52 protein-coding genes and 1 pseudogene (2 of these 53 running past the window's edge) are annotated in these 57671 nt (G+C 72.0%); 40 read left to right on the top strand and 13 right to left on the bottom strand.

Annotated features, from left to right (window positions below):
* The 5 genes from VAB18032_RS21890 to VAB18032_RS21870 all read left to right on the top strand — a co-directional run.
* Nucleotides 1-1555 carry the end of an error-prone DNA polymerase gene (locus tag VAB18032_RS21890; RefSeq protein WP_043721536.1) on the top strand. Its footprint begins 1859 nt before the window's first position, so 1555 of the gene's 3414 nt are visible here — the last part of the coding sequence; its start codon lies beyond the left edge, outside the window; it ends in the stop codon at nt 1553-1555.
* A gap of 51 nt (nt 1556-1606) precedes the next feature.
* A complete protein-coding gene (locus tag VAB18032_RS21885; protein ID WP_050814641.1) occupies nt 1607-2413 on the top strand; it encodes a methyltransferase domain-containing protein in 807 nt (268 codons plus the stop codon).
* Nucleotides 2410-3627 carry an alkaline phosphatase family protein gene (locus tag VAB18032_RS21880; RefSeq protein WP_013735104.1) on the top strand — a complete coding sequence of 406 codons (1218 nt, stop codon included), beginning with the start codon at nt 2410-2412 and terminating at the stop codon, nt 3625-3627. Before VAB18032_RS21885 ends, VAB18032_RS21880 begins: the two co-directional genes overlap by 4 nt.
* Nucleotides 3628-3680: 53 nt before the next feature.
* Nucleotides 3681-4940, top strand: coding sequence for a DNA polymerase IV (locus VAB18032_RS21875; RefSeq protein ID WP_013735103.1), 1260 nt, complete (start codon nt 3681-3683; stop codon nt 4938-4940).
* 115 nt (nt 4941-5055) lie between these two features.
* On the top strand, nt 5056-5451 hold the full coding sequence (locus VAB18032_RS21870) for a DUF3040 domain-containing protein (protein WP_013735102.1): 396 nt from the start codon (nt 5056-5058) through the stop codon (nt 5449-5451).
* Between the two features lie 549 nt (nt 5452-6000).
* On the opposite strand, the gene VAB18032_RS21865 is transcribed toward VAB18032_RS21870, so the two are convergent.
* From VAB18032_RS21865 to VAB18032_RS21855, 3 genes are read right to left on the bottom strand one after another with little or no spacing between them, the layout of a single operon-like run.
* Nucleotides 6001-8472, bottom strand: coding sequence for a transglutaminase TgpA family protein (locus VAB18032_RS21865; RefSeq protein WP_013735101.1), 2472 nt, complete (start codon nt 8470-8472; stop codon nt 6001-6003).
* Nucleotides 8473-8488: 16 nt separating this feature from the next.
* Complete coding sequence (locus VAB18032_RS21860; RefSeq protein ID WP_013735100.1) at nt 8489-9784, bottom strand: DUF58 domain-containing protein; 1296 nt, start codon at nt 9782-9784, stop codon at nt 8489-8491.
* Between the two features lies 1 nt (nt 9785).
* Entirely contained in the window at nt 9786-10838 is a 1053-nt protein-coding gene (locus VAB18032_RS21855) for an AAA family ATPase (protein WP_013735099.1), read from the bottom strand.
* A 456-nt stretch (nt 10839-11294) separates the two neighbouring features.
* On the opposite strand from VAB18032_RS21855, the gene leuS reads away from it, so the two are divergent.
* Nucleotides 11295-14153 carry a leucine--tRNA ligase gene (leuS, locus tag VAB18032_RS21850; RefSeq protein ID WP_013735098.1) on the top strand — a complete coding sequence of 953 codons (2859 nt, stop codon included), beginning with the start codon at nt 11295-11297 and terminating at the stop codon, nt 14151-14153.
* A 56-nt stretch (nt 14154-14209) separates the two neighbouring features.
* Here leuS and VAB18032_RS30905 read toward each other — a convergent pair.
* From VAB18032_RS30905 to VAB18032_RS21825, 4 genes are all read right to left on the bottom strand, one after another.
* Nucleotides 14210-15009 (bottom strand): IS5 family transposase gene (locus tag VAB18032_RS30905; RefSeq protein ID WP_162097628.1). Its coding sequence is split into 2 segments (ribosomal slippage): nt 14210-14673 and nt 14673-15009, totalling 801 coding nucleotides; the frame shifts between segments, so codons are not numbered across the junction.
* A 256-nt stretch (nt 15010-15265) separates the two neighbouring features.
* Nucleotides 15266-15901, bottom strand: a complete 636-nt coding sequence (locus tag VAB18032_RS21835) for a TVP38/TMEM64 family protein (protein WP_415878017.1) — start codon at nt 15899-15901, stop codon at nt 15266-15268.
* Nucleotides 15902-16062: 161 nt separating this feature from the next.
* Nucleotides 16063-16785, bottom strand: a complete 723-nt coding sequence (locus VAB18032_RS21830; RefSeq protein WP_013735094.1) for a type 1 glutamine amidotransferase — start codon at nt 16783-16785, stop codon at nt 16063-16065.
* Complete coding sequence (locus VAB18032_RS21825; RefSeq protein ID WP_043721531.1) at nt 16775-18022, bottom strand: Mur ligase family protein; 1248 nt, start codon at nt 18020-18022, stop codon at nt 16775-16777. The genes VAB18032_RS21830 and VAB18032_RS21825 overlap by 11 nt, the downstream gene beginning before the upstream one ends.
* A 345-nt stretch (nt 18023-18367) precedes the next feature.
* Between VAB18032_RS21825 and mraZ the strand changes: the two genes are divergently transcribed.
* From mraZ to VAB18032_RS33365, 24 genes are all read left to right on the top strand, one after another.
* Nucleotides 18368-18799 (top strand): division/cell wall cluster transcriptional repressor MraZ, encoded by a 432-nt coding sequence (gene mraZ / locus VAB18032_RS21820; protein WP_013735092.1) that lies wholly within the window; start codon nt 18368-18370, stop codon nt 18797-18799.
* A gap of 209 nt (nt 18800-19008) precedes the next feature.
* Nucleotides 19009-20109 (top strand): 16S rRNA (cytosine(1402)-N(4))-methyltransferase RsmH, encoded by a 1101-nt coding sequence (rsmH, locus tag VAB18032_RS21815; RefSeq protein ID WP_043725325.1) that lies wholly within the window; start codon nt 19009-19011, stop codon nt 20107-20109.
* Nucleotides 20106-20714: a cell division protein FtsL gene (gene ftsL / locus VAB18032_RS21810; RefSeq protein ID WP_013735090.1), complete on the top strand. Its 609-nt coding sequence runs from the start codon at nt 20106-20108 to the stop codon at nt 20712-20714. The genes rsmH and ftsL overlap by 4 nt, the downstream gene beginning before the upstream one ends.
* 3 nt (nt 20715-20717) lie before the next feature.
* Complete coding sequence (locus tag VAB18032_RS21805) at nt 20718-22934, top strand: peptidoglycan D,D-transpeptidase FtsI family protein (RefSeq protein WP_013735089.1); 2217 nt, start codon at nt 20718-20720, stop codon at nt 22932-22934.
* Between the two features lie 159 nt (nt 22935-23093).
* Nucleotides 23094-24614: a UDP-N-acetylmuramoyl-L-alanyl-D-glutamate--2,6-diaminopimelate ligase gene (locus tag VAB18032_RS21800; RefSeq protein ID WP_043721526.1), complete on the top strand. Its 1521-nt coding sequence runs from the start codon at nt 23094-23096 to the stop codon at nt 24612-24614.
* The gene (locus tag VAB18032_RS21795; protein ID WP_013735087.1) at nt 24611-26035 is read left to right on the top strand and encodes a UDP-N-acetylmuramoyl-tripeptide--D-alanyl-D-alanine ligase; all 1425 of its coding nucleotides are present in this window, start codon (nt 24611-24613) and stop codon (nt 26033-26035) included. Before VAB18032_RS21800 ends, VAB18032_RS21795 begins: the two co-directional genes overlap by 4 nt.
* Complete coding sequence (gene mraY, locus VAB18032_RS21790; protein WP_013735086.1) at nt 26032-27165, top strand: phospho-N-acetylmuramoyl-pentapeptide-transferase; 1134 nt, start codon at nt 26032-26034, stop codon at nt 27163-27165. The genes VAB18032_RS21795 and mraY overlap by 4 nt, the downstream gene beginning before the upstream one ends.
* Before the next feature lie 415 nt (nt 27166-27580).
* Nucleotides 27581-28993, top strand: a complete 1413-nt coding sequence (locus VAB18032_RS21785; protein WP_043725322.1) for an FtsW/RodA/SpoVE family cell cycle protein — start codon at nt 27581-27583, stop codon at nt 28991-28993.
* A complete protein-coding gene (gene murG / locus VAB18032_RS21780) occupies nt 28993-30099 on the top strand; it encodes an undecaprenyldiphospho-muramoylpentapeptide beta-N-acetylglucosaminyltransferase (protein ID WP_013735084.1) in 1107 nt (368 codons plus the stop codon). Before VAB18032_RS21785 ends, murG begins: the two co-directional genes overlap by 1 nt.
* Nucleotides 30100-30220: 121 nt before the next feature.
* The gene (gene murC, locus VAB18032_RS21775) at nt 30221-31753 is read left to right on the top strand and encodes a UDP-N-acetylmuramate--L-alanine ligase (protein ID WP_013735083.1); all 1533 of its coding nucleotides are present in this window, start codon (nt 30221-30223) and stop codon (nt 31751-31753) included.
* Nucleotides 31750-32565: a cell division protein FtsQ/DivIB gene (locus tag VAB18032_RS21770; RefSeq protein ID WP_013735082.1), complete on the top strand. Its 816-nt coding sequence runs from the start codon at nt 31750-31752 to the stop codon at nt 32563-32565. Before murC ends, VAB18032_RS21770 begins: the two co-directional genes overlap by 4 nt.
* Before the next feature lie 242 nt (nt 32566-32807).
* Nucleotides 32808-33923, top strand: a complete 1116-nt coding sequence (gene ftsZ, locus VAB18032_RS21765) for a cell division protein FtsZ (protein WP_013735081.1) — start codon at nt 32808-32810, stop codon at nt 33921-33923.
* Between the two features lie 9 nt (nt 33924-33932).
* Entirely contained in the window at nt 33933-34679 is a 747-nt protein-coding gene (locus VAB18032_RS21760) for a YggS family pyridoxal phosphate-dependent enzyme (RefSeq protein ID WP_013735080.1), read from the top strand.
* A gap of 195 nt (nt 34680-34874) precedes the next feature.
* The gene (locus VAB18032_RS21755) at nt 34875-35567 is read left to right on the top strand and encodes a cell division protein SepF (protein WP_013735079.1); all 693 of its coding nucleotides are present in this window, start codon (nt 34875-34877) and stop codon (nt 35565-35567) included.
* A gap of 29 nt (nt 35568-35596) precedes the next feature.
* Nucleotides 35597-35902 carry a YggT family protein gene (locus tag VAB18032_RS21750; protein WP_013735078.1) on the top strand — a complete coding sequence of 102 codons (306 nt, stop codon included), beginning with the start codon at nt 35597-35599 and terminating at the stop codon, nt 35900-35902.
* 44 nt (nt 35903-35946) lie between these two features.
* The gene (locus VAB18032_RS21745; protein ID WP_013735077.1) at nt 35947-36747 is read left to right on the top strand and encodes a DivIVA domain-containing protein; all 801 of its coding nucleotides are present in this window, start codon (nt 35947-35949) and stop codon (nt 36745-36747) included.
* A gap of 68 nt (nt 36748-36815) precedes the next feature.
* On the top strand, nt 36816-37370 hold the full coding sequence (locus tag VAB18032_RS21740) for a hypothetical protein (protein WP_013735076.1): 555 nt from the start codon (nt 36816-36818) through the stop codon (nt 37368-37370).
* A gap of 9 nt (nt 37371-37379) precedes the next feature.
* Entirely contained in the window at nt 37380-37676 is a 297-nt protein-coding gene (locus VAB18032_RS21735; protein WP_013735075.1) for a DUF167 domain-containing protein, read from the top strand.
* A 330-nt stretch (nt 37677-38006) separates the two neighbouring features.
* A complete protein-coding gene (locus VAB18032_RS21730; protein ID WP_043725316.1) occupies nt 38007-38426 on the top strand; it encodes a TraR/DksA family transcriptional regulator in 420 nt (139 codons plus the stop codon).
* A gap of 68 nt (nt 38427-38494) precedes the next feature.
* Nucleotides 38495-39130, top strand: coding sequence for a signal peptidase II (gene lspA / locus VAB18032_RS21725; protein WP_013735073.1), 636 nt, complete (start codon nt 38495-38497; stop codon nt 39128-39130).
* Complete coding sequence (locus tag VAB18032_RS21720) at nt 39127-40071, top strand: RluA family pseudouridine synthase (protein WP_013735072.1); 945 nt, start codon at nt 39127-39129, stop codon at nt 40069-40071. The genes lspA and VAB18032_RS21720 overlap by 4 nt, the downstream gene beginning before the upstream one ends.
* A 42-nt stretch (nt 40072-40113) precedes the next feature.
* On the top strand, nt 40114-41151 hold the full coding sequence (locus VAB18032_RS21715) for a hypothetical protein (protein ID WP_013735071.1): 1038 nt from the start codon (nt 40114-40116) through the stop codon (nt 41149-41151).
* A 96-nt stretch (nt 41152-41247) separates the two neighbouring features.
* On the top strand, nt 41248-42678 hold the full coding sequence (locus VAB18032_RS21710) for a MinD/ParA family ATP-binding protein (protein ID WP_013735070.1): 1431 nt from the start codon (nt 41248-41250) through the stop codon (nt 42676-42678).
* Nucleotides 42679-42727: 49 nt separating this feature from the next.
* On the top strand, nt 42728-43618 hold the full coding sequence (locus VAB18032_RS33365; protein WP_013735069.1) for a DUF2567 domain-containing protein: 891 nt from the start codon (nt 42728-42730) through the stop codon (nt 43616-43618).
* On the opposite strand, the gene VAB18032_RS21700 is transcribed toward VAB18032_RS33365, so the two are convergent.
* Nucleotides 43530-44231: an LON peptidase substrate-binding domain-containing protein gene (locus VAB18032_RS21700; RefSeq protein ID WP_013735068.1), complete on the bottom strand. Its 702-nt coding sequence runs from the start codon at nt 44229-44231 to the stop codon at nt 43530-43532. The two genes, VAB18032_RS33365 and VAB18032_RS21700, sit on opposite strands and share 89 nt — an antisense overlap.
* Nucleotides 44232-44338: 107 nt before the next feature.
* On the opposite strand from VAB18032_RS21700, the gene hisD reads away from it, so the two are divergent.
* From hisD to hisF, 8 genes are read left to right on the top strand one after another with little or no spacing between them, the layout of a single operon-like run.
* Nucleotides 44339-45658, top strand: a complete 1320-nt coding sequence (hisD, locus tag VAB18032_RS21695) for a histidinol dehydrogenase (protein WP_013735067.1) — start codon at nt 44339-44341, stop codon at nt 45656-45658.
* Nucleotides 45655-46770, top strand: a complete 1116-nt coding sequence (locus VAB18032_RS21690; protein ID WP_013735066.1) for a histidinol-phosphate transaminase — start codon at nt 45655-45657, stop codon at nt 46768-46770. The genes hisD and VAB18032_RS21690 overlap by 4 nt, the downstream gene beginning before the upstream one ends.
* The gene (gene hisB / locus VAB18032_RS21685) at nt 46770-47381 is read left to right on the top strand and encodes an imidazoleglycerol-phosphate dehydratase HisB (protein WP_013735065.1); all 612 of its coding nucleotides are present in this window, start codon (nt 46770-46772) and stop codon (nt 47379-47381) included. Before VAB18032_RS21690 ends, hisB begins: the two co-directional genes overlap by 1 nt.
* 34 nt (nt 47382-47415) lie before the next feature.
* Nucleotides 47416-47589 (top strand): hypothetical protein, encoded by a 174-nt coding sequence (locus tag VAB18032_RS32385; protein WP_013735064.1) that lies wholly within the window; start codon nt 47416-47418, stop codon nt 47587-47589.
* Nucleotides 47586-48239, top strand: a complete 654-nt coding sequence (gene hisH, locus VAB18032_RS21680; protein WP_013735063.1) for an imidazole glycerol phosphate synthase subunit HisH — start codon at nt 47586-47588, stop codon at nt 48237-48239. Before VAB18032_RS32385 ends, hisH begins: the two co-directional genes overlap by 4 nt.
* A 51-nt stretch (nt 48240-48290) precedes the next feature.
* A complete protein-coding gene (locus VAB18032_RS21675) occupies nt 48291-48614 on the top strand; it encodes a hypothetical protein (protein ID WP_043725305.1) in 324 nt (107 codons plus the stop codon).
* Nucleotides 48615-48633: 19 nt separating this feature from the next.
* Nucleotides 48634-49359 carry a bifunctional 1-(5-phosphoribosyl)-5-((5-phosphoribosylamino)methylideneamino)imidazole-4-carboxamide isomerase/phosphoribosylanthranilate isomerase PriA gene (gene priA, locus VAB18032_RS21670; RefSeq protein WP_013735061.1) on the top strand — a complete coding sequence of 242 codons (726 nt, stop codon included), beginning with the start codon at nt 48634-48636 and terminating at the stop codon, nt 49357-49359.
* Nucleotides 49360-49369: 10 nt separating this feature from the next.
* Complete coding sequence (gene hisF, locus VAB18032_RS21665; RefSeq protein WP_013735060.1) at nt 49370-50137, top strand: imidazole glycerol phosphate synthase subunit HisF; 768 nt, start codon at nt 49370-49372, stop codon at nt 50135-50137.
* 12 nt (nt 50138-50149) lie between these two features.
* Here hisF and VAB18032_RS21660 read toward each other — a convergent pair whose 3' ends face one another.
* Together VAB18032_RS21660 and yczE are read right to left on the bottom strand one after the other, a co-directional pair.
* Nucleotides 50150-50611 carry a hypothetical protein gene (locus tag VAB18032_RS21660; RefSeq protein WP_013735059.1) on the bottom strand — a complete coding sequence of 154 codons (462 nt, stop codon included), beginning with the start codon at nt 50609-50611 and terminating at the stop codon, nt 50150-50152.
* Between the two features lie 143 nt (nt 50612-50754).
* Nucleotides 50755-51411, bottom strand: a complete 657-nt coding sequence (gene yczE, locus VAB18032_RS21655) for a membrane protein YczE (RefSeq protein ID WP_086011295.1) — start codon at nt 51409-51411, stop codon at nt 50755-50757.
* Nucleotides 51412-51469: 58 nt separating this feature from the next.
* On the opposite strand from yczE, the gene yczR reads away from it, so the two are divergent.
* Both yczR and VAB18032_RS21645 read left to right on the top strand, forming a co-directional pair.
* Nucleotides 51470-52927 (top strand): MocR-like transcription factor YczR, encoded by a 1458-nt coding sequence (gene yczR, locus VAB18032_RS21650; RefSeq protein WP_043721521.1) that lies wholly within the window; start codon nt 51470-51472, stop codon nt 52925-52927.
* Between the two features lie 56 nt (nt 52928-52983).
* A pseudogene (locus VAB18032_RS21645) lies at nt 52984-54282 on the top strand (low temperature requirement protein A).
* A gap of 75 nt (nt 54283-54357) precedes the next feature.
* On the opposite strand, the gene VAB18032_RS21640 reads toward VAB18032_RS21645, so the two are convergent.
* From VAB18032_RS21640 to VAB18032_RS21630, 3 genes are all read right to left on the bottom strand, one after another.
* On the bottom strand, nt 54358-56181 hold the full coding sequence (locus VAB18032_RS21640; RefSeq protein WP_013735056.1) for an AMP-dependent synthetase/ligase: 1824 nt from the start codon (nt 56179-56181) through the stop codon (nt 54358-54360).
* A gap of 140 nt (nt 56182-56321) precedes the next feature.
* Complete coding sequence (locus tag VAB18032_RS21635) at nt 56322-57254, bottom strand: terpene synthase family protein (RefSeq protein WP_013735055.1); 933 nt, start codon at nt 57252-57254, stop codon at nt 56322-56324.
* A gap of 125 nt (nt 57255-57379) precedes the next feature.
* Nucleotides 57380-57671 carry the end of a TIGR03085 family metal-binding protein gene (locus VAB18032_RS21630; RefSeq protein ID WP_043721518.1) on the bottom strand. Its footprint extends 338 nt past the window's final position, so only the last 292 of its 630 coding nucleotides appear in the window; its start codon lies beyond the right edge, outside the window — the gene reads right to left on this strand; the stop codon is at nt 57380-57382.

Below are 57671 nucleotides of genomic sequence, written 5' to 3'. Positions count from 1 at the left end.
CAAGTTCGACCTGCTCGGCCTGGGCATGCTCTCGGCGCTGCACTACGGCTACGACATGATCGGGATGAGCCTGGATCTGGGCGAGGAGACGCTCGACGACCCCGAGGTCTACGACATGCTCTGCCGGGCCGACTCGGTCGGGGTGTTCCAGGTGGAGAGCCGGGCCCAGATGGCCACCCTGCCCCGGCTCAAGCCGCGCGAGTTCTATGACCTGGTGGTCGAGGTGGCGCTGATCCGCCCCGGCCCGATCCAGGGCGGCTCGGTGCACCCGTACATCCGGCGCAAGAACGGGCAGGAGCCGGTGACGTACGCCCATCCGCTGATGCGCAATGCCCTGGAGAAGACCCTCGGCGTGCCGCTGTTCCAGGAGCAGTTGATGCAGCTCGCCATCGACCTGGCCGGCTTCGACGCGGCCGAGGCCGACCAGCTGCGCCGGGCGATGGGAGCCAAGCGTTCGGTGGAGCGGATGGCACGCATCGCCGACCGGCTCTACGCCGGCATGGCGCAGCGGGGCATCACCGGCGAGTTGGCCGACGACGTCTACCGCAAGCTCACCGCGTTCGCCAGCTACGGCTTCCCGGAGAGCCACGCGATGAGCTTCGCCTACCTGGTGTACGCCAGCTCCTGGCTCAAGCGCTACCACCCGGGTCCGTTCCTGGCCGCGCTGCTCAGCGCCCAGCCGATGGGCTTCTACTCGCCGCAGACCCTTGTCGACGACGCCCGCCGGCACGGCGTGCAGGTACGCCGCCCGGACGTCAACGCCAGCGGGGTGAAACCGGTGCTGGAGTCCACAGCGGAGACCCGGTGGGGCAGCCAACCCGGGGAGCCACCGCACGCCTGGGGGCTGGGTGGCCCGGCCGTACGGCTCGGGCTGTCGGGTGTGCGTACCCTCGGCGAGCCGGTGGCGCAGCGGATCGTGGCGGAGCGGTCGGCGCACGGGCCGTACCGGGACATGCCGGATCTGGCCCGGCGGGTCGGTCTGACCGCCGCCCAGTTGGAGGCCCTGGCCACCGCGGACGCCTTCGCCTGCTTCGGACTGACCCGGCGGCAGGCGTTGTGGGCGGCCGGCGCGGCGGCGCAGGACCGACCGGACCGGCTGCCCGGCACGGTGACCGGCGCGGCCGCGCCCACCCTGCCCGGAATGGAGGCGGTGGACCGGCTGGTGGCCGACGTGTGGGCCACCGGGTTGTCCCCGGAGAACCATCCGGCCCGCTTCATCCGCCCGCAGTTGGAGGCGATGGGTGCGGTGCCGATCGACCGGCTGGGCCGGGTCGAGCCGGGTCGGCGGATCCGGGTCGGCGGGATCGTCACCCACCGGCAGCGGCCGGCGACCGCGGGCGGAGTCACCTTCCTCAACCTGGAGGACGAGACCGGCATGCTCAACGTGACCTGCTCACCGGGGTTGTGGCAGCGCCAGCGGCGGGTGGCCCGGACCAGCGCGGCGCTTGTGGTACGGGGAAGGCTGCAACGACACGAGGGGGTGACCAACCTGGTCGCCGACCGGTTGGAGGCCATCGAGCCGCCGGTCCGGCCGGCCTCCCGCGATTTCCGCTGACGACGGTGGACAACACCGCTGCGGCGGACCCGACCGGGGTGACCGGGGCCGATGCCCGGTGGACTCAACCTCGGCTGCAGGGCCGGCGGGGCAGGCCCTAGGCTCGACCGGGTGGAACAGACCCCAGGCGCGGCCGGGCCGCCGTTGACCCCCCGTACCGCCGTGGTCTGGTCGGTGCTGCGCGCCGAGCTGGACCGTCGGCCCTCCGCCGAACTGACCGTGCTGGACGTGGGTGGCGGCACGGGTGGCTTCGCCGTGCCGCTGGCCCAGGCCGGGCATCGGGTCACCGTGGTCGACGCCAGTCCGGACGCGCTCGCCGCGCTCAGCCGCCGGGCCGCCGAGGCCGGGGTGGCCGACCGGGTACGCGCGGTGCAGGGTGACGGTGACGCGCTCGCCGGGCTGGTCGAGCCGGACAGCGTCGACCTGGTGCTCTGTCATGCCGTACTGGAGGTGGTCGACGAGCCGGCGTCGGTGGTGGCCGCGCTGGCCACCGCGCTGCGTCCCGGCGGCGCGGCGAGCGTGCTGGTCGCCGGCCGGTCGGCGGCGGTGCTCGGCCGGGCCATGAACGGGCACCTCGACGTGGCCGCCACACTGGCCACCGACCCCACCGGCACCGCCGGGCCCCGGGACACGTTGCGCCGCCGCTTCGACGCCGAGAGCGCCGCCGCGCTGTTGACCGCCGCCGGTCTCACCGTCGAGGAGATCCACGGCGTACGCGTCCTCGCCGACCTGCTGCCCGCGGCCGTGGCAGACGGTCAACAGGGTGCCCTTGTCGAGTTGGAGCGGGCGCTGGCCGCCCGCTCGCCCTGGCGGGACCTCGCCGTGCAACTGCACCTGTTCGCCCGCCGCCCGGCATGACCGACACCACCGCCACGCCCGGCGTCACCGCCGTGCCGCATCCGGGAGGCAGCGAACGCGTCCAGGGCTCTCTCCTCGCACCGGTGACGCCGGAGTACGGCGGGAGAAGCCTGGCGGACGTGCTGCCCAGCGCACTGGCGGTGCTCGGCGTGCCCGGCGGCACCGACCTGCTCGGGCTCGCCGACGAACTGGCCGGGGTGCGCCGCGTCGCGGTGCTGCTGGTCGACGGGCTCGGCTGGCACCAGCTCCCGATCGCCGCGCCGTACGCGCCGACCCTGGCCGGGTTGACCGCCACCACGGGACGACCGCTCACCTGCGGATTCCCCTCCACCACCCCGACCAGCCTGGTCACCCTGGGCACCGGTACGGCCTCCGGCGCGCACGGCGTGCTCGGTTTCACCCTGCGGGTGCCCGGCACCGACCGGGTGCTCAACCACATCGAGTGGACCGACGACCCGCCACCGATGCGCTGGCAGCCGGTCACCACCGCGCTGCAACGCGCCCGGGCCGCCGGTGTCGCGGTGACAGTGGTCAGTCGGCCGGAGTTCGGTGGCAGCGGCCTGACCGTGGCCGCCAACCGGGGAGGCGACTACCGGGGGGCCGCCGGGGTCGACGCGCTGGCCGCCACGATGCTGGCCGCCCTGACCGCCGGGACCGGACCCACCCTGGTCTCCGGCTATCACCCGGACGTCGACCGGCACGGCCACCTCAGCGGCGTCGACTCGGTGCCCTGGCGGACCGCCGTCACCGACCTGGACGCGCTGTTGGCCCGGCTGGTGGACGGGTTGCCGTCGGACGCGGCGCTGCTGGTCACCGCCGACCACGGGCAGTTGAACGTGCCGGCCGAGCACCGGTTCGACCTGGACACCGACCCCCGGTTGACCGCCGGGTTGCAGGTGGTCGCGGGGGAACCCCGGGTGCGCTACCTGCACGTCGTCCCGGGGGCCACCGAAGACGTACGGGCCGCCTGGTCGCAGGTGCTGGGCCCGGCCGCCCGGGTGCTGACCCGCGACGAGGCGGTGGCCACCGGCTGGTTCGGGCCGGTATCCGAGGAACACCTGCGCCGCATCGGCGACATCGTGGTGGTCTGCAACGACACGTACGCCGTGCTGGCCAGCCGGTCGGAGAGCCCGATGCTGTCCCGGCTGGTGGGTTTCCACGGCGCGGACACGGCGGCCGAGATGACCATCCCACTGCTTGTCGTACGGGGCTGACCGGCCTGGATGTCGGTGCCGGGGATGTCGGTGTCGGGGGCTAACCTGCCCGGGTGGGCCGCAGCCAGTCGTTACCTCGGGGCGGTGATCCCCGCTTCGGGCCGGACGCCGACGACACCGGCTGCCCGATCCTGCACGTCGACATGGACGCCTTCTACGCCTCGGTGGAGGTGCGGCACCGGCCGGAGTTGCGCGGCCGGGCCGTCGTGGTCGGCGGAGTCGGGCCGCGCGGGGTGGTCAGCTCCGCCAGCTACGAGGCCCGACAGTACGGCGTACGCAGCGCGATGCCCACGATGCGGGCCCGCGCCCTCTGCCCGCACGCGATCTTCCTGCCGCCGGATTTCACCCGCTACACGGCCGCCTCCCGAGCGGTCATGCAGATCTTCCGGGACGTCACTCCGCTGGTCGAGCCGCTCTCGCTGGACGAGGCGTTCCTCGACGTCGCGGGGGCCCGGCGGCTGTTCGGCTCACCCGCGACGATCGGCCGCCGCATCCGTGAACGGGTCGCGGCCGAACAGGGACTGACCTGTTCGGTGGGGGTGGGGCCGAGCAAGTTCGTCGCCAAGCTCGGCTCGACCCGGGCCAAACCCGACGGGCTGCTCGTCGTACCGGCCGCCCAGGTGCTCGACTTCCTCCACCCGTTGCCGGTGTCGGCGCTGTGGGGGGTGGGGGAGCGTTCCGCTGAGGCGCTGCTGCGGCTCGGTCTGCGTACCGTCGGTGACCTCGCCCAGGCGCCGATCGGCATGCTGCGTACCGCGCTGGGTCAGGCCGCCGCCGCGCACCTGCACGAGCTGGCCTGGGGGCGGGATCCGCGCCGGGTCAGCCCCGAGCAGGTGGAAAAGTCGATCGGTGCGGAAGTCACCTTCGACGTCGACGTCGACGACCCGGAACACCTCCGCCGGACGTTCCTCGCGCTGGCCGAGAAGGTCGGTGCTCGACTGCGCGATGCCGAACAGGTCGGGCGGACCGTGTCGATTAAAGTGCGGATGTCGGATTTCCGCACCATCAGTCGATCGCGCACTCTGGAAGTACCCACCGACGTCGCTCGGGAGATCTTCGACATAGCGTGGTCCTTGTTCGCCGCCCTGCCGTCCGGCGAGCAAATCCGTCTTGTCGGAGTACGAGCGGAAGGACTGCACCGGGCGGACGCCACACCCCGGCAGCTCACCCTTGGTGAACCGGAGCGCGGATGGCGGGAGGCGGAGGTCGCCGCCGACGCGGCGGCTGCCCGATTCGGGCGGTCCGTCATAGGCCCGGCGAGTCTTCTCAGCGGCCGAGATACGCGACGAAAGGAAAATCCGACGCGGCCATAGGTCGTCCCGCTTTCCGACGCGCGAGCCCCCTCGTAGACTTGCGGGTAAGCAGCCGGTTGGCTGCCACGGTCTGTCGGCCCGACCGGACCGACCAACGTGACCGGGGAGGAGTGCCGTGCCGCTCTCGGAGCACGAGCAGCGGCTGTTCGAGCAGATCGAGCGGTCGCTTGCCGAGGACCCCAAATTCGCCTCGGCCGTGCGCGCCAGCGATCCGCGCTTCCACGCGCGGCGTCGCCTGCTCGTCGCTGCCGGCCTGATCATCGCCGGCTTGGCGTTGTTGGTATATGGCGCGGTGATCAAAACTCCGCCGCTGGCAGTGGCGGGATTCGTTGTCATGCTGGCCTCGGCCGCGTTCGCGGTGCAGTCGCACCGTCGATCGCAGTCGCCGGACCTGCACGTGGTCGGGGGCACGGCGAGTCGTCGCCGATCCCGCGGTCGTGCCGGCCGGCGGCCGGGCTTCATCGACCGGATGGAGGACCGGTGGCGGCAGCGCCCGGAGGGGCACCGCTGACCCGGTGATCCGGCCCATGCAGCCTTAGGCGGCGGATCGCGTCACCGGGCCCACCCCGGGGCGCACACCTGAGCTCGATCGACCCCCGGTCGATCGAGCCATCCGCCTGCCCCACCCCACCCTCCACCCCCCCTAACCCCACCTCGCGCTCACCCATCCCCCATGGTCGGGCGTCCTCGACACCCGGTCCCGTGTGACCCTGCGCCCTCGTGGGCCTCCGCGCCCGCCACCCCGCGCCCCCGCGCCCCGCGCCCCCGCGCCCCGCGCTCCTGCGCCCCGCGATCTTGCACTTTTGGTCGGGACTTAATGGGTCAAGACGGGCATTTAGGCGACCAAAACTGCAAGATCGTGGGCGTGAGGATCCCGTGCCCGCGTCGCGCACCGTCCCGTCCTGTCCTGCGTCCCGCCCACCCCCGCGCCCCGCGATCTTGCACTTTCGGTCGGGACTTATTGCAGCGAAACGGTCATTCGGGCGACCGAAACTGCAAGATCGCGGGGGTACGGGGGCGGGGTACGGGGCCGGGCGGGCGGGGGAGTGGGGGTGGGGGGTTAGCGGGTGGTGCGGGTGGCTAGTAGGCGGCGGGGGTTGAAGCGTAGGAGTCGGGAGCGGAGTTGTCCGCCGGAGGTGACCAGGCGGGCGGAGGTGTCCGCGACGGCGGTACGCCAACGGCCCAGCACCGAGGGCGGCAATGCGGTCGCCAGCAGGCGGGTACGGCGGTCGGCCTGCCCGGCGAGGGCGCTGCGCACCGTGCGCAGTGCGGCTGGCAGGGGCTCGCCGGTCAACGGGTCGCGCGCGTAGCGGGCCCGCTCCTCGGCCCGCCCGAGCAGGCGTACGGCCGTACCGGCGTCGGTGTCGGTGCCGATCGACTCCCGGGCCAGCCGGTCGGCGGTCGCCCGGGGGGTCTCCGTCGGGTCCACCCGGACCCGGTAGTCGACAAGTGTGTCGATCAGCTCGTCCCAGGCGGCGTGGGCGTCCGCGCGGGCCCGGTCCGGATCGGTGCTGACCGTTACCCGTGGTTGACCAGTGGTGGTCGAGTCCGCGGTCGACGGGTCGAGTGTCCGGGCGACCGGGGCGAGTCGACCGCGTCGTCGCCGCAGGGCGAGTCGGCGCAGCGCCGGTACGGCGAGCAGGGCGAGCAGCGCCAGCAGGCCGGCGACGGTCAGCCAGGGCCAGGTCGACGTAGGGCTGGCCGGGGTGTTCGGGCCGGCGCCCGCGCCGGTGTCGACACCTTCCTCGAACTGGTTGGGACCGCGATCCGGTGTCTCCGTGGGGTCGGTGTCGTCGGGCGTGTCCGACGTGTCGGTCTGCGGCGTGGTCTCCTCCGGGGCGTCGACGTCCGGCGCCCAGGCGGAGCGGGTCGAGCCGGGCACCCCGTAGGTCGGGGTGGCGTCGAACGGCACCCAGCCGATCTGGTCGAAGTAGACCTCGGTCCAGGCGTGCAGGTTCCGGTTGGTCAGGGTCAGCGTGTCACCGCTGCGCCGGTTGCCGTTGGTGAAGCCGAACGCGACCCGGGCCGGGATGCCGGCGTCGCGCACCATCCAGGCCAGTGCGGCGGCGTACTGCTGGCAGTAGCCGGCCTTGTTCTCCAGGAAGTCGAGGATCTGCTGGCCGCTGGTGCCCTCCGCGGTGCTCAGCTGATAGGTGAAGCCGTTGTCCTCGGAGAAGTAGTCGTAGAGGGCGCGCACCTTGTCGTACTCGGTGCGCTTGTCCTGGGTCAGCTCCGCGACGAGGGCCCGCACCTCGGGCACGTCGGGGGTGACGGTCTGTTGCCGACGCAACGGCAGGTCGGCCGGCAGCGGCTGCGCCGAGCGCAGGGCTTGCGGGGTGTACGTCGAACGCACGTAGTCGAACGAGAACTTCTTGCCCCGGGAGTTGTCCCGGTTGGAGAAGAGCACCTGCAGGTTGGGGTCGTAGAACCAGTTGTTGCCGAGGTCGGAGAAGTTGACCGGCTCGGTGTAGAACGGCAGCAGCGGCATGTTCAGCTCGCGGGACACCTCCACGGTGGCCCGGTGCTGCGTACGCTCGACGCCGGGTCGTTGCCCGCCCGGGTCGGGCAGGTCCCCGGTGGCTCGCTGACCGTTGGGGCCGCGGACCCGGAAGCCGTCCGCGCGCAGGTCGTCGGCGACGCCGAAGCGCAGGTAGAAGGGCTCCTCCTCGGTGGTGGTGACCTTGACCAGGTCGGTCACCTGCGACTGGTTGAGTTCACCGCTGAGCGCGGCGAACAGGTCCACCCGACCGGGGGAACCGCCCAGCCCTGTGCCGCCGAGGCCGGAACCGGCACCGGAGTTCAGCGAGTTCATCAGGCCGACGGTCATCCCCGGCACGGCCAGCGGCACCAGTACCGCCAGCGCGAGGCCCAGCACGGCCAGCCGTCGGCCCGCGGCGGCCAACGGAGAGGCCTCCCACACGTCGACGTCGCGACCGTCGCCGGTGAACCGGCGGCCGAACCGGCGGACCCGGTCCACGTTGTCGGTGACGAGCAGCCAGAGGAAACCGGCGGCGCCGATGGCGAACGGCAGCGGAGGGACGCTGTCCACGTAGACCGCCACCGGCACCGAGTAGATGGCCAACATCGGCAGTCCGGCCAGGGCCGGGCGGCGCATCCCGACGCAGAGCACGTCCACCAGCACCGCCACCGCGCCGATGCCGAGCACGGTGACGAACAGCAGCGGATCGGTGTCGGGAACCTTCACCCCGTAGGAGCGCATGTCGTGGACCGAGCCGGTGAGCAGCTCGGCGAAGTGCCCGAAGGTGCCCGGTGCGGGCAGCACGGCCAGCAACTCGGAACCGCTGGGGAACAGCCAGGTCAGGGCGAGCACGAGGCCACCCAGCATGGCCAGCACCTGGGCCCAGAGCGGGGCCCGGCCGAGCCGGGCCAGCGCCGCCGCGGCGGCCACCGCGGCCACCGCGATGACGGCCTGCACGAACCACGTCCAGCGTTCGAAGATGGCCGACAGGGGCGCGGCGGCGAGCAGCGTCGCTGCGGCGGCCACCAGGCCCAGGTTCCGGTGGGCGATCATGAGGGGGACCTTCCGTTCATCGCACGCCGCCGGCCACCGTCTCGGCCATCGCCGCACGCAGGGCGAACCCTTGTGAGCCGCGGCCGGCCTGCGGCCAGAGCGCCGGCAGTCGCGCGCCGTGGTCGACACCGATGACCCGCCAGCCGGCCTGGAGGAGGACCAGGGCGGCGGCGTCGTGTGCCTGGTCGGCCTCGGCCCGGGCGGGTGCGGGCAGGTTGAGCCAGGCGGAGCTGTCCAGCAGGAAACACACGCAGGTGGCGTTGTTGGCCCGCAGACCGGCGAGCAACTCCGCCTCGGCGGTGCTCAGCGACCCGAACAGGCCGATGACCAGGCCGCCGTCGGCGCGTTGCCGGACGTGCTGCATCAGGGTGGTGATCTCGACCCGCTGGTCCAGCCGGACCTCCGCGAGATGGTCGAGCAGCAGCCCGTCGCCGCCCTCGCCCGCGTCGACGTCCGCACCGCCCCCGGTGACCAGGCGCAGCTTGTAGCCGGCCTGGCGCAGGTGGACGGCGATGCTTGCCGCCCCCGAGACGGCCCATTCGAAGCTGGCCGTCGGCCCGTCACCGTGGTGGCCGTACGCCCGGGTGTCCAGCACGACGGTGGCCCGGCTCTCCCAGGGCTGCTCCTCGCGCCGCACCATCAGCTCACCCGTGCGGGCGGTCGACTTCCAGTGCACCCGGCGCAGATCGTCGCCGCGGCGGTACTCACGGGTCGCCGCGTCGTCCTCGCCGTGCACCGCGACCGAGCGGGCCCGGCTCTCCCCGCTGCCGGTGTACTCCCCGGGCAGCCGCACCGACGGCAGGGGCACCACCTGCGGGATGACCGTGAGCCGGTCGGTGCCGGGGAAGGCCCGGGTCAGTTCACACAACCCGAACGGGTCGGTCAACCGGACCACCAGCGGACCCACCTCGTACCGGCCGCGGACGTCGGCCCGCACGGTGTACGCCACCGAGCTGGCCTGGTGCGCGCCGAGGCGTTCCAGCACCACCCGGGGGCGGCTGCCCAGCGCGTACGGCAGGCGGTCCTCCAGCAGCAGGGTGCCGGTGGGCAGCCGGGACATGTTCTGCAACCGCAGCACCACCCGGGCGTTCGCGCCGACCGGTATCCGGTGCGGCTCAAGCGACCGATGACAGGCCAGCTTGTACCGGCTACGGCCGACGTAGAGGGCGGCCAGCAGGGGCAGGACGGCCAGCAGCACGGCCACCCGCAGCAGATCCTTCTCGCCGAGGATGCCGGCGGAGATCGCCGCCGCCACCGCGGCGGCCAGGAACGAGCGGCCACGGGTGGTCAGTCCGCGCAGACCGTCACGCACGTCACGGCCTCCGCGGCTCGAAGGGGGGCCGGCCGTTGCCGGTCGGCGGCCGGTTGTCGTACGGCGAGCGCTTACGGTCGTGCGGCAGCGGCAACCGGTGCACCAGGTCGGCGATGATCGCGTCGGTGGTGCGGCGGGCGAGCTGGGCGTCGGCGGTCGGGATGAGCCGGTGCGCCAGCACGGGCACGGCGAGCACCTGAAGATCGTCCGGCAGCACGTAGTCGCGCCCGTCGAGGGCGGCCACCGCCCGCGCGGTACGCAGCAGTTGCAGCGTGCACCGGGGGGACGCGCCGAGTCGCAGGTCGGGCGACTCGCGGGTCGCCGTGACCAGGTCGATGGCGTACTGCTTGACCGCGTCGGCGACGTGCACCTGCCGGACGTGGCCGATCAGCCGGCGTACCGTCTCGGCGTCGGAGACCGGCCGCAGCGCCGCCAGCGGATCCACCGCGCCGTGCGCGTCGAGCATGGCCAGCTCGGCGGTCGGGTCCGGGTAGCCCATCGCGATCCGGGCGGTGAAGCGGTCCCGCTGCGCCTCCGGCAGGGGGTACGTCCCCTCCATCTCGATCGGGTTCTGAGTGGCGATCACCATGAACGGCGTCTGCAGCTGGTAGGTCACCCCGTCGACGGTGACCTGGCGTTCCTCCATGCACTCCAACAGGGCGGACTGGGTCTTCGGCGAGGCCCGGTTGATCTCGTCGCCGACGACCAGGTTGGCGAAGACGGCACCCGGCCGGAACTCGAAGTCGTGCGTCTCCTGGTTGTAGACGCTGACCCCGGTGACGTCGCTGGGCAGCAGGTCGGGGGTGAACTGGATGCGCCGTACCGAGCAGTCGATCGAACGGGCCAGGGCCTTGGCCAACTTCGTCTTGCCGACCCCCGGCACATCCTCGATGAGCAGGTGACCTTCGGCGAGCAGGACGGCCAGGGCGAGCCGCACGGTGGCGGTCTTGCCCTCGATTACCTGTTCGATGTTGGCCACGATGGCGTCGCTCGCGGCGCGGAACTCGTCGAACGGCAACAGGCCGCCAACCTCGTCCCAGGTCTGCTGTGTCACGGGCCTCCTCCTCGTCGCCATCACGGCAGCTCTGTTGTAAGAGCACCTGGCCCCGCCGTTGGGTTCGCGACGTGCAAGCCTCGTCTGCCGCAACAATCTCACTGGCCTCTCAGGCTAACCATGTTTGTCGCCGACGCCGACCTGCGCAGCTGTTTGAGTGCTTACGCACCGGTTTGTCACTCACGCAGCGCATGTCGCTGGTTCTTGTCGGGTGATGGGGGTCCGGGTGGGTGGTGCACGACGCGGTCGTACCGGTTGGCGGTACACTGCCGGACATGGCCGGAGTCTTCCTGCTTACCCAGCCGTGCTGATGCGCTGAAGGCGCGACAGCACGGCGGCCCCTCCTGCGTGAGGGGCTTTTTCGTGCCCGCCGCCGGGTCGGGGCGGGCCGCCGAGACAGATCCGAGACCAGCCAGCACTCCGACAGACTCCGCCGAGCGATGCGAGGAGAAGGCCATGAGCGAGCGGCAACGAGCGAGCGAGGCAGCCACCCCGACGAGCGACACCCCACCGTTCCGGTACACCGCGACGCTGGCCGACGAGATCGAACGCCGCTGGCAGGACGTCTGGGAACGCGACGGCACCTTCCACGCGCCGAACCCGTCCGGCCCGCTGGCCGACCCGGGCCACCCGCGCTCCGGCGCCGAGAAGCTGTACGTGCTGGACATGTTCCCGTACCCGTCCGGCGCGGGTCTGCACGTCGGGCACCCGCTGGGCTACATCGGCACCGACTGCTTCGCCCGCTACCAGCGGATGGCCGGGCGCAACGTGCTGCACGCGATGGGCTTCGACGCCTTCGGCCTGCCCGCCGAGCAGTACGCGGTGCAGACCGGCACCCACCCCCGGACCACCACCGAGGCCAACATCGAGCGGTACCGGGAGCAGTTGCGCCGGCTGGGCCTGGCCCACGACCAGCGGCGTTCGGTGGCCACCATCGACACCGACTTCTACCGCTGGACCCAGTGGATCTTCCTGCAGATCTTCAACTCCTGGTACGACCGCGACGCCGGTCGGGCCCGCCCGATCAGCGAGCTGACCGCCGAGTTCGCAGGCGGTACCCGACGCACCCCGGACGGACGCCCGTGGGGTGAGCTGTCCGCCGCCGAGCAGCGGGCGATCATCGACGACCACCGCCTGGCGTACGTGTCGCAGGCGCCGGTGAACTGGTGCCCCGGCCTGGGCACCGTGCTGGCCAACGAGGAGGTCACCGCCGACGGCCGCTCCGAGCGGGGCAACTTCCCGGTCTTCAAGCGCAACCTGAAGCAGTGGATGATGCGGATCACCGCGTACGGCGACCGGCTGCTGGACGACCTGGACAAGCTGGACTGGCCCGAGCCGATCAAGCTGATGCAGCGCAACTGGATCGGCCGCTCCACCGGCGCCCACATCGACTTCCCGACGGCGACCGCCCCGATCCGGGTGTTCACGACCCGGCCGGACACCGTCTTCGGGGCCACCTACATGGTGCTGGCGCCCGAGCACGAGCTGGTCGACGCGCTGGTGCCGGGCGCCTGGCCGGAGGGGACCCGGGACGCGTGGACCGGCGGGCACGCCAGCCCCCGGGCCGCCGTCGAGGCGTACCGCAAGGCGGCGGCGGCCAAGACCGACGTGGAGCGGCAGGCCGACACCAAGGAGAAGACCGGCGTCTTCACCGGGGCGTACGCCACCAACCCGGTCACCGGCGGGCAGATCCCGATCTTCATCGCCGACTACGTGCTGGCCGGCTACGGCACCGGCGCGATCATGGCGGTGCCCGCCCAGGACGAGCGGGACTGGGACTTCGCCGAGGTCTTCGAGCTGCCGATCGTGCGTACCGTGGCGCCGCCGGAAGGCTTCGACGGCAAGGCGTACACCGGGGACGGGCCGGCGATCAACAGCGCCGCGCCCGACCGCGGCCTGGACCTGAACGGCCTGGGGGTGGCCGACGCGAAGGCCCGGATCATCGCCTGGCTGGAGGAGACCGGCAACGGTCAGGGCGCGACCACCTACCGGCTGCGGGACTGGCTGTTCAGCCGGCAGCGCTACTGGGGCGAGCCGTTCCCGATCGTGTACGACGCCGACGGCACCGCCATCGCGCTGCCGGAGGAGATGCTGCCGGTCGAGCTGCCCGAGGTGGACGACTTCTCCCCGCGCACCTTCGACCCGTCCGACGCCGACAGCGACCCGGAGACGCCGCTGTCACGCCGCCGCGACTGGGTCGAGGTGGAGCTGGACCTGGGCGACGGGCCCAAGCGGTACACCCGCGAGACCAACGTGATGCCGCAGTGGGCCGGCTCCTGCTGGTACGAACTGCGCTACCTGGACCCGACCAACGAGGGACGGTTCGTCGACGCCGACAACGAGCGCTACTGGATGGGCCCGCGCAGCGAGGGCGACTGCGGCGGCGTGGACCTGTACGTCGGCGGTGCCGAGCACGCCGTCCTGCACCTGCTGTACGCCCGGTTCTGGCACAAGGTGCTGTACGACCTGGGCCACGTTTCCAGCTTCGAGCCGTTCCGCAAGCTGTTCAACCAGGGCTACATCCAGGCGTACGCGTACACCGACGCCCGGGGCGCGTACGTGCCCGCCGAGGAGGTCGTCGAACGCGACGGCGGCTTCTACCTGGGCGACGTCCAGGTCAACCGCGAGTACGGCAAGATGGGCAAGTCCCTGAAGAACGTGGTCACCCCGGACGAGATGTGCGCCGCCTACGGCGCCGACACCTTCCGGGTGTACGAGATGTCGATGGGGCCGCTGGAGGTGTCCCGCCCGTGGGAGACCCGGGCGGTGGTCGGCTCGTACCGGTTCCTGCAGCGCGTCTGGCGGGCCATCGTCGACGAGCAGACCGGCGCGTCCCGCGTGGTCGACACCCCGGCCGACGAGGCGACCCGGCGACTGCTGCACAAGGTGATCGACGGCGTCCGGGGCGACATGGAGGCGATCCGGTTCAACACCGCGATCGCCAAGCTGATCGAGCTGACCAACGGGGTGACCCGGTTGCCGGCCACCCCGCGCGAGGTGGCCGAGCCGCTGGTGCTGATGCTGGCCCCGGTCGCCCCGCACATCGCCGAGGAGCTGTGGCGGCGACTGGGTCACGACACCTCGCTGACCTACGCGGACTTCCCGGTCGCCGACCCGGCCCTGCTGGTCGCCGAGTCGGTCACCTACCCGGTGCAGGTCAACGGCAAGGTCCGGGGCCGCATCGAGGTCCCCGCCGACGCGACCGAGGAGAGCGTGCGGGAACAGGCGCTGGAGGCGGTGGCCGCCGTACTGGCCGGCAAGGACCCCCGCAAGGTCATCGTGATCCCCGGCCGCATGGTCTCCGTGGTGCTGTGAAAGGAAGGGGCCCTTCCTAACGCCTCGTGTAGAGGAAGGGCCCCTTCTTAGAACTCCTAACTTTGGGTGCGTTGGAGTTGTCGCCAGCAGATGAGGGCGCAGGCGAGGCTGAGGAAGGCTTCGTGGATGTCGTCGCGGATTTCCCAGCGGATGCGCAGGCGGCGGAACCAGTGCAGCCAGGCGATGGTGCGTTCCACGACCCATCGCGTGGTGCCGAGGCCGGAGCCGTGGGGTGTGCCGCGTCGGGCGATGACCGGGGTGACGCCTCGGCCGCGGACCTGTTGGCGGTGGCTGTCGTAGTCGTAGCCCCGGTCGGCATACAACCGGTCGGGGCGCCGCCGGGGTGGTCCCGGACATCCGCCGATCGCAGGGATGGCGTCGAGCAACACGGTGGTCTGGGTGGAGTCGTGCCTGTTACCGCCGGTCAGCGTGACGGCGAGAGGGATTCCGCCGGCGTCGGTGATGACGTGGTGTTTCGAGCCCGGACGGCGGCAGTCGACCGGGCTCGGACCGGTTTTGGGCCGCCTTTGAGCGCCCGGATGTGGGACCCGTCGATCACCGCCCTCGACATGTCCAACTGTCCGGCGCCCCGCAGACGGGCCAGCAGTATCTCGTGCAGCCGTTGCCACACCCCAGCGTTGTTCCAGTCCCGCAGCCTGCGCCAGCAGGTCATCCCGGACCCGAAGCCCAACTCCTGGGGCAGGTACTCCCACGGGATCGCGGTGTAGAGCACGAACAGGATCCCGCACAACACCTTGCGGTCATCCAGGGGCTTACGACCGGGATATCGGCGCCGACGGGGCGAGCGGGGTGGCAACAACGGCGCGATCTCGGCCCACAACTCGTCCGACACGATCCACGGCGGCTGCTCACCCCTCCTCACATCCAGACAGAACGATCCTCACGTCCCGAGGACGCGCCCAACATCATTTAGTTAGGAGTTCTTAACATGCACCGACCGGCACCTCGCCCTCTTGAGTGGCGAGGCCGCGGGATCACGCTCGATGTGGGATCGAGTCGCCTTGCCGTGCTGCGAGACCACTCGATCCCACATCGAGCGTGACCATGAAGTGCGGGTGATCCTCTCGCACGACGTGGCGCGTGGCGGAGGCTTACTTGAGGGGGAGGGTGGCGCGGGTTCGGCGTTCGGCGCGCCACCAGCGGGTGAGCAGTACTGCGCTGGCGATGAAGCCCAGGGCGGCGGGGGCGGCGGCGTACCAGTTGATCCCGCCGGGGGAGGTGACGGCGGCACCGAGGGCCGCGTAGCCGAACGCGGTCGGCGCGGAGGCGATGACGCTGCCGGTGAGGAAGGGCAGCAGTCGCGCGCCGGTGGTGCCGTAGCCGTAGCTGACCAGGCCGAACCCGGAGATGGGCAGCAGCCGTACGGTCATCACCCCGAAGACGCTCTGCCGGGTGAACCAGCGGTCCAACCGGGCCAGCCGGCCGCGTACCCGCTCGGCGACGAAGTCCCGACCGAGCAGCCGGCCGACGGCGAAACCGACCGCCGCCGCGAGCAGCGCGGCACCCAACGCGTACAGGGCGCCGGGCAGCATTCCGAAGATCGCGCCGGCGGCGAGCGTGATGAAGGTACGCGGCACCAGCGCGACCAGCAGCAGCGCACCGCCGAGGACCGCCGCGACCGGGGCGAACCCGCCCAGCCGGTCGGCCAGGTGCGGCAGCGTCGCCGGGTCGGGCAGCGGCGTGAGCAGCAGCATCACCCCGAATCCGGCGAGCAGGAACAGCAGCATGCCGAACCGCAGCGCCGACGACGTCGCGACGACGCGCCACACCCGTCGTCCCGCGCGGGCCGAAGCGTTGCCGCCAGAAGCGCCGCCGCCAGAAGCGCCGCCGGACGGAGGGCCGGCGGGGTTTGGTGACCGGCGGCCGAGCAGCCGCCGGACGGCCGGGATCATGGCCGGGCGGCAGCTGCCACCGCGGTTCGACGCTCGGCGCGCAGCCGGTCGGCCCAGGTGTCGTCCAGCGGCGGCAACTGCTGAGCGCCGGTGGCCCAGCGCAGCAGCAGGTCGGCCAGGGCCGGGTTACGGGCCAGCGCGGGCCCGTGGGAGTACGTGCCGAGCAGCTTGCCCCGCCAGGCTCCCTCGGTGGCGCCGTCGTTGCCGACTCCGGCGGTGACCCGGGCCAGCGGGGACACCCCGGGGCCGAGCTGGGTGCGACCGCCGTGGTTCTCGAAGCCGGTCAGCGGCGGCAGGCCCAGCCGGGCGTCGATGTCCCCGGCCAGCTCGCCGACCGCCCGGCTGGCGCCCCGGTCCGAGCTGAGGTCGAGCAGTTCCAGGCCGCGGTACTGGGTGCCCTTGGCGAAGAACGAGGTGCCGAGCAGTTGGTAGCCGGCGCAGACCCCGAACACCACCGAGCCCTGGGCCACGGCCCGGTGCAGGCCGCCGTCGGCGAGCAGTCGCTGTGCGCCGAGCGCCTGCGGCCCGTCCTCGCCGCCACCGATGAGGTAGATGTCGGCGGTGGTCGGCAGCGGCTGGTCGGAGCGGACCTCCAGCACCTCGACCGGGAACCCGCGTTGGCGTGCCCGCCGGGCCAGGATCAGCGCGTTGCCGCGATCGCCGTAGGTGGACAGCAGGTCGGGGTAGATCCAGACGATGCGCAGGGTCTCAGTTGACACGGTCCAACTCCGCTCGAATGTCCTGGAACGCGGTGTAGTTCGCGATGACCTCCAGCCGCCCCGGCGGTACCGCCCGCACGGCGTCGTCGAACGTGCGTACGTGCTGGAACGGCACGTCGTTGACGTCGAGGCGGACCGCCAGGTCGTACGCCCGGTCGCCGGTGATCAGCACCTGGCGTCCGCGCAGCGGGGCGAAGTCGACGTCGAACAACCATGAGGTGTCCAACCCGTCGGGATCCCGCGCGTTGATGGACAGCAGTGTCGGCGCCAGCTCGGCCATGTCGAACGCCTCCAGCCAACTGGCCGGGTTCTTGGCCAGCAGCAGGCGGACCGTACGCCCGTCCCGGACGACCTGGGCGTAGCGTCCGGCGACCGAGGTGACATCGGCCAGGCGCGGAACGGCGTCGAACGGGCGTACGCCGAACTCGGCGGCGACGGCCAGCGCGGTGGCCGCGTTGCCGACGTTGACCTTGCCCGGAAGCTGGAGCTTGACCTTGTACCAGGCGCCGGTCGGGTCGAGGACGCCCTGGTCGTCGACGGTCCACTGCGGCTGCGGCCGGCGCAGCGGGCAGCCGGTGCACCACCACTGCTCACCCGAGCGCTGGATGGTGGACCCGCACTCGGGGCAGACCCAGGAGTCGTCGTGCCAGCGCTGCCCGGCGGAGAACCAGGTGACGTGCGGCGGCGTGATCCGCTGATCGTGGGTGGCCGGCGGGGTGGCCGCCCAGACCACCATCGGGTCGTCGGCGTTGGCGACGATGCGGATGTCGGGGTGCCGGACCAGCGCCGCGCGCCAGAGCTGCGCCATCATGGCGACCTCCTTGGCCCGGTCCAGCTGGTCGCGGGAGAGGTTGAGCAGCGCCACCACGTGCGGCTCGGTCGCCTCGATCACCTGCGCGAGGTAGTGCTCGTCGACCTCCAGCACGGCGTACGGGGTGCTGCCCGCCTTCGCCAGCGCCGAGGTGTGGCCGGTGGGCATGTTGGCGCCGAACGAGTTGGTGGCGACCCGACCGAGCACGCCGACGGCCGCGGCGGCCAGTCGGGTGGTGGTTGTCTTGCCGTTGGTGCCGGAGATCAGCGCGATGGCCCGACCGGCGGAGAGGTGGGCCAACAGGTCCGGGTCGATCTTCAAGCCGATCCAGCCGCCGATCACCGAACCGTCGCCACGGCCCGCGGCCCGCGACAGCGCCGCGGCGGTCCGTGACACGGAACTGGCCACCTTTGCCCGAAGGGGCATCTTTGCGTCCGTCACGCGAGCGAGGTTACCGGACCATGGCAGGGCTCAGATTGCCGATCCGTTCGGGTGGGCTTTGTCGGCGATGTGGTCGGTGGCGGCTGGCCGGCCGGAGTCGATCTATGTCGGATAGCGGACCGGGCCGCGGAGGCCGCTGCGCCCTCCACTCCGCCCCACCCCGACTGACGTGCGCTTTTGTGGTCCAACGTGGCGCGCCACGCGGTCCAATCTGGTTGCGGGTGGAGGGAAGTGGAGTAGAGTGGGGCGCATTGGTGAGGCCGGGAGGGCCCACCGGCCCGGGGGGTCAGCGGCGCGCGAACGCCGCTAGAAGGGCGAGGGGGTTGGGCCGTGTTTCTCGGCACCCACACTCCGCGCCTGGACGACAAGGGCCGGTTGATCCTTCCGGCGAAGTTCCGGGATGAGCTGGCGGGGGGTGTCGTGATCACCAAAGGGCAGGAGCGCTGCCTCTACGTCTTCCCGACGCCTGAGTTCCAGCGCATCGCGGATCAGTTGCGTGCGCAGCCGATGACACACAAGGCGGCCCGGGCCTACAGCCGTGTCTTCTTCGCCAGCGCACACGACGAAGTGCCCGACAAGCAGGGCCGGGTGACCATCCCGGCACACCTGCGCAGCTACGCGGGGCTCGACCGGGACCTGGTGGTCATCGGCGCGAGCACCCGGGTGGAGATCTGGGACAAGGTCGCCTGGGAGACCTACCTCGCCGAGAGCGAAGACGACTTCGCCGACATCGAGGAAGGGGTGCTGCCCGGCGGTCTGTAGGGCGTGACGACGCCCGACGTACTGCGAGATCTCCAGCCGCTTTCGAGTTCCTGGCATCCCTTCCCCGGTGCCAGGCGCACGATCCGACACGGAGGGCTGTGGCCCGACGGGCGGGCGGGGAGCGGATGGGGATCTGGCGGTACGACGGCACGGCGTCGTCCGACGAGCAGGACGCAGAAGAAAACAAGGTCAAGCCAGTGGGGGTCGACATGGGGGAGCTACGCGGCACGCATGTGCCGGTGCTGCTTGAGCGGTGTCTCGAGCTGCTGGCCCCCGCACTGGGCCGCGGCGGGCGCACCGTGCACGTCGACGCGACACTGGGTCTGGCCGGCCATGCCGAGGCGGTCCTGCAGGCGCATCCGGAGACGATCCTGGTGGGCCTGGACCGGGACACCGAGGCGCTTGAGCACGCTCGGGTGCGGCTGGCCCGCTTCGCCGACCGGGTCCACCTGGAGCACGCCGTCTACGACGAGCTGCCGGAGGTGCTCGACCGGCTGGGCTATCCGACCGTCGACGGGATCCTGTTCGACCTCGGCGTCTCCTCGCTGCAACTCGACGCGCCCGACCGCGGGTTCGCGTACGCGCAGGACGCGCCGCTGGACATGCGGATGGACCAGACCCGGGGGGTGACCGCCGAAGAGGTGGTCAACACGTACACCCATCCGGAGCTGGCCCGGGTGCTGCGGGTGTACGGCGAGGAGAAGTTCGCCGGCCGGATCGCCTCGGCGATCATCCGGGAACGGGAACGCGTCCGGATCACCTCGTCGGCGCGGCTGGCCGAGCTGGTCCGGGAGTCGATTCCGGCACCAGCCCGACGAACGGGTGGACACCCGGCAAAGAGAACGTTTCAGGCTTTGAGGATCGAGGTAAACAGGGAACTGGCAGTGCTGGAGACGGCGCTGCCGGCCGCCCTGGACCGACTCTCCGTCGGCGGTCGCCTGGTGGTCCTGTCCTACCACTCGCTGGAGGACCGGCTCACCAAACAGGCGCTCGCCGACCGGGTCCGCAGCACCGGCCCGATCGACCTCCCGGTCGAACTACCCGGGTCGGAGCCGACGTTCCGGCTGCTCAGCCGGGGTGCGGAGCTGCCCGGGGAGGCGGAGGTCGCCGCCAACCCGCGAGCCGCCTCAGTGCGGCTGCGGGCGGCGGAACGGATCGACCCGCAGGCCCGGCAGCAGGGGCGTACCGACCGCGAACGGTACCGCCGCCGGGTCAAGGCGATGCACCAACCGGGGACGGGATCGGCCGTCGGATCCGAATCGGGTCCGCGGCCGGGGGAGACGACGGACGAAGAGGGGGAGGGAACATGAGCGTCGACAAGCGCCGGAACGTCACCGGCGCCGGGCAGCGCGCACCGCGGTCGGGGGGCCGGATCGCGGCGGAGCGGGTTCGGGGGACCGGGGACACCACCCGGCGTACGGAGCGGATGAGCCCGCTGGAGCAGACTCGCGCCCGGGGGGCGCGCGAGTTCCGCACCGAGGGCAGCGCCGCGTTGCGGCCGGTCGAGCGGGCCGGTGTCAGCGAGCCGCAGCGGGAGGCGGCACCGCGACTGCGGGTCGCTCCGCCGCCGCCGGTGCGGGTGCCTCGGGCGCCGTTCGCGGCACTGGTCGTGATGCTTGTCGTCGGCGGGGTGCTGGGCATCCTGGCGGTCAACACGAAGATCAACGAGAACGCCTTCCGGTTGCTGGAGTTGCAGGAGCAGCAGGCCAAGCTCGACGTGGAGCAGCAGCAGCTGACCAAGCAGATCGCCGACGCCGAGGCGCCGGGCAACCTGGCCGCCCAGGCCCGCAAGCTGGGGCTGGTCGAGTCGGGGGAGCCGGCTCTGATCCGGCTGCCCGACGGCAAGCTGATCGGCGTGCCGCAGCCGGCCGGTGGGCAGGCGTCGATCACGAGCACCCAGGGCGCGGAGGGGTAGACCGTGCCATCGAGGTCGGAGGAACCGCGCCGGGACGCCACAGGCTCCCGGCGCGGTTCGTCGCGTGGTGCATCGGATCGGGGGGTACCGCCGCGCGCCACCGGGGAGCGCGGTGGCGAACCGGGCATCGGTGGCATCTCCGACGCCCGGGCGTACACCCCGCGGGGCCGCACCATCCGGGAAGGCGGCGGCACCCCGGCGGCCGGGCGGACCGAGCAGCGGCGTACCCCGCGGAGCAGTCGGTCGCAGGATCCGTTCCGGCCGGCCCTGCAGGTGCTCGACGGTGGTCGGGCGGCGGCGACCCGCGCCGGTGGCCGGCCGGGCGGTCCGACCCGTCGGGACGGCGGCACCGGCCGGACCCCGGTGGTGCGTACCGTCACGGCCCGCACCCCGGGTGGCGAGGCAGTCGAGCCGCCACGTCGGCGGGTCGGTGGCCGGGACCCGCGCCGCGAGGAGCGGGCGGCCCCGCGCCGCCCGGCCCGCAAGCCGCCCCGCCCGCCGAGGCTCGCCGATCCGGTGCGCCGGCTACGGCTGGGCACCGCGTTGGTGATGGCCATGTTCGTCGCGATCGGCATCCGGCTCGTCGTGCTCCAGGCGGTGGACACGCCCGCGTACGCCGACGGCGGGGTGGCCGACCGGCTGCGGACCGTGCAGCTACCCGCGCCGCGTGGGGCGATCTACGACCGGGACGGCGCGGCCCTGGCGCACAGCGTCGAGGCCCGCTACGTCTACGCCGACCCCACCCGGGTCGAGGACATCGAGTCCACCGCCCGGACGCTCTCCCCGCTGCTCGGCATCCCCGCCTCGGAACTGGCTGAGAAGATGCGACCCCGCAAGCGGTACGGCGTCGACTCGCGGTTCGAGTACCTGGCCCGGGGGGTGGACATCGACCGGGCCCGCGAGATCATGAAGCTTGAACTGTCCGGCATCTACACCCAACGCGACGAGCGACGCGAGGTGCCCGGCGGTGACCTGGCCGCCAACCTGATCGGCTTCACCAGCATCGACATGGCCGGGCTGGAAGGGCTGGAGGCGCGCTACGACGACCTGCTGCACGGCGAGGACGGCGAACGGACCTTCGAGATCGGCCTCGGTGCGCCCATCCCCGGCGGCTACAGCCGCACCACCCCGGCCAAGCCGGGCAGTTCGATGGTGCTGACCATCGACCGGGACCTGCAGTTCATGTGCCAGCGGATCCTCAGCGAGCAGGCCAAGGCGGCGCAGGCCAGCACCGCCGCGGCGGTGGTGATCGACGTGCGTACCGGGGAGGTGCTGGCGCAGGCCAGCGAGCCGACCTACAACGCGGCGCGGCCGCAGCACAGCGACCCGACCGACCGGGAGGACGCGGCCACCAGCTTCGTGGTCGATCCGGGCTCGGTGCACAAGGCGATCACCTTCGGGGCGGCGCTCCAGGAGGGGGTGATCACCCCCGACACGTCGTTCCCGGTGTCCAACGCCATCCGCAAGGGCGACACCTGGTTCCCGGACACGCACTTCGCCAACGGTCGCCGGATGAGCGTGGCCGGAATGATGGCCTACTCCTCAAACGTCGGCACCATCCAGATCGCCGACAAGCTCGGCCCGGAACGCCTGATCGACTACCAGCGCCGCTTCGGCCTGGGCAAGCCGACCGGTGTCGGCATGCCGGGGGAGGCCAGCGGCCGGCTGCTGCCGTTGTCCGAGTGGAGCGACTCGTCGCACGGGTCGGTGCCGATCGGGCACAGCGTGGACGCCACCCCGTTGCAGATGGCCGCCGCGTACGCCGCCATCGCCAACGACGGCACGTACGTCCAGCCGCACCTGGTCAAGGAGACGATCGACCCGCAGGGCAACCGGACCCCGGCCGAGCCGCCGGCGACCCGGCCGGTGCTCAGCCCCGACAACGCCAAGGCGCTGCGGACCATCATGGAGGCGGTCACCACCGTGGAGAACGCCACCGGGCTGGCCGCCGCCGTCCCCGGCTATCGGGTGGCCGGCAAGACCGGCACCGGCTGGCGGCTGGTCGACGGCAAGAAGCAGCCCGGCGACGTGGCCTCGTTCATCGGGATGGCACCGGCGGAGAACCCGCGCTACGTGATCGCGGTCTTCGTGCACAGCCCGAGCGGTGGTGGCGGAAAGGTCGCAGCTCCGGCATTCCGGGACATGATGACCTTCACCCTGCGGCACTTCAAGGTGCCGCCGTCGAGCGAGGCGCCGCCGAAGTTCACCGTCTTCCCGTAGGCCGGAGTGCGCCAGGGTCGACCCGCCGGCACACCCGGCCGGCGGGTCGACCCTGCCTTCGGTTCGCCGGTCACTCACGACCTGCGGTTCGACTCCCTGTGGCGGAGATTCAGGCGCGCCGTGCGGCCATCAGCGGGCGACCGGGTAGGGTCTGACGCCGTGCGCGGCAATCCTCGTCCCCGTACCGTGACCGGAATCCGGCTCGGTGACCTAGCCGCCCGGCTCGCCGTGGCGCCCCCCACCACCGTCGATGCGACGGTGACCGGGGTGACCCACGCCAGCGGTGAGGTCCACCCCGGCGACCTGTACGCGGCCCTGCCCGGTGCCCGGCGGCACGGCGCGGAGTTCGTCGCCGACGCGGCGGCGGCCGGCGCGGTCGCCGTGCTCACCGATGCGGCCGGTGCCGAACTGGCCGCCGGGTACGGACTGCCGACCCTGGTGGTGGCCGACCCGCGTGCGGTGCTCGGCACGCTCGCCTCGGCCGTCTACGGCGACCCGACCGAGAAGTTGACGGTGATCGGGGTGACCGGCACGGCCGGCAAGACCTCCACCGCGTACCTCGTCGAGTCGGGGTTGCGGGCCGCCGGTCACACCACCGGCCTGATCGGCACCGTGGAGACCCGCCTCGGCGATCTGGTGCTGGACAGCGTACGGACCACGCCGGAGGCCACCGACCTGCACGCGATGCTCGCTGCCGCGCTCGAACGCGGCGTCACCGCGGTGGTCATGGAGGTGTCCAGCCACGCCCTGGCGATGGGGCGGGTCGGCGGGGTGCGCTTCGACGTGGGTGGCTGGACCAACTTCGGCTCCGACCACCTCGACTTCCACGCCGACGCCGACGACTACTTCGCGGCCAAGGCCCGACTGTTCGACGGCCGCTGCGCCCACGAGGTGCTCAACCATGACGACCCGGCGCTGAAGGCCCTGTTCAAGCCCGCCACGATCAGCTACTCGGCCGCCGGTGACCCCTCCGCCACCTGGTGGGCGGAGGACGTCAACGGCGAGGGGTACGCCCAGCGGTTCACCCTGCACGGCCCGGACGGGCTGGTCCTCGACGCCGGGGTGGCGCTGCCCGGACGGCACAACGTGGCGAACGCCCTGCTGGCCGTCGCCGTGCTGGTCGCCGCCGGGGTGGATGCGGCCACCGCGGCGCGGGGGGTGGCCGCCTGCGGCGGCGTACCGGGGCGGCTGGAGTCGGTGGGCGTGGCCGGCGGGGTACGCGGCGTCGTCGACTACGCGCACAAGACCGACGCGGTGGTGGCCGTCCTGGCCGCCCTGCGGGAACTGAGCAGCGGCCGGCTGATCTGCGTGATCGGCGCGGGCGGTGACCGGGACCGGGGCAAGCGGCCGGCGATGGGCGCGGCCGCCGCAAAGGGAGCCGACGTGGTGCTGGTGACCGACGACAACCCGCGCACCGAGGACCCGGCGACGATCCGCGCCGAGGTGCTCGCCGGGGCGTACGACGCCGGGACGCGGACCCGGATCGTCGAGGTGGCCGGGCGGCGCGCGGCCATCGACGAGGCGGTCCGCCAGGCCGAACCTGGCGATGTGGTGGCGGTGCTCGGCAAGGGCCACGAACGTGGTCAGGAGATCGCCGGTGAGGTGTTTCCGTTCGACGACGTGACCGAACTGGCCGACGCGCTGCGGGCCCGCTTCGGCAGCCTGGGAGGCCAGCGATGATCGCACTGAGTCTGGCCGAGATCGCGTCGGCCGTCGACGGACGGCTGGTGGCCGCCGACCCGACCGCACAGGTCACCGGCAGCGTGGAGTTCGACTCCCGCAAGGTCACCTCCGGCGGGCTCTTCGTCGCCTTCGACGGGGAGAAGGTGGACGGGCACGACTACGCCGCCGCAGCGGTGCAGGCCGGCGCGGCGGCGGTGCTGGGTACCCGTGAGGTGCCCGGGGTGCCGATGGTCGTCGTCGCCGACGCGTTGACCGCGATGGCCCGGCTGGCGCGTGCCGTGGTGGACCGGCTGCCGCAGCTGACCGTGATCGGGCTGACCGGTTCGTCCGGCAAGACCACCACCAAGGACCTGATCGCCCAGCTGACCGCGCGGCTGGGGGAGACGGTGGCGCCGCCCGGGTCGTTCAACAACGAGCTGGGTCACCCGTACACGGCGTTGCAGGCGGTGCCCTCGACGCGTTACCTGGTGCTGGAGAAGGGTGCCCGGGGCATCGGGCACGTGCGGTACCTGTGCGAGGTGGCGCCGCCGCGCATCTCCGTGGTGCTCAACGTCGGGGTCTCGCACATCGGCGAGTTCGGCTCGCAGGAGAACATCGCGCTGGCCAAGGGTGAACTCGTCGAGGCGCTGCCGGCGGACGGCCTGGCGGTGCTCAACGCCGACGATCCGCTTGTCGACGCGATGGCCGGCCGTACGACCGCCCGGGTCGTCCGCTACGGCGAGGCGGCGCACGCCGACGTGCGGGCGGTGGACGTGACGCTGGACGAGCGGGGGCGGCCCGCGTACACCCTGGTGACGCCGGAGGGCAGCGCGACGGTGCGGCTCGCGCTGACCGGGCGGCATCAGGTCTGGAACACTCTCGCCGCCGCGGCGGTGGCGCGGGAACTCGGCATGCCGTTGGTCGAGATCGCGGTCGCGCTGGGCGAGCTCGGGCTGGTCTCGACCCGCCGGATGGACGTCTTCGAGCGCACCGACGGCGTGACGGTGATCGACGACTCGTACAACGCCAACCCGGCGTCGATGTCGGTGGCGTTGCGGGCGCTGGCCGGCGTCGGAGCGGGACGGCGCACCTTCGCGGTGCTCGGATACATGGCCGAGTTGGGCGAGTTCGAGGCGCAGGGACATACCGAGGTGGGCCGGCTCGCGGCCGAATTGGGCGTCGACCGGCTGCTCGTGGTTGGCGAGGCGGCGGCGCCGATCCACCACGGGGCGACATCGGTAGGTGACTGGGGAGGAGAATCGGTGCTGCTCACCGATCAGGCGGCGGCCGTTCAGGTGCTGCGCAGCGAGCTACGACCGGGGGACGTGGTCCTGGTGAAGGGGTCCCGGTACCGGACCTGGGAGGTGGCCGACGCGCTGCGTGCCGACGCCGTCGCCACCGGCCCGGCTGATCCGGCGGCCGGAGGTGGCGCCGCGTGAGGGCCGTCATCGTGGCCATCGGGGTGGCCTTCCTGGTCTCGCTGTTCTGCACCCCGATCGCGATCCGGGTCTTCACCCGGCTGAAGGCGGGCCAGCCCATCCGGGCCGAGGGCCCGCAGATGCACCAGGGCAAGAAGGGCACGCCGACGATGGGCGGCGTGGTGTTCATCCTCGCCACCGTGATCGCGTACGTCGCCGGGCACCTGGCCCTGACCACCCTGCCGGACGCGCAGATCGCCCAGGTCGAGCCGACTATCACCGCGCTGGTGCTGCTGGGGCTGATGGTCTTCGCCGGTGCGGTCGGCTTCATCGACGACTTCCTCAAGGTGCGCAAGCGGCACAGCGGCGGTCTGAGCGCCCGGGGCAAGCTGCTCGGGCAGATCCTGGTCGGCGCGGTGTTCGGCGTGGTGGCGCTCTACTTCCCGTCCACGATGACCGACGCCACCGGCGCGCAGACCAACACCGAGACCGTCGGCAGCACCACGCTGAGCTTCATCCGGGACATTCCGGCGCTGGACGTCACCAAGATCGGCGCGGTGATCATCTTCATCTTCGTGGTGATGGCGGCGACCAACGGGGTGAACCTCACCGACGGCCTCGACGGCCTGGCCACCGGCGCGTCGGTGATGGTGCTCGGCGCGTACGCGGTGATCGCGTTCTGGCAGTACCGGCACTGGTGTGCCGACCCGGCGTACACCGCCAACCCGAACAACTACTGCTACACCGTCCGGGATCCGCTGGAGATCGCGTTGATCGCCGGAGCGGCGGCCGGCGCCTGTGTGGGCTTCCTCTGGTGGAACACCTCGCCCGCCCGGATCTTCATGGGCGACACCGGCGCACTCGGCCTGGGCGGTCTGATCGCCGGCATGGCGATGTCCACCCGCACCATCCTGCTGTTGCCGATCATCGGCGGCCTGTTCGTGATCATCACCATGTCGGTGGTCATCCAGATCATCTCCTTCAAGACCACCGGCAAGCGCGTCTTCCGAATGTCCCCCCTCCAGCACCACTTCGAACTGGCCGGCTGGAGCGAGGTCAACATCGTGGTCCGCTTCTGGATCATCGCCGGCATCGGCGTAGCCATCGCCCTGGGTCTCTTCTACAGCGACTTCCTGGCCAACATGGGCTGACCCCCTCACCCCCCGGGCTCCCCGGTTGATCAAGAAGTTTGCGTCTCCGGACAGCGGATTCCTGACGCAGACCTCTTGATCAACGCGGAGAACGAGGGGTGGGGTGGGAGGGGTGCGACACGCCGAGTGGGGGATACCGGGGGTGTCAGGTGGTGGCAGCGGCGATGATGGCGCTGTGGGGGAGGCGTGGGGAGACAGCGGCACGGCGGACGGCGGTCGGCGGCGGCGGGCCGGTGGTGCGGCTAAGGCGGACGCGGCGGTGGATGCTGGGCGGGTGGCTGAGGCCGACCGGACCGGGGACACGGTACGGGCGGCGGGATCGGCCACCAGCGGTGCCGGGCGTACGGCCGGGGCGGGTGCGCCGGGGCCGGTAACGCCGGGTGGGCCGTGGCGTGGGCTGGACGCGTTGGGCGGGCTGGCCGCGTTGCAGGGCCTGCTGGCCCGGCCGCTGGCCTCGTACCATCTGCTTCTTGCCAGCGCGGGGCTGCTGCTCCTGATCGGCCTGACCATGGTCTTCTCGGCCACCAGCGTGCGCGACTACGCGGCGGGCGGCAACGCCTCGGCCTCGCTGGTCAAGCAGGCGATCTTCGCGGTGATCGGCATCGTGGCGTTCTGGGTCTGCCAGCGCCTGCCGGCCCGCACCTACCGGGCGTTGGGGCGGCCGGTGCTGGCCATCGCGGTGGGGCTGCTGTTGCTGCTGAACGCGTTGGTGGCCTACGGGCGGCTGACCGGCGCGCCGGCGAGGATCGGGCCGATGGAGGCCGAGCTGCTCGGGCTGTACGTCGGTGGTATCGGGGTGCAGCCCTCGGAGGTGGCGAAGTTCGCGCTGGTGCTGTGGGGGGCGTACGTGCTGGCCCGCAAGGGCGCGGCGCTGGGCTGGTGGCGGGAGTTGGCCACCCCGCTGTTCCCGGTGGTGGGCCTGATGTTCGTCCTGGTCGGCTACAACGACCTGGGCAGCATGCTCTGTCTGATGGCGCTGGTGATCGGCCTGCTCTGGGCGGCCGGGGTGCGGCTGCGGGTCTTCGCCACGCTCAGCGCGATCGGTCTGGCCGGCATCGGCCTGCTGGTGGCGGTGGCCTCCCTCGGCGCCGGTTCCGGGGTCCGGGGGGAGGACAACTACCGGCTGCAACGACTGACCATGTTCGTCAGCCCGCCGCCGCTGGAGCAGTGCCGGGAGGAACTCTGCTACCAGATGGTGCAGGCCCGGTACGCCATCGCCAACGGGGGCTGGTTCGGCACCGGCCTGGGCCAGGGGCGCAGCAAGTGGGACTGGCTGCCGGCGGCGGAGAACGACTTCATCTTCGCGGTGATCGCCGAGGAACTCGGCGTGGTCGGCTGTGCCGTGGTGGTCACCCTGTTCGCCGTGCTGGCCTACACCGGCCTGCGGATCGCCCGGCGGGTCGACGATCCGTTCCGACGGCTGGCGGCAGCGGGCGTCACCGCCTGGCTGATCGGGCAGGCCTTCATCAACATCGGCGGCGTGATCGGCCTGCTGCCATTGACCGGCGTACCGCTGCCGTTCATCTCGGTCGGTGGTAGCGCGCTGGTCGTCACCCTCGCGGCGGTCGGCATGCTGGCGTCCTTCGCCCGTGCGGAACCCGATGCGGCCCGGGCCCTGCATGCCCGCCCGCCCGCCCGATGGGTCCGACTAGTGTGGGCTCCGTTGCCGCCGCTTCCCGGCCGGCGTCGCCGTGCGGCGTCGCCGTCGGCTGCCCGAGGATCCGTGCCCCGGGCCCGTAAGCGGCGTGCGGACGACCAGGCCGCACCGCGTGGCGCCCGGGACGGCCGGGGTCGCAGTGGGTCGGTGGCGAGCGAGAGGAGACGTTGATGGGTCCGCTGCGTTCGGTGGTGCTCGCGGGCGGTGGCACCGGGGGACACATCTACCCGTTGCTCGCCTTCGCCGACTGCCTACGCCGACACGACCCCGGCGTCCGGATCACCTGTCTCGGCACACCCAAGGGCCTGGAGAATCAGCTGATCCCGCCCGCCGGCTACGACCTGCGCAACATCCCGGCGTACCAGCTTCCTCGGTCGATCAACATGAACCTGGTCCGTACCCCGGGCCGGATGTGGACCGCGGCCCGCGCCGCAGGCAAGATCATCGACGAGGTACGCGCCGACGTGGTGGTCGGCTTCGGCGGGTACGTCTCGGTGCCGGCGTACCTGGCCGCCTGGCGGCGGGAGCTGCCGATCGTGATCCACGAGGTGAACGTGCCGCCGGGGGTGGCCAACCGGCTCGGCATGAGGTTCACCAAGCATGTGGCGGTGGGCTTCCCGCACCAGCCCGCCCAGGCCGAGTCGTTGCGGGAGGCGCGGGTGGTCGGCGTGCCGCTGCGGCGCAACATCGCCGGGCTGGACCGGGTGGCCATGCGTGGCGCGGCCCGCGCCCACTTCGGGCTCCGCCCGGATCTGCCGGTGCTCTTCGTCGCGGGCGGCTCGCAGGGCGCCCGGTCGATCAACCTCGCGGTGGCCGGTGCGGCCAAGGAACTGGCCCGCAACGGCATCCAGGTGTTGCACGTGATGGGGGCCCGCAACGAGCCGGTGCCGATCCCCACCGACCTGCCGGTGCCGTACGTGACGCTGCCGTACCTGTCCGACATGGATGCCGGGTACGCCGCCGCCGACCTGATGCTCGGCCGGGGCGGCGCGATGACCTGCGCGGAGGTGGCGGCCATCGGCCTGCCCACCATCTACGTGCCGTACCCGCACAGCAACCAGGAGCAGAAGCGCAACGCGCTGCCGGTGGTCGAGGCCGGCGGCGGCCTGCTGGTCGACGACAGCGAGCTCACCCCGGACTGGCTGGAGCGTACGGTGATCCCGCTGATCCGCGACCCGCAGCGGCTGCACGCCATGGGCACCGCCGCCGCGGCCTACGGCCGACGCGACGGCGACGAGGCCCTGCTCAACTTCGTCTACGAGGCGGTCTCCCAGTGAGCGCGAGGAGTGAGCCGGGTCTGCGAGCCCCGCAGTCGCGAACGAAAGCCGGCTCAGTGAGCGCGAGGAGTGAGCCGGGTCTGCGAGCCCCGCAGTCGCGAACGAAAGAAGGTGCGGCCCAATGAGAACGTTCAGTCCGGCGGGTACGGTGACGGCGGAGGATCTGGGTCACATCCACTTGATCGGGGTGGGTGGGGTCGGCATGAGCGGCCTGGCCCGACTGTTCCTCACCCGGGGCCTGCCGGTCTCCGGCAGCGAACTGCGCGAGTGGCCGTCGCTGGCCGGGCTGCGGGCGCTCGGCGGGACCATCCACATGACGCACGAGCCGGCCAATCTCGACGGTGTCGACACGGTGGTCTACTCCTCGGCCATCCCGGCCGATCACCTGGAGATGGTCGAGGCGCGTCAGCGTGGCCTGCGGGTCCTGCACCGTTCGGAGGCCCTGGCCGCCGCGATGACCGGCCGGCGTACGGTGGCGGTCGCCGGCACGCACGGCAAGACGAGCACCACCTCAATGGTCACCATGGTGTTCCAGCAGGCGGGCGCCGATCCGTCCTTCGTGATCGGTGGCGAAATCTCCGAGGTGGGTTCGGGTGCGCATCACGGCACCGGCGAGTACTTCGTGGTCGAGGCGGACGAGAGCGACAGGTCCTTCCTCATCTACCGTCCGTTCGTCTCGATCGTCACGAACATCGAGGCGGATCACCTGAACACCTACGGCGACCTGGCCAACCTGGAGGCCACCTTCGCCGAGTTCGCCCGGCTCACCGACCCGGACGGCTTCATCATCACCTGCGCCGACGACGCGGGCGGGCAGCGGCTGGCCGCCACGCTGCGGGCCCAGGGGCGTCGGGTCTACACCTACGGCGAGTCCGCCGACGCCGACCTGCGGCTCAGTGAGATGGCCTCCTCTGCGCGGGGTGTGCGTTACCTGGCCCACATCGACGGCCGCTCGCTCGGTGAGTTCCGGATGCCGGTGCCCGGCCGGCACATGGCTCTCAACAGCGCCTCGGCGGTGCTGGCCGCGTACCTGCTGGAGTTGCCGCTGCAGGCGGCGGAGGCGGCGCTGGCCGCGTTCCCCGGGGTGCGTCGGCGGTTCGAGCGCAAGGGCGTCGCCGACGGTGTCCTCGTCTACGACGAGTACGCCTACCATCCGACCTCGATGACCCTGGCGCTGCAGACGCTGCGCGAGGTGGCCGGCGAGGGTCGGCTGCTTGTCGTCTTCCAGCCCTACCGGCTCTACCGGACCCGCGACCTGCAGTCGGAGATCGCCGAGGCGTTGGCGATCGCCGACGAACTGGTGCTGCTGGAGGTCTTCGGCCCGGGTGAGCAGCGTGGCCCGGGGGAGGGGTCGGCGGCGCTGATCGAGGCGGTGGCGTTGCCGGCGGAGCGGAAGGTCTTCGTCGACTCCTGGGACGCCGCGCCGGCGGAGGTGGCCCGTCGGGCCCGCTCCGGCGACGTCGTGGTGACCATGGGTGCTCCGCCGATCTCGCTGATGGGTGACGAGTTGCTGGCCGCGTTGACCGCGCGTACCGCCGATCCGCAGCAGGCGGCCGGCACGGTGGCCGGTGGTCTGGCCGGCGGGTCGACGAGCATCGGCGGGACCGTTCCCGACGCCGCCGCGCGCAACGGTGCGGCGCCCGTGGCGGAATGAGTCCCGGTCCGGCGCGCGGGCGCGGTACCGGCGTCGACGGCGGCGGAGGGTGGCGTCCGGCCCGTCAGTGGCAGTTGGTGCGTGCCGGCCGGGACGCGGTGCCCGCCTCCACCCGACGGTTCATGGCGCGGGCCCGGCGTCGCCGGATGCGGGCGGCGCTGCCGTGGGCGGTGGTCGGCGGAATGCTCGCCGTGGCTGCTCTGGTGGCGTGGGTGCTGCTGGGCACCGGTCTGTTCGGCGTACGCGAGGTGCGGGTGGAAGGCGCCGAGCTGGTGAGCGCGGTGCAGGTACGCAACGCCGCCGGGGTGCTCGACGGTGCTCCGCTGGCCCGGGTGGATCTGGCCGAGCTGGCCGACCGGATCGGCACCCTGCCGCCGGTGGAGCGGGTGACGGTGCACCGCGACTGGCCGGACGCGCTGGTCGTGCGGCTCACGGAACGTACTCCGGTGGCGGTGGTGCCACGTGGGGAGCAGTTCGTGGTGGTCGACGCCGCCGGGGTGGCGTTCCGCACGGTGTCGGAGCGCCCGGCGGGTCTTCCGATGATCCGGTTGGCCGAGCCGGGCCCGGACGATCCGGCGACGGACGCCGGTCTGGAGGTGCTCGGCGCGCTCACCCCCGAGTTGCGCGAGCAACTGGTCGAGATCACCGTCGAGGGTCTGGCCCGGATCAGTGTACGGCTGCGGGGCGATCTGACGGTTTTCTGGGGAGATGCGACCCGGGGTACGGACAAGGCTCGGGTCGCCACCGCCCTGCTCGATCAGGACGCCACCCGCATCGACGTCAGCGCGCCGGACGTGGTGACATTCCGGTGAGCCGTTGATCAGGTTGTGACGCTTGGCGCTCCCTCCGGCGACACGCCGGTAAGGTCCTTGGCTCATCGCTCGGCTGCGCCTACGTTGCCCGAAAGAGGATCAGTGGTTGACATAACTGTAACCCTCTAGTAGAGGGTGAGGGTTTACCCCCTCGACCTCGCTGGTGACAGTCGCGTCGACCATGGGTCTGGCCGCGCCGTAACCGGTCGGGGAGTAGCCAATCTCGAAGGGAAGGACCGGAGATGACACCTCCGCACAACTACCTGGCGGTCATCAAGGTCGTCGGCATCGGGGGCGGCGGCGTCAACGCCGTCAACCGGATGATCGAGGTTGGGCTCAAGGGCGTCGAGTTCATCGCGATCAACACGGACGCGCAGGCGCTGCTGATGAGCGATGCCGACGTCAAGCTCGATGTCGGCCGTGAACTGACCCGGGGGTTGGGCGCGGGCGCCAACCCGGACGTCGGCAAGAACGCCGCCGAGGACCACCGCGACGAGATCGAGGAGGTGCTCAAGGGCGCCGACATGGTCTTCGTGACCTGCGGCGAGGGTGGTGGCACCGGCACCGGCGGCGCGCCAGTGGTGGCCAACATCGCCCGTAAGCTGGGCGCGCTGACCATCGGCGTGGTGACCCGTCCGTTCTCCTTCGAGGGCAAGCGGCGGCAGGTGCAGGCCGAGGCGGGCATCGACGAGCTGCGTAACCAGTGCGACACGCTGATCGTCATCCCGAACGACCGGCTGCTGGCGCTCGGGGATCGCAACATCAGCATGATGGACGCCTTCCGTACCGCCGACCAGGTCCTGCTCTCCGGTGTCCAGGGCATCACCGACCTGATCACCACCCCGGGTCTGATCAACCTGGACTTCGCCGACGTCAAGAGCGTGATGAGCGGCGCGGGCAGCGCGTTGATGGGCATCGGCAGCGCCCGCGGGGAGAACCGGGCCGTCGAGGCGGCCGAGGCGGCCATCTCCAGCCCGCTGCTGGAGCAGAGCATGGACGGTGCCCGTGGGGTGCTGCTCTCCATCGCCGGTGGCTCCGACCTGGGTCTGTTCGAGATCAACGACGCGGCACAGTTGGTCACGGACGCGGCGCACCCGGACGCCAACATCATCTTCGGTGCGGTCATCGACGACGCACTCGGCGACGAGGTGCGGGTGACCGTGATCGCGGCGGGATTCGACGGTGGCACGCCCGCCTACAAGGCGGCCGAGCCGGCCCGCAAGACCAACCAGAACCAGCCCGCGCAGCCGAGCACGCCGGTCGTGCCGTCGCCCGCCACCCCCGTGACGCCGCAGTCGCCACGCCGGGTGCTCTTCGACGACGTCGACGTGCCCGACTTTCTCAAGAACGGCTCCTGAGTACCGACCATGACCGACAGCGCCTCTCTGGTGCGTCCCGACCGGCGTGCCGAACTGGCCGCCGGGCTGGCGCGCGTACGGACCCGGATCGCCGACGCCTGCGTCGCGGTCGGCCGGGACCGGACCGAGGTGACCATGATCGCGGTCACCAAGACCTACCCGGCGGCCGACGTGATCGCGTTGGCCGGGCTCGGGGTGACCGACGTCGGGGAGAACCGCGACCAGGAGGCGGCGCCGAAGGCCGAGCAGGTCGCCCTGGCCGGGGTCGCCCCGCGCTGGCACTTCATCGGCCGGCTGCAACGCAACAAGGTCAAGTCGGTGGTCCGGTACGCCGACGTGGTCCAGTCCGTCGACAGCGTCCGGTTGGCGTCCGCCCTGGACGCGGCCACAACCGGCCGTCGGGACCGGCCGCTGGAAGTGTTCGTGCAGGTCAGCATCGACGGCGACCCGAGCCGGGGCGGGTCGGTGCCGGACTCGGCCGACCCGGACATCGGGCTGGGGCCGGTCACCGCCGCGGTGGCCGCCTCGGCGGGACTGCGACTGGCCGGGTTGATGGCGGTGGCGCCGCTGGGCTGGGAGCCGGAGCGTGCCTTCGCGCGCCTGGCCACCATCGCCGAGACGGTGCGCGCCGAGCATCCGCAGGCCGTCGCGCTGTCGGCCGGCATGAGCGGTGATCTGGAGGCGGCGATCGGCCACGGCGCGACACATGTCCGCGTCGGCAGCGCGTTGCTCGGAATGCGTCCCACGCTGCGGTAGCCTGGCCGCGAGGGAAGCAAATTACATCAGTGTTGTTTGTGGGAGCGGCCTTACCGGCGACCGGGGGGCGTGACGTGCAACGCGAATTGTGCGTCAGGGGATTGCCGTTCCGGTCCGGTGGGCAGGAGTGGTCCACTCGCGACAGGCGACACGTACGGGGGCGTGTGCCGCACGGCGGACGGGAAGGGCGCGGGGATGGGTGCACTGCGCAAGGCGGGGGTCTGGCTCGGACTGGTCGAAGAGGACGACGAGCGGGCCTATGACGACGGTGGCTACGACAAGGGTGGCTACCGCGAGTCGCGCTACCGGCAGAGCCGGTATGCCGAGGAGTTCGCCGACGAGGTGGACGACGAGGTGGACGAGCCGCCCGCGCCTCGTCCGCGCCTCGGCGACCGGGGGCGGCTCGGCGAGCGCTCCGGCGGTCGGCTGAGCGAGTCCGAGCGGCTGGACTCCGAGCGCCCGGAGCGGGTCGAGCGGTCCAGCGTACGTTCGATCACCCGGTCGACGGGGGAGCAGTCCGGCGCTCTGACCTACCACACCCGGGACAACCTGGCGTTGGCGCCGCAGGCGCAGCCCCGCGAGCGGGCGGTGGTCCAGGAGGAGGAGCAGCGTTACCAGATCACCACGCTGCACCCCACCACCTACCGCGAGGCCCGCACCATCGGCGAGCACTTCCGGGACGGCGTTCCCGTGATCATCAACCTCACCGAGATGGATGAGGCGGATGCCCGCCGACTGGTTGACTTCGCCGCCGGGCTGGCGTTCGGGCTGCGCGGTACGATCGAGCGCGTGACCAACCGGGTGTTCCTGCTCTCGCCGGCCAATGTCCAGGTCACCGCGGAGGACAAGGCCAAGATCGCCGAGGGCGGGTTCTTCAGCCTGAGTTGACCCGCCCGACCCGAGGGACGTCGCCTGCCGTGTTGTCGATCTTGCTCCAGGTGCTCTACCTGATCACTTATCTCTTCCTGATCATTCTCCTTGCCCGGTTCGTCCTGAGCGCGGTCCTGCAGTACGGGCGGCGCTGGCAGCCTGGTCGCGGAGCATCGGCCGGACTGGAATCCGTGTGGAGCGTCACTGATCCCCCGCTCTGGGCGTTGAGGCGTGTGATCCCTCCGCTGCGAATTGGTACCGTGAGCATCGACCTGGCCTCCCTTGTGCTCCTGGTTATCCTGTTCGTGCTGATGAGGTTTGTGTTAGAGCCGGCGATCTTCAGGACCGCCTGATGACCGACGCGCTATCGCGGCCGCAACTGACCCGAGGAGTTTCGATGCCGCTGACCCCGGCCGACGTCCACAACGTCGCCTTCAAGAAGCCGCCGATCGGTAAGCGGGGCTACGACGAGGAGGAGGTCGACGCCTTCCTGGACGAGGTCGAGCGCGAACTCGCCCGTCTGATCGAGGAGAACAACGAACTGCGCGCCCAGGTGGAGCGCGGGGGACGGGGCGGTGCCCCCGCCGGTCCCGGCGGTGACGCCCGTCTGGCGGCCGAGCTCAACGACGTCAAGGCCCAGCTCGACCGGGTGCAGCGTGACAAGGCCGCCGCCGAGCAGGCCGCTCGCGCGATGCAGGCCGAGCTGGAGCAGGTGCGCGCCGCGACCGGTGGCGCCGTGCCGGGCGGTGACGGCGAGCAGCAGGCGCTGCGGGTGCTGATGATGGCCCAGCGGACCGCCGACGACCACGTCTCCGACGCGCGCCGCGAGGCCGACCAGCTGCTCTCCGAGGCCCGTTCCAAGGCCGAGGAGGTCACCCGCGAGGCCCGCGCCAAGGCCGACGCGCTGGAGCGGGACGCCCGGCAGCGGCACCAGGAAGCCATGGGTGGCCTCGACGCCAAGCGCACCGCGCTGCAGAAGCACATCGAGGAGCTCAAGCAGTTCGAGCGCGAGTACCGTACCCGTCTCAAGGCCTACCTGGAGAGCCAGCTGCGCGACCTCGACGGTCGTGGCCAGGGCCTGGAGGCGGAGATGACCCGTGGGGAAGGCACCCGCGCGGCCGGCAACGGCCTGGCCGCCGCAGGTCTCGCCGGCTCCTACGGCGGGGGTCGCTCCGGGGCACTCGAGGCCGGTCGCTGAACCGGGCGGCGGCCGTCACGGCGGTCGCTCGCCCTGCCTCATCGTCTACGACGCGACGGGGGTGAGCCGTGATAGTCATCAGTCTCGCGCTCATCCTCGTCGCGGTGGCGCTCCTGGTGCTCGGGCTGGCCAGCGGATCCAGCCTGTTGCTTGTCGTCTCGATCGGGGCCAGCCTGCTGGCTGCGGTGGCGCTGGTCGCCGGCGCCCGCCAGGCGGCTGCCGCCCGGTCCACGACCCAGCGGGATACCGCTGGTGGCCGATCGGTCACCATCCCGGCGCAGCATGTCCCACCGACCACGAACGACGGCGCATCCGGGTGGCGGCAACCACCCGGCCCGCCGGCGGGGGCGGCGCCGGGGACCAACGCCGGCACGGCGGAGGCGTACGACGACGAACCCCCCGCGCAGGAGGTCACCCCGGAGCAGGCCGTCCTGGTGTCCCGGCTGTCCGACGAGGTCCGGGTGGTCGACGGTCGGCCCCGCTATCACCTGGACGAGTGTGCGCACCTGGTCGGGCGGGACCACGAGCCGCTGCCGGTTGCCGAGGCGGTCGAGTTGGGCTTCACCCCGTGCGCGACCTGCGCGCCCGACACCACGTTGTTGTCGCAGTCCGGTCGGCGCTGACCTGATCAGATGGCCGACGACACGCTCACTGTCGCCGTCCGGGTGAAGCCGGGGGCGTCCCGTGCCCGGGTGGGCGGCCGGTACGACGGCCCGCACGGCCCAGCCCTGGTCATCGCGGTCAACGCCCCCGCCGTCGACGGCCGGGCCACCGAGGCCGCCCGCCGCGCCCTGGCCGAGGCGCTCGGCGTCCGCCCCGCCACAGTCTCCCTCCGCACGGGTGCCAGCAGCCGCGACAAACTCTTCCAAATCACCCCCGCTTCCCCCACCCTCACCGCCCACCTGACCCACCTCCTCACCACCCCCTGACCCGCCCCCGCCGAGCCCACCCCAGGTTGATCAAGAAGTCTGCGTCTCGGATCCGGCCGAGGATGACGCAACTTCTTTGATCAACCTGCGGGACGGTGGGGGGTAGGGGGTAGGGGTCTGTTACGGTCGTTCCGGTTTGGGGTGAATCGGGGTGGGACGGGCGTTTCGGTGCGGCACGTTGTCGGACGCCTTTACGTTCCGTATCCTTGCGAACCTCCGGAGTGCGCGGCCACAGGGCCGCGCGCCCGTTTTGTACCTGGGGTGACCGATGCTGGTGGCCCCGGTCCAGGCACCGCGGACGTCCGCGGTTCCGTGGCATAGGGAGTGATGATGGCCAAACCAGCCGACACCAGGACCGCTGGGCGCAAGCCCGCGATGAAGTCCACCCGCAGTGCCGCGGAGACCGACAAGATCCGTGCCGCCCTGGCAGCACGGCATGACGAGTTGCGCGCCGAGTACGATCAGACGCTGAGCGAGATCACCGAGCTGCAGCGCGAGCGCCTCACCGACTCGGCCGGGGACGACCAGGCCGACACCGGCACGAAGACGTTCGAACGGGAGCAGGAGATCTCTCTCGCCAACAGCATCTTGGAACGGATCACGCAGGTCGAGCGGGCTCTGGAGCGCCTCGACGAAGGTGGTTACGGCTGGTGCGAGCGGTGCGGCAACCCCATCCCGGTGGAGCGGCTGGCCGCCTTCCCGTCGGCCACCCTCTGTGTGACCTGCAAACAGCTGGCGGAGCGACGCTGACGGCGGGCTCCCCGGCGCTGGTGCACGGCGGTGCCACGGCACCGCCGTGATACGTCGATGGGGAGCAGATGAGCGCAGTACCGCCCGCTGAATCCGGCACCGCCGAGCCGGGCACCGCCACGAGATCGCGGCGTACACCCGTCACGATCCTGCTCGGCCTCGCGGCGTTCGCGGTGGTGGTCGACGTGCTCACCAAGCACCTGGCGTTGGTCGAACTGAGCGACCGTGAGCCGGTACGGCTGCTGGGCGGGGCCGTCTACCTCTCCCTGACCCGCAACAGCGGGGCCGCGTGGAGCCTCGGCAAGGACTACACCTGGATCTTCCCGTTGATCGCGATCGGCGTGCTGGCCTGGATCGCCTGGATGGGACGGACCCTGCGGTCGGTGCCCTGGGCGATCTCGCTGGGCCTGGTGGTCGGCGGCGTCACCGGCAACCTGATCGACCGGATCTTCCGGGCGCCGGGCTGGTTCGTCGGCCACGTGGTCGACATGATCAGCGTGTTCGACCCGTACGGTCAGGTGTTTCCGATCTTCAACATCGCGGACAGCGCCCTGGTCTGCGGCGTGATCCTGGCGATCGGCCTGGAGTTCACCGGCCGTCAGCGCGACGGCACCCGGCTGGTCGGCGACGACCGCAAGGGCACCGGGCGTGCTGCGGAGACCACGGCGGAGAACGCGGACGACGAGCGGCGGGAGCGGGCATGACGGGCACCTTCGCCGCCGGCGGCGACCACCGCAGCCTGCCGGTCCCCGACGGCCTCGACGGCATGCGGCTGGACCAGGCGGTCGCCCGGCTGTTCGGGCTGTCCCGGACGGCCGCCGCCGCCCTCGTCGACGCCGGTGAGGCGCTCGTCGACGGCGCGGTGCGGCCCAACTCGCACAAGGTCCGGGCGGGTGCCTGGCTGGAGGTGACGCTGCCCGCGCCGGCCGCCGCGCCGGTGGTGGTGCCCCAGGCGGTACCGGGACTGCGGGTGGTCTACGCCGACGACGACATCGTGGTGGTCGACAAGCCGGTCGGGGTGGCCGCCCATCCCAGCCCCGGCTGGACCGGCCCGACGGTGATCGGCGGGCTGGCTGCGATCGGTCACACCATCGCCACCAGCGGTGCCGCCGAGCGTCAGGGCGTGGTGCACCGGCTCGACGTCGGCACCACCGGGGTCATGGTGGTGGCCAAGAGCGAGCAGGCGTACAGCGCGCTCAAGCGGGCCTTCAAGTACCGCGAGGTGGAGAAGCGCTACCACGCGGTGGTGCAGGGGCACCTCGATCCGCTGCGCGGCACCATCGACGCCCCGATCGACAGGCACCCGCACCACGACTACCGCTGGGCGGTGGTCTCCGACGGTAAGCCGAGCATCACCCACTACGACACGCTTGAGGCGTTCCCGTCGGCGAGTCTGGTCGACGTCCGGCTGGAAACCGGTCGTACGCACCAGATCCGGGTGCACTTCTCCACCCTGCGCCACCCCTGTGTGGGTGACCTGACGTACGGCGCCGACCCGACTCTTTCCGCCCGGCTCAAGCTGGATCGGCAGTGGTTGCACGCCAGAGAGTTGAGTTTCGAGCACCCCCGTACGGGGGACGAGGTCCGCTTCGTCAGCGACTACCCTGACGATCTGGGACGCGCGCTGGAGATTCTCCGCGACTGACGCGCCCCGCCCGTCCCGACCGAACGACGAGGGGGCCCGCCCGTGCGCGCCGGCGATCTGCTGCGGCAGCTGGACCAGCGACTGCTGCCCCGCCTCGCCACCGTGTTGACCCGGCTCGACCAGAAGACGGCCCGGGCCTCGCTGCTCAGCTGGGTGGCGGTGCTGTCCTGCGCCGCCGTGCTGTTCACCGCGGTGTTCGCCACCGGCGGCCCACCGTTGCCCGACCGTACGGTCGGCGAGGTGACCCGGGTGGGGATCGCCGACGGTGACTCGATTCCCAGCTACGAGCGCACCGCCGCGGCGGACCTGGCCGGCCTGGCGCGCAGCGCGTCGCTGGCCGAGGGCACCTACGCCCTGGTCTCGCTCTCGGAGTACGTCACCCCGCAGTCGCTCGCGGCCGTGGTCGGAGACGTCGGAGTGTCCTTCGTGTTCGGGCGGGTGCCGCTGCCGGACCGGCAGACCGAGATCGTGCGCATTCCGGCCCAGCGGCTGCCCGACGACGTCACGGCCGGCATGGCGGACCTGGCCGCCCGCAAGGCGCGCGAGGCCGCCGACTACCGGTCCCGGGCCGCCGCGCTGGTCGGCGGCGACCCGCAGGAGCGCGAGCTGCGCCAGCTGTACGTCAGTGGGGCGCGCCTGGCGGAGCGGGAGGCCGCCGCCTACCGGACGGGCTGCGCCTGCGTCTACGCCGTGGTGGTCCGGGCCGAACCGGCGGTGCTGCGTGGTGTGGCGGCCCGTCCCGGGGTGCGGGTGGTCGATCCGGCGCCGGAGGTCCGGCGACTGGAACGAACCGTGTTCACGCCGCCCCTGCCGGAACAGCGCGACGTGGCCCGCCCGCCGATCGACCGGGATCTGCTGCCCAGCCCGTCGCCCAGTGCGAAGTCCCCGGTGCCGTCGCCGGAGGCGCCCGAGAATCGTGTGCCGCAGACGCCGGAAGTGACGGATTCGTCACCAGCGCCGGTTCCTTCCCGACCGGCCCCGACATCCGCCGCCCCGTCGGCGGCTCCCACCTCGACAGATTCGCTGCAGGACGGCGACGTGGACGCTCAGCTGGAGGGTGGTGCGGAGCTGACATCGTGACGGTCGCAGACACATCGGTGGGTGTCCCGGTGTGGCTTCCAAACGGTTTCGTTCGTAGCCTGTCAGACGGAGACCGAGGCGCTGGGGAGGCGAGCCGTGGACGGCAGCGAGACCGGTTGGGGACGGCCCGCTGAGCCGGCACCGCGGTGGCGGGCCCTGCTCGACCGAGCCCGCCTCGGCGGTCGCGGCGCTGAGCAGGCATCGACCGAGCGGCAGGCCGACGAGCCGCCACCGCCGACCGAGCCGCTACCGCGCCGCACGTCGGGCTCCGGCTACTCGGGGCGCGCCACGGCCGCAGGTCCGCCGATGGATCGGGCGTACGGTGCCGAACCGGGCTATCGCGCCGAGGCGAGCTACCGGCTCGACGCCGCCCGCCCGGCACCACAGACGTACCGCGGTCAACCCGGATACCAGCCGGAGCAGCCGGCCTATCCCCAGGTGCCGGAGCCACGTCGACCGGAGCCGGTGGAGTCGCGGTACACCCTGCTGGACAACGGTTACCGGCATGCCGCCCCGCCGATCGACTCCCGCTACGCCCTGCTGGACAACGGCTACCAGCCGCCCGCCCCGGCACCCCCGCCGCCGCTGCTGCCCGGTCCACCCGCGCATCCAGGGCCTGCTGCGCCGCAAGGGCCTCCAGCGCCCCCGGCAGCGGTCGCGTCGGCCACGGTGGCCGGGCGCCCCGGGCGGATCGAGTGGCGGGCGCAGAGCGTCGAGAACGAGTGGGATCGCGCCGCCGCCGTGCTGCGCAAGGACCTGGGCACGCCGCGGGTGATCGCCTTCGCCAATCCCAAGGGCGGCGTGCACAAGACCACCGCCACCGTGCTGGGCGCGGCAACCATCGGCAGCGTACGCGGACGCGGCGTGCTGGCCTGGGACGACAACGAGTTGCGCGGCACCCTCGGGCTGCGCGCCGGCAGCGCCCGCCACGCCCGGACCATCCGGCATCTGGTCTCCGACCTCGTGCAGATCGAGATCCGGGAGGGCAACGACCTGCTGGAGGCCCTCGACGACTACCTGCGGCACGCCTCCGACGGGTCGTACGACGTGCTCGCCGGTGAGGAGAGCCCGCGGTTCGCCCAGCGACTGGACCAGTTCACCGTCAAGCGGGTGCTGGAGCTGCTCCGGCGCACCCACGACGTGATCTGCGTGGACACCGGCAACAACGTGGAGAGCCCGAACTGGCGTACGGTGATGCACGCCGCCGACCAGCTGGTGGTCACCACGGTGCCACGGGAGGACGCCGCGTTCAGCGCGGACTGGATGCTCGATCTGCTGCACTCCGAGGGCATGGGTGAGCTGGCCGACAACGCGGTCACCCTGATCTCCTGCCCCACGCCGGGGCGGCTGCCGTTGCAGAACGACCTGGAGAAGCACTTCGCCACCCGGACCCGTGCGGTGGCCGTGGTGCCCTACGACCCGGCCCTGGAGACCGGCTCCTCGATCGAGTATCACCAGCTCCAGGCCGAGACCCGACAGGCGTGGATGCGGGCCGCAGCGGTGATGCTGGAGCCGTTCGCCCGTTGAGGCGACCACACCGTGTACACCTCGCGTCGGAAACTGCGAGGATCATCGGGTGAGCCCGGAGATCCCCGCCGTCGAACCGCCCGCAGCTGCCTGGCCGACCGACCCGCAGGCCCGCGTCGACCCACCCCGCCGGAATCTGGCGGTCGGCGGGGCGGTCGTGCTCTGCCTGACCCTGCTCGGTGTGCCGTTGGGGCTGCTGTGGGCGGCGATCTCCCCGGCCACCCCGGTGATCAAGACCGCTGACGGCGCGGTCTACGGCCAGCCTCAGCCGGAGCAGCCGGTCGCCGCTGACGGCTGGTTCAGCCTGCTCGGCCTGGCCTTCGGGGTGCTCGCCGGGCTCGCCGTGTGGTTCGTGCTGCGCCGTCGCCGGGGCCCGGTCGGGCTGTTCGCGGTGGTGGTCGGCGCGTTGGCCGCCGCGGTGGTCGCCTGGCAGGTCGGTCGCCGGGTCGGGCTGAGCACGTACGAGCGTCTGCTGGACACCGCGCCGGCGGGCACCGCCTTCACCAAGCCTGCCGACCTGCGGGCCGGTGGGATCGAGCTGTTCCTCGGCGTGCTGCCGGTGCCGCACGGCAACCTGCTCCTGCCCGCGTTCGGCGCCGCGGTGACGTACACCCTGCTGGCTGGTTGGTCGCGGTGGCCCTCGCTGCGCCCCGAGCCGGAGCCCGACGTGGCCCTGCTGTACCCGGCGGCCGGCTACCCGCCGGGCGTACCCGGACCGGCACCCTGGCCGGCCGTGCCGGGCGCGGGTGGTGGCTACCCGCCCGCCGGACCCGGCGTCGGACCGGCCGGCCCGTTCCCGGGGGCGGTCGGGCCGAACGGGTTCGGTCCGGAGTCGGCCGCGCCGGGCGGGGTCAGTTCGGGCCAGGCGGGGGCGTGGCCAGCTCCGCCAGCGGCACCGGAACCGCCCGCACCTGGCGCAGCAGAGCCGCCTCGCGGTTGAGCAGGGTCAGCTCGGCGCGCAGCCGGGCCGCCGTGTCGTCGATCGCGAGCAGCCGCTGCCGGTCCGCCACGCTCAGCGCCGCGGTCGCGGCCACCAGGTGGGAGAGCACGGTCGGATCCTCCGGCAGCTGTTCGGTCAGCTGACCGGCCTCGGGACGCATCAGGCCGAGGTACTGCCGGAAGACGGCGATCACCCGCGCCGCCAACAGGTTGGCCGACTCGTCCGGACCGGTCGGCTCGGGCAGCCAGCTCACCTCGGCGGTCAGGTACGGCGCGGCCTGCCGGTCGAGCTGTTCTACCCGGAACCGGCGTCGCCCCACGGTGACGATGTCGAAGCCACCGTCGGCCAACTCGGTGACCTGCCGCAGCTCGGCGGTGCAGCCCACCTCGTGCAGCGTCACCTCCCCGTTGCCCGCGACGACCCGGCCGGGGGCGGGCGCCACCTCCCAGCCGCTGCGGATGGCCACCACCCCGAACTCGCGTGGCGCCCCCTCGGGCAGCTGCATCAGGTGCCGGACCAGGGCGCGGTAGCGCTCCTCGAAGATGTGCAGTGGCAGCACCAGCCCGGGAAAGAGCACCGTGGCGAGCGGGAACACCGGCAGCCGTGCGGTCACGGAATCGAGGGTAGCCGCACCGGCCGCGTGACGAGTGTCCCGGCTCACCGTCCCGGCGTACGGGCGGCGCGGGTCGCTTCCGCACAGGGCCGCCTAGACTCGCAGGGGTGTTGAACCGTATCGACCTGCGCGGCGGTGTGTCCGACCCGCGTGACCTGCTGCCTCGTGCCCAGCTCGACGTCTCGGTGGCCGTCGAGCAGATCCGTCCGCTCGTGACGGCGGTCCGTGAGCATGGTTACTCGGCGGTCCGCGAGGCCAGCGAGCGGTTCGACGGGGTGGCGCCGGAGGTGCTGCGGGTGCCCGTCGAGGCCATCGCGGCGGCGGAGAGCACGCTCGACCCACAGGTGCGGGCCGCGTTGCTGGAGGCGATCGCCCGGGTCCGCAAGGTGCACGCCGATCAGCGTCGCGTCGATCACACCACCACGGTGGTGCCGGGCGGCACGGTCACCGAACGCTGGGTCCCGGTCGACCGGGTCGGTCTCTACGTCCCCGGTGGCCTGGCGATGTATCCGTCGACCGTGGTGATGAACGTGGTGCCCGCCCAGGAAGCCGGGGTCCGGTCGCTGGTGGTGGCGAGCCCGCCGCAGAAGGACAACGACGGGCTGCCCGATGCGCGGGTGCTGGCCGCCTGCGCCCTGCTCGGCGTCGACGAGGTCTACGCCGTCGGCGGCGCCCAGGCGGTGGCCATGCTGGCGTACGGCTGTGCGGTCGACGCCGCCGGCAGCGCGCACTGCGCACCCGTCGACATGATCACCGGACCGGGCAACATCTGGGTCACCGCCGCCAAGCGGCTACTGCGCGGCGTGGTGGGCATCGACGCCGAGGCGGGCCCCACCGAGATCGCGATCCTGGCCGACGACAGCGCCGACCCGGTGCACGTCGCCGCCGACCTGATCAGCCAGGCCGAGCACGACCCACTGGCGGCCAGCGTGCTGGTCACGCCGTCGGTGGCGCTGGCCGACGCGGTGGACCGGGAACTGGTCCGGCAGGTGTCGGCCACCAAGCACGCCGAGCGGGTCGACACCGCGCTGCGCGGACCGCAGAGCGGCATCGTGCTGGTCGACGACCTGGCGGCCGGGCTACGGGTGGTCGACGCGTACGCGGCGGAGCACCTGGAGATCCAGACGGTCGACGCGCGGCAGTGGGCGATGCGGGTACGCAACGCCGGGGCGATCTTCGTGGGCGCGTACTCGCCGGTGTCGCTTGGTGACTACTGCGCCGGCTCCAACCACGTGCTGCCCACCGGCGGTTGTGCCCGCCACTCGTCCGGGTTGTCGGTGCAGTCCTTCCTACGCGGCATCCACCTGGTGGAGTACACCGAGGCGGCGCTGCGGGAGGTCGCACCGCACGTGGTCACCCTGGCCACCGTCGAGGATCTGCCGGCGCACGGCCAAGCGGTCAGCCTCCGCTTCCCGGAGATGTCATGACCCGGCTGGAGGACCTGCCGATCCGGGACGACCTGCGCGGCCGGTCGCCGTACGGCGCTCCGCAGTTGGACGTGCCGGTGCGGCTGAACACCAACGAGAACTCCTACCCGGTGCCCGACGAGGTGGTCGAGGCGATCGGCAAGGCGGTCGCGGCCGAGTTGCGGGACCTCAACCGGTATCCGGATCGCGACGCGCTGGCGTTGCGCGCCGACCTGGCCGCCTACCTCGGTCACGGGCTCACCGCCGAGGGGGTGTGGGCGGCCAACGGCTCCAACGAGATCCAGCAGCAGCTGCTCCAGGCGTTCGGTGGCCCGGGGCGGGTCGCGCTGGGCTTCGTTCCGGCGTACTCGATGCATCCGTTGCTGGCGCTGGGCACCGGCACCCGCTGGGTGCCGGCCCACCGGGGCGTCGACTTCGGTCTGACCGTCGGCGAGGCGGTGGCCCAGGTCCGCGAACACCGCCCGGACGTGGTCTTCCTCTGCTCGCCGAACAACCCCACCGGTACCGCGCTCGACCCGGCGGTGATCTCCGCCGTGCTGGACGTCGCACCGGGGATGGTGGTGGTCGACGAGGCGTACGCCGAGTTCGCCCGCCCGGGGACGGTCAGCGCGCTGGCGGTGCTGCCCGGTCACCCGCGGCTGGTGGTCACCCGCACGATGAGCAAGGCGTTCGGGTTCGCCGGTGGCCGGCTGGGCTACCTGGCGGCCGATCCTGCGGTGGTGGACGCGGTGCAGCTGGTCCGCCTGCCGTACCACCTCTCCGCGCTCACCCAGGCTGCCGCCCGGGCCGCGCTGGCGCACCGCGACGCCCTGCTCGGCACGGTCGCCGCGATCATGCGGCAGCGCGACCGGATCGTCACCGAGCTGCGTCGTCGTGGTCTGCGGGTGGCCGACAGCGACGCCAACTTCGTGCTGTACGCCGTCGACGGTGACCAGACCCTGGCCTGGCAGGCGATGCTGGATCATGGTGTGCTGGTCCGCGACGTCGGGCTGCCCGGCTGGCTGCGGGTGACCGCGGGCACGCCCGCCGAGACCGACGCCTTCCTGGCAGCCATCGATCAGATCCAGCGCGCGGGCCTGCCAGCCCCGCAGCCGCGACCGAAAGGCACATGATGAGCCGGACCGCCCGGGTGGAGCGGATCACCAAGGAGACCAAGGTCCTGGTCGAGATCGACCTGGACGGCGCCGGAGCGGCGGAGATCAGCACCGGGGTCGGCTTCTACGACCACATGCTGCACCAGATCGCCCGGCACGGCGGCTTCGACCTGACCGTCCAGACCGTGGGTGACCTGGAGATCGACGCGCACCACACGATGGAGGACACCGCGCTGGCGCTCGGCGCCGCGTTCGACCAGGCGCTGGGGGACAAGGCCGGCATCCGCCGGTACGGCTCGGCCACCGTCCCGATGGACGAGGTGCTGGTCCGGGCCGCCGTCGACCTGTCCGGTCGGCCGTACGTGGTGCACGACGAGCCGCTGCTGACCCCGTACATCGGGCCGGTCTACCCGACCAGCATGACCCGGCACATCTGGGAGTCCTTCGGCCAGGCTGCCCGGATCACCCTGCACGTGGACGTGCTGCGGGCGGCCCGTCCGGGCGGTCACCCGGACGCCCACCACGTGGTGGAGGCGCAGTTCAAGGCGGTGTCCCGGGCCCTGCGGGAGGCCACCGCGATCGATCCGCGCTCGGCCGGGGTCATCCCCAGCACGAAGGGTGCGCTGTGATGTCCGCCGGGCGGTACGGGCGGGGGTGGCGGCGATGAGCTCGATCCTGCCGACCCTGCTGTTGATCTTCGCCGGGGTGCTGGTGGGTGGGACCTGGTCCCTGCACCGGCAGGGTGCCCCGCGCGGGGCCGTCGTGGTCACCGCCCTGCTGGCGGTGCTGGCCACCGTGGCCGGGGTGCTGTGGCTGCTGCCCGGGGAGGGATCGTGACGGACCGCGACACCCCCCGGCCCCGGGTGGTGGTGCTCGACTACGGCTCGGGCAACCTGCGTTCCGCCGAGCGGGCCCTGGCCGCCGCCGGTGCCGACGTCACGGTCACCGACGACCTGGTCGCCGCGGCCGACGCCGACGGTCTGGTGGTGCCCGGCGTCGGTGCCTTCGCCGCCTGCATGGCCGGCATCGAGGCGCTCGGCGCCGGCCCGGTGATCGCCGGGCGGGTCGCCGCCGGCCGTCCGGTGCTGGGCATCTGCGTGGGCATGCAGATCCTCTTCGAGTCCGGCGACGAACACGGCGTGATCACCAAGGGGCTGGGTCTGCTGCCGGGCAACGTGACGCGGTTGCCCGCCGCCCGGCTGCCGCACATGGGCTGGAACACCGTCGCGCCGCCGGTCGGCTCGGTGCTGTTCGCCGGATTGCCGGCCGACAGCCGGTTCTACTTCGTGCACTCGTACGCCGTCTGCGACCCCACCGCACTTCTCGCGGCCGGTGCCCGGGTCACCACCGCCCACCACGACGCCGATTTCGTCGCCGCGGTGGAGCGGGGGCCCCTGTCGGCCGCCCAGTTCCACCCGGAGAAGTCCGCCGACACCGGTGCCACGTTGCTGCGCAACTGGCTGGCCACCGTACCCACCGATGGCTGAACCGAACGGCCGACCGGTCGGGTCCGACGGCCGGGTGTCGTGGAGGCCGCGGTGAGCAAGGAGCGAGCCCGCCGCCGTGCGGTCCGGGAGGCGGAGGCGGCGCGCCGACGGGTGGCCCGGGAACGGGCGCTGGCCCGCCGGGCCCGACGCCGGGCGCTGATCCGGCGGATGGTGCCGACCGTACGACGGGGTCGGACGGGACGTCTGTTGAGGTACTCGCGCCGCGAACGGGCCACCATCGTGGCGCTGACCCTGGCGGCGATCGCGCTGATCTGGGTGCTCGTGCCCGACCTGGCGCTGCGCGTCGTGTTGATCGTGCTGTTGCTGCTCGTACTGCCGGTGATCGTGGTGGTCGCCCTGGACCGCCGTTCCTGATCTGGAAGGACAAAGACACGTGAGCCTCACTCTGTTGCCCGCCGTGGACGTCGCCGACGGCCAGGCCGTCCGGCTCGTACAGGGCGCTGCCGGCAGCGAGACCACCTACGGCGACCCGCTGGAGGCCGCCCTGGCGTGGCAGCGGGACGGGGCCGAGTGGATTCACCTGGTCGACCTGGATGCGGCGTTCGGCCGGGGTTCCAACGCCGCACTGCTCGCCGAGGTGGTGCGCCGTCTCGACGTGCAGGTGGAGTTGTCCGGTGGCATCCGCGACGACGCCTCCCTGCGTGCCGCCCTGGCCACCGGCGCGACCCGGGTGAACATCGGCACCGCCGCCCTGGAGGATCCGCAGTGGTGTGACCGGATCTGCGGCGAGTACGGCGACCGGGTCGCGATCGGCCTGGACGTGCGGGGCCGTACCCTCGCGGCCCGGGGCTGGACCCGCGACGGCGGCGACCTGTACGAGGTGCTGGAGCGGCTCGACAAGGCCGGTGCCGCCCGGTACGTGGTGACCGACATCACCAAGGACGGCACCATGCGCGGGCCGAACCTGGACCTGCTGCGGGAGGTGTGCGCCCGCACCGACGCGCCGGTGATCGCCTCCGGCGGAGTCTCGACGCTTGACGACCTGCGTGCGCTGGCCACCCTGGAACCGATCGGCGTCGAGGGCGTGATCGCCGGGAAGGCGCTCTACGCCGGCGCCTTCACCGTCGCGGAGGCCCTCCAGGCCCTCGCCGAGCAGTGAGGATCTGGTCATGACGGTGGCGGTACGGGTGATCCCCTGTCTCGATGTGGACGCGGGTCGGGTGGTCAAGGGCGTCAACTTCCTCGACCTGCGTGACGCCGGTGACCCGGTCGAGTTGGCGGCGGCCTACGACCGGGCCGGCGCGGACGAGTTGACCTTCCTCGACGTGACCGCCTCGTCCAGTGACCGGGGCACCATGCTGGACGTGGTGCGGCGTACCGCCGAGTCGGTCTTCATCCCGCTGACCGTCGGCGGTGGTGTGCGGGCGGTCGCGGACGTGGACACCCTGCTGCGTGCCGGTGCCGACAAGGTCGGGGTGAACACCGCGGCGATCGCCCGGCCCGAGTTGATCGCCGAGATCGCCGACCGGTTCGGTCGGCAGGTGCTGGTGCTCTCGCTGGACGTGCGCCGGGCCCCGGCCGGCACCACCCCGAGCGGCTTCGAGGTCACCACGCACGGCGGCCGGCGCGGCACCGGGCTGGACGCCGTGCAGTGGGCGCAGCGGGTCGCGGAGTTGGGCGCCGGTGAGATCCTGCTCAACTCCATGGACGCCGACGGCACCAAGGCCGGGTTCGACCTCGAACTGATCGGCGCGGTACGCCGGGTGGTGGACGTGCCCGTGGTGGCCAGCGGCGGCGCGGGCGAGGTGGCGCACTTCCCGCCGGCGATCGGCGCCGGCGCCGACGCGGTGCTGGCCGCCAGCGTCTTCCACTTCGGTGAGCTGACCGTCGGCGAGGTCAAGGACGCGCTGCGGACGGCAGGTCACCCCGTTCGCTGACGCCCTGCGCGGTCAGCTGCGCCCGGAGTGCCCTTCGGGGGACTGCCGGGGCATCGGGATGGTCCGCACCAGATATTCCTGCACGGCGGCGGCGTGCTCGGCCTCATCCAGGTGCCATTCGGCGGTGCCCGGCGCGTGCCGGCGGTCGAGCACGCTCTGCACGGTGTCGACAGTGGTGGCCAGCCCGGCGGTGGGTCGGGAGCGCCAGAGCCGCTCCCCGGCCGGGGTGATCCGGAACCAGCCGTCGGCGACGTCGACCAGGCCGGCGCCGAGCAGCCGCCGGATCGCCTCTTCGATGTCGTGCCGTTCGGGGATGCTCTGGTCGAGATGGTCGGCCGTGGAGAGCACGTCGGCCAGGCGTACGCCCTCGGGGCGGCGGGTGGTCGGAGACCGCCGGTGCCGCCCCGCGCCGCTGGCGATCACCAACGAGACGAAGATCCATGCATCGGTCCGACGCCAGGCGTTCTCCCCCATGTGAAGATTCTGCCGTCCGATCGGTGCCATGAAAACACCACCCACCCATGCGTTACGCCACGTAATGTGCGGGCTCGAATGGTCGACGTTGACCTGGCTCTCGTTCGCGGACGCGCGGCGACGATGGTTGCGTTGAGTGATTGTCAGGGGGTCGGGGCCGTCTCGATCCGCGGTGTCGTCGTCCCGGGGTGCGGCTCCGGCACGTCGAACCGGGGCAGGAAGAACTGCGCCAGCGGCCCGATGGCCAGCGCGTAGGCGATCGTGCCGACGCCGAGTTTGCCGCCCAGCAGCGCGCCCACGGCCAGCACCACGACCTCCATGACGGTACGGACCAGGCGCAGCGACCTTCCGGGTCGGCGGGCGGTGAAGCCGGTCATCAGCCCGTCGCGGGGGCCGGGCCCGAGGCGGGCGCCGAGGTAGAGGGCGGTGGCCATACCGTTGCCCACGATCCCGGCAGTGAGCAGGGCGATCTGGGCGGCGAGCGGTTCCACCGGTGGCAGCAGGGCCAGGGTCAGGTCGACCGCCAGGCCGACCACGACGGCATTGGCGAGGGTGCCGATGCCGGGCCGTTGCCGCAGCGGGATCCAGGCCAGCAGGACCAGCAGGCCGACGGCGATGACCACCGTGCCCATGCTGAGGCCGGTGAGTCGGGACACGCCCTGGTGGAACACGTCCCACGGGTTCAGGCCGAGTTCGGAGCGGACCATCAAAGCCATGCTGGCGCCGTAGAGGAGCAGCCCGCCGAAGAGTTGCACCAGGCGCCGGACCGGACGGTGGCGCAGGTTGCCAATGAGCATCACGCATGCCACCCTAGGGGCCAATTCGCGCCTTTGAAGAGCCAATATTCGGGGAGTGGCTGTGACAAGTCAGGTGCGGGGAGCCCAATTGGCCCGCCTGCTCGGGCAATGGCATGCGCTCCCGGGTCGTCGACGCAGTCCGGACTACGCCGCGCTGGCCGGTGCCGTACGGGGCCTGCTCGCCGACGGGCGGCTACCGCTGGGCGTACGCCTGCCGGCCGAGCGGGACCTGGCCGAGGCGTTGCAGATCAGCCGTACCACCGTCACCGCCGCCTACCGCGAGTTGCGCGACAGCGGGCACCTGGCCAGCCGGCGCGGCGCGGGCAGTTGGACGATGCTGCCCGGGACGCACCGGGTGGCCAGCAACGGGCTGTGGATCCCGCTGGACGACCGGGAGATGCTCGACCTCGGCGTGGCGGCGTTGGCCGCACCGCCGGAGCTGCTGCCGGCCGCCCGTGCGGCGGCCGAGGACCTGCCGCGCTACCTCGGCGGGGCCGGCTACCACCCGATCGGGATCATCGAGCTGCGGGAGGCGGTGGCACAGGCGTACGTCGACCGTGGGCTGCCCACCTCACCGGACCAGATCATGGTCACCAACGGCACCCAGCACGCGCTGGACCTGGTGCTGCGGCTGGCACTGGCCCCCGGTGGCAGCGTGCTTGTCGAGTCGCCGAGCTACCCCAACGCGCTGGCCGCGCTCGCCGCCCGACGGGCCCGGATCACCACCCACGGCCTGTCCGCCGAGCTCGACGGCTGGGACGCCGACCTGATGCTCGGCTCGCTGCGCCAGGTGCGCCCGCGCGTCGCGTACCTGATCCCCGACTTCCAGAACCCGACCGGCCACCTGATGCCGGCCGAGCTGCGGGAACGACTGGTGGCCACCGCCCACGCGGTCGGCACCGACCTGGTGATCGACGAGTCGTTCGTGGACCTGTCGCTGGACGACGCCGTGCTGCCGCCGCCGACCGCCAGCTTCGACAGGCACTCCCGGGTCGTCAGCATCGGCGGCATGAGCAAACCGTTCTGGGGCGGACTGCGGATCGGCTGGATCCGCGCCTCCGCCCCGCAGGTGCAGCGGCTGGCCGCCGCCCGGGTGGGCGTCGACATGGCGAGCCCGGTGCTGGACCAACTGGTCGCCGTGCACCTGATGGCCGCCGCGCCGGCCATCGTGGCCGCCCGGCGGGCGCAGCTGACCGAACAACGCGACGCGTTGCTCGGCGCGCTGGCCGCGCGGCTGCCGGAGTGGCGGGTGAGCGTGCCGCGCGGTGGCGTCACGCTCTGGGCCGAGCTGGACGGGCCGATCTCCAGCGCCCTGGCGCGGGCGGCCGAGGAGGTCGGCGTACGGCTGGCGCCCGGTCCCCGCTTCGGCCTGGACGGCACCCTGGAGCGTTTCCTGCGGCTGCCGTTCACCCTGCCGTCGGCCGACCTGGTCGAGGCGGTCGGACGGATCGCCGCGGTCCGCTACGACCTGGACCGGGGCGGGGCGCCCCGCTGGCGGGAGCCGAGCGTCATCGCCTGAACCGGCACCTGTCGATTCGACCCCGCCGCAGCGGTGCTGGCGGGCAGACTGCCGAGGTGGGCGATGTCGGGCGGGTGCACTGGTCGCGAGGGGTGTGGCCGAACGCGCCCGGTTCCCGCGTCACCCGCCTGGAACTCTTCTACGACCTGGTCTTCGTCTTCGCCTTCATCCGGGTCACCACGCTCACCGCGGAGACGCCCACCGCCCGCGGACTGGTGTAGTGCCTGATCGTGCTAGCGCTGCTCTGGTGGGCGTGGACCGGCTTCGCGGTGGTCGGCAACGTGGTCCGTACCGACCAGGGCGTCCTGCCGTTCCTCACGTTCGCCACGACGGCCGCGGCCTTCGTGTTCACCCTCGCCATGTCGCAGGCGTTCCGGGACCGGCCCGGCGACCTGTCCGGCCCGCTGGTCTTCGCCGTCTGCTACTTCGCGGTGCGGGCCAGCCAGGTGGCCATCCTCGGGTGGCTGGCTCACGGCGATCCGGAGTTGCGCCGCCGTTTCCTGCTCGTGGCCGGGCGTGGACTGCTGGTCGGGGTGCTGGTGCTGGCCGCCGCGCTGCTGCCGCAGTCGTTGACCACCGAGACGGGCGAGATCAGTCTGCGGCTGACGCTGTGGATCGTCGCGCTGGCCGTGGAGTACGGCGCCGGGTTGTTGTTGCGGGGCAGCGGCTGGACGGTGCTGTCGGCCGGTCACTGGGCGGAACGGCACGCGCTGATCGTGCTGGTGGCGCTCGGCGAGACGATCATCGCCCTCGGGTTGGGCGGCGGAGTCGACACCGAGTCGCCGTTGACCTGGCGGGTGGTCGTCGCGGCGCTGCTCGCCGTGGCGGTGGTCAGCTCGTGGTGGTGGGCGTACTTCGACACCATGGCGTTGGCCATGGAGCAGGTGCTGCACCGCACCCGGGACCGGCTGGCCCGGGCCGTGCTGGCCCGAGATGCGTACACTTATCTGCATCTGCTGCTGGTCGCCGGCCCGATCCTGTTCGCCCTGGGGCTCAAGGGCCTGATCGGCGGGCGGGGCACCCCGGGCGGCGAGTTGCCCGTCTTCGATCTGGCGGTGCTCTTTGGCGGGGCGGCGACCTACCTGGTCGGGTTGGTGGCGCTCGGCTGGCGGGTGTTGCGCCTGGTGCGGTGGCCGAGCCTGGCCGCGGTGGCCGGGTTGGCGCTGCTGGCGCCGGTCGCCGCGCGGCTGCCGGCGGTGACGGCGCTGGCGCTGCTCACCGGGATCATGCTGGTGGCGACGGTGGTGCAGACGCGGGTGGACGCACCGCTGCGCCGCGAGGTGCGCGAGACGGCGTGGGCCGAGCAGGTCGCCGCCGAGGCCGAGCAGTCCGAGTGGCGTCGACGGCACCTGTGAGCGGCCCGACCTGGCTGCGCGCCGAGCCGGCCCCGCGGGCGGGGCCGGCTCGGCCAGGTGCGCGCGGGCGTGCCGTCAGAGCTCGACGACGGTGCCGGTGTACATCTTGTCGATCTCGGTGGAGAAGTTGCTCTCCACCCCGCGACGCTTGATCTTCAACGACGGGGTGATCTCGCCGTCCTCGATGGTCAGGTCACGCGGCAGAATGGTGACCCGCTTGATGGTCTCCCAGCGGTTGAGCTTGCTGTTCAGTTGCGCGACGTACTCCTCGACCATCGCCTTCGCCTCCGGCGAGGCGACGATCTCGGCGTACGGCCGACCCTCCAGCGGCGTGCCCGCCGCCCAGCCGGCGATGGCGTCCGGGTCGAGCGTGACAAGCATGGTGCAGTAGTTGCGGGCCTGGCCGATGACGACGGCCTGCGAGGTGTACGGGCAGGTCGCCTTGAACATGCCTTCGATGTACGACGGGGCGACGTACTTGCCGCCGGAGGTCTTGACCAGGTCCTTCTTCCGGTCGGTGATGCGCAGGTAGCCGTCGGCGTCGAGGTCGCCGATGTCGCCGGTGCGGAAGAATCCGTCCTCGGTGAAGGCGGCGGCGGTCTCCTCGGGCAGGTTGTGGTAGCCACGCATCACCGGTCGACCCTTGATCAGGATCTCGCCGTCAGAGTCGATGCGGCACTCCAGGTCGCCCATCGCCTTGCCCACCGTGCCGATGCGCAGCCCGTCCGGCGGATTGACGAAGTTGCCGGCGCTGGACTCGGTGAGCCCGTAGCCCTCGGAGATCGGCAGGTTCGCGGCGGCGAAGAAGGTGGCGATCTCCGGGCTGAGCGGGGCGGCCCCCGACACCAGGACCCGGATCCGGCCACCGAGGCGGGCCTGGAGCTTGCTGAAGACCAGCTTCTCGGCCAGCGCGTACTTGAACTTCAGCCCGCCGGGCAGCGGCTTGCCGGCCTGCTCCAGGGCGACCTTCTCCTTGCCGACCCCGACCGCCCAGGCGAAGATCTTCGCCTTCGCGCCACCGGCGTCCTGCGCGGTGGTCACCGACTTGTTGTAGACCTTCTCGAAGACCCGGGGCGCACCGCACATCAGCGTCGGCCGGACCACCGAGAGCAACTCGACAAGCTTGTCGACCCGACCGTCGACGTACGTCGGCAGGCCCACGTGGGTGGCGCCGCAGAGCAACGTCTTGCCGAACGAGTGCGACAGCGGCAGCCAGAGGTACTGCAGGTCGTCGTCGCGCAGCAGCCCGACCGCCTCCTGCGCGACACCCTCCCAGCACCAGCCGCCGTGCAGCAGCTCGACGCCCTTGGGTCGGCCGGTGGTGCCGGAGGTGTAGATCAGGGTGGCCAGGTGGTCGGGACCGATCTTGGCGACCAGGCGTTCGACCAGTTCCGGATCGTCGGCGAGCCGCTCGGCGCCCTGCTGTTCGAGCTGAGCGAGGGTCAGCTGGGGGATGGCCGCCGACGGGTCCGGCTCACCATCGATGAGGACCACGTGGGTCAGCGCGGGCAGCTGCGCACCGGCGATCTTCGCCGCCTGTCCCGGGTCCTCGGCGAACAGCACCTTCGAACCGGAGTCGGAGATGATGTAGGTGGCGTCGTCGGGTTCGGTGGTCGGGTAGACCGTGGTCGTCGCGCCACCGGCGCACATGATGCCGAAATCGGCGATGATCCAGTCGAGTCGCGTGTTCGCCAGGATCGCCACCGGATCCTCCTGGCCGACACCCAGACCGTGCAGACCGGCGGCGACCGCCTTGGCCCGCTCGGCGACCTGGGACCAGGTCAGCCAGACCGGGGCGTTGTCCGGACCGGGGCGACCGAAAGCGTGACGATCCGGGGTGGCTGCCACGCGCTTGAGGAACATGTCAGGAATGGAGCGGTACGGTACATCGAGAGCCATCGCTGTAGCCGCCTTCAGGGGGGTGGAGGCGTGACCATCGTCACGGCCGGTGTTGGTTACCGAAGGGTATTGCCTGTGCGGGGCATCGGCTAGACCTCCGGATCATCCACCAGGCCCGTTTCCCGTGCCGAATGCCTGTCTCAGGCGTACCGCTCCGCTGCCAGGGACCAGTCGTAGGTGGCCCGGATCCAGTTCCGTCGCGTCGTCAACGCCGGTCGTACCGCGTCGCCGTGCTGCGCCAGCAGGTTGCTCTCGGTGCTCAGATAGGTGCCGAGTTCGTGGTTGAAGCGAGCCGCGGCGGCCCGCATCGCCGCCCGCTCGTCCCCGGTCTCCCGGCTCAGCACGGTGACCAGGTTGTGCGCGTCCGGGCCGGTCCGGTGCTCCTTGCGGTACGAGAAGACGTCGTTGCACCAGCAGATCAGGTTGGCGGCGATCAACTCCAGGGCGGCCCACTGCGGGTCGGCCCGGCGTTCGGCCGGCGGCAGACCGTCCAGAGCCAGGTCGGTCAGGGCGAGGCTGGGGAACACGCCGCCGGTGTGCCGGCGCATCTGCACGTACTCGTGCACCGGAGGCACCCGGTCGTGCTCCCGGTTGGCCGCCTCCCACAGCAGCGCGAGCAGGTATTCCCGCATGGCGGCGGTGAACCGCAGCATTACGGCCGGCCGTCCGTAGGCGCGCACCCGCCGGCACAGGTCGGCCAACGCCAGCCCCAGCGGGCCGGCGGCCGGTACGGTGCCCGGCCCACCGTGCAGGTCCAGCACGTCCAGCAGGGCCGCCGCGGTGGGCGAGAGGCGCGTCGGATCATTGCCCAGACCGTCCTCGTCGCAGGCGTCGTCCATCACGAACAGCCAGGTGATCAGGTCGGAGAGCAGGCGCAGGCGGTCACGGGGTGCCTGTGGGCAGGCCCGGCTGGCGAGCCCGGCGGCGTCGGCCCGATGCAGTCGCTGTCCGTTACTGATCAGACCTAGCTCTTGTGCCCAGGCTGCGCTTTCCCGAGCCACCACTTCGGTGTCGCCGTGCTGGGTCGTGGTGAAGGGGGGCTCGTGCAGTACCGAGAGCGCTAAGGTTCGCATGGAGTTCCCTGTTCCGCCGCCCCCGGAGCGGAGCGGCGCGGCCAGAGTACGGGAGCCTCGATCAACGCAGGGTGTTGGCTGTATAACGTTTCGATTCTGTTCACTGGCTGCTTCTGCACATTTGGCTAAAAGCCCAGCTTGGCGTCGCGTAGCCGATCCGCCAGGCCAGGGGCGCCGTCGATCTCCACTTGCGCCACCCGCTGCCGACCGGACAGGAACAGGATCAGCTCGCCCGGCGCGCCCACCAGCCGCAGCGGTTCACCGCCCCGGCCGGTGGCCACCTCGCCGTGCCCCGGCGCGACGACTGTCAACTGGGCCGGGAACCGGCGTAGCGCCATCCGCGCCAGGGTGGAGCTGCGCCGCCACAGTGCCTGGTCCAGTTCGGCCGGCAACTGGCGCGGCTGCCACTGCGGCTGG

Source organism: Micromonospora maris AB-18-032 (assembly GCF_000204155.1).
Classification (GTDB): Bacteria; Actinomycetota; Actinomycetes; order Mycobacteriales; family Micromonosporaceae; genus Micromonospora; species Micromonospora gifhornensis.
The sequence above is the reverse complement of the archived record's forward strand: the minus strand, read 5'-3'. Positions and strand labels throughout refer to the sequence as shown.

Bases quoted from the DNA above. Each gene is read 5' to 3' on its own strand.
- VAB18032_RS21745 (WP_013735077.1), top strand. From the start codon at position 35,947: ATGCCGCTGACCCCGGCCGACGTCCACAACGTCGCCTTCAAGAAGCCG.
- VAB18032_RS21660 (WP_013735059.1), bottom strand. From the start codon at position 50,611: ATGGGGGAGAACGCCTGGCGTCGGACCGATGCATGGATCTTCGTCTCG.
- ftsL (WP_013735090.1), top strand. From the start codon at position 20,106: ATGAGCGTCGACAAGCGCCGGAACGTCACCGGCGCCGGGCAGCGCGCA.
- VAB18032_RS21640 (WP_013735056.1), bottom strand. From the start codon at position 56,181: ATGGCTCTCGATGTACCGTACCGCTCCATTCCTGACATGTTCCTCAAG.
- VAB18032_RS21755 (WP_013735079.1), top strand. From the start codon at position 34,875: ATGGGTGCACTGCGCAAGGCGGGGGTCTGGCTCGGACTGGTCGAAGAG.
- VAB18032_RS21835 (WP_415878017.1), bottom strand. From the start codon at position 15,901: ATGCTGCTGTTCCTGCTCGCCGGATTCGGGGTGATGCTGCTGCTCACG.
- hisB (WP_013735065.1), top strand. From the start codon at position 46,770: ATGAGCCGGACCGCCCGGGTGGAGCGGATCACCAAGGAGACCAAGGTC.
- rsmH (WP_043725325.1), top strand. From the start codon at position 19,009: ATGGGGGAGCTACGCGGCACGCATGTGCCGGTGCTGCTTGAGCGGTGT.
- VAB18032_RS21760 (WP_013735080.1), top strand. From the start codon at position 33,933: ATGACCGACAGCGCCTCTCTGGTGCGTCCCGACCGGCGTGCCGAACTG.
- VAB18032_RS21880 (WP_013735104.1), top strand. From the start codon at position 2,410: ATGACCGACACCACCGCCACGCCCGGCGTCACCGCCGTGCCGCATCCG.
- murC (WP_013735083.1), top strand. From the start codon at position 30,221: ATGAGAACGTTCAGTCCGGCGGGTACGGTGACGGCGGAGGATCTGGGT.
- VAB18032_RS21730 (WP_043725316.1), top strand. From the start codon at position 38,007: ATGGCCAAACCAGCCGACACCAGGACCGCTGGGCGCAAGCCCGCGATG.
- VAB18032_RS21635 (WP_013735055.1), bottom strand. From the start codon at position 57,254: ATGCGAACCTTAGCGCTCTCGGTACTGCACGAGCCCCCCTTCACCACG.
- VAB18032_RS21690 (WP_013735066.1), top strand. From the start codon at position 45,655: ATGACCCGGCTGGAGGACCTGCCGATCCGGGACGACCTGCGCGGCCGG.
- VAB18032_RS21795 (WP_013735087.1), top strand. From the start codon at position 24,611: ATGATCGCACTGAGTCTGGCCGAGATCGCGTCGGCCGTCGACGGACGG.
- VAB18032_RS21770 (WP_013735082.1), top strand. From the start codon at position 31,750: ATGAGTCCCGGTCCGGCGCGCGGGCGCGGTACCGGCGTCGACGGCGGC.
- hisF (WP_013735060.1), top strand. From the start codon at position 49,370: ATGACGGTGGCGGTACGGGTGATCCCCTGTCTCGATGTGGACGCGGGT.
- leuS (WP_013735098.1), top strand. From the start codon at position 11,295: ATGAGCGAGCGGCAACGAGCGAGCGAGGCAGCCACCCCGACGAGCGAC.
- VAB18032_RS21735 (WP_013735075.1), top strand. From the start codon at position 37,380: ATGGCCGACGACACGCTCACTGTCGCCGTCCGGGTGAAGCCGGGGGCG.
- VAB18032_RS21720 (WP_013735072.1), top strand. From the start codon at position 39,127: ATGACGGGCACCTTCGCCGCCGGCGGCGACCACCGCAGCCTGCCGGTC.
- VAB18032_RS21825 (WP_043721531.1), bottom strand. From the start codon at position 18,022: ATGCCCCTTCGGGCAAAGGTGGCCAGTTCCGTGTCACGGACCGCCGCG.
- lspA (WP_013735073.1), top strand. From the start codon at position 38,495: ATGAGCGCAGTACCGCCCGCTGAATCCGGCACCGCCGAGCCGGGCACC.
- VAB18032_RS21865 (WP_013735101.1), bottom strand. From the start codon at position 8,472: ATGATCGCCCACCGGAACCTGGGCCTGGTGGCCGCCGCAGCGACGCTG.
- VAB18032_RS32385 (WP_013735064.1), top strand. From the start codon at position 47,416: ATGAGCTCGATCCTGCCGACCCTGCTGTTGATCTTCGCCGGGGTGCTG.
- VAB18032_RS21885 (WP_050814641.1), top strand. From the start codon at position 1,607: ATGCCCGGTGGACTCAACCTCGGCTGCAGGGCCGGCGGGGCAGGCCCT.
- ftsZ (WP_013735081.1), top strand. From the start codon at position 32,808: ATGACACCTCCGCACAACTACCTGGCGGTCATCAAGGTCGTCGGCATC.
- murG (WP_013735084.1), top strand. From the start codon at position 28,993: ATGGGTCCGCTGCGTTCGGTGGTGCTCGCGGGCGGTGGCACCGGGGGA.